The sequence below is a fragment of the Pseudomonas sp. GW822-FHT02E03 genome, assembly GCF_058802325.1.
The window spans coordinates 1-57671 of sequence record NZ_JBXAOA010000021.1 but is presented as its reverse complement, the minus strand read 5'-3'; the positions used below and the strand labels follow the sequence as shown (position 1 = coordinate 57671).

50 protein-coding genes, 1 pseudogene and 1 riboswitch are annotated in these 57671 nt (G+C 59.8%); of the genes and pseudogenes, 32 read left to right on the top strand and 19 right to left on the bottom strand.

Annotated elements, in window-relative coordinates; genetic code table 11:
• Positions 1-36 precede the first annotated feature (36 nt).
• The 4 genes and pseudogenes from AC1RQB_RS17140 to AC1RQB_RS17125 all read left to right on the top strand — a co-directional run bounded on the left by AC1RQB_RS17140 (position 37) and on the right by AC1RQB_RS17125 (position 1653).
• Complete coding sequence (locus AC1RQB_RS17140) at positions 37-438, top strand: lysozyme inhibitor LprI family protein (RefSeq protein ID WP_063342305.1); 402 nt, start codon at positions 37-39, stop codon at positions 436-438.
• Between the two features lie 205 nt (positions 439-643).
• A pseudogene (locus AC1RQB_RS17135) lies at positions 644-897 on the top strand (type II toxin-antitoxin system RelE family toxin).
• On the top strand, positions 881-1204 hold the full coding sequence (locus AC1RQB_RS17130) for a helix-turn-helix domain-containing protein (protein WP_063342304.1): 324 nt from the start codon (positions 881-883) through the stop codon (positions 1202-1204). The pseudogene AC1RQB_RS17135 and the gene AC1RQB_RS17130 overlap by 17 nt, the downstream one beginning before the upstream one ends.
• A 32-nt stretch (positions 1205-1236) precedes the next feature.
• Positions 1237-1653, top strand: coding sequence for a DUF3010 family protein (locus tag AC1RQB_RS17125; RefSeq protein ID WP_008008110.1), 417 nt, complete (start codon positions 1237-1239; stop codon positions 1651-1653).
• A gap of 137 nt (positions 1654-1790) precedes the next feature.
• Here AC1RQB_RS17125 and AC1RQB_RS17120 read toward each other — a convergent pair whose 3' ends face one another.
• Positions 1791-2735 carry a GlxA family transcriptional regulator gene (locus AC1RQB_RS17120; protein WP_063342303.1) on the bottom strand — a complete coding sequence of 315 codons (945 nt, stop codon included), beginning with the start codon at positions 2733-2735 and terminating at the stop codon, positions 1791-1793.
• A gap of 224 nt (positions 2736-2959) precedes the next feature.
• Between AC1RQB_RS17120 and AC1RQB_RS17115 the strand changes: the two genes are divergently transcribed.
• The 6 genes from AC1RQB_RS17115 (at position 2960) to AC1RQB_RS17090 (ending at position 8404) form a co-directional block, all read left to right on the top strand.
• Entirely contained in the window at positions 2960-3904 is a 945-nt protein-coding gene (locus AC1RQB_RS17115) for a choline ABC transporter substrate-binding protein (protein ID WP_008008108.1), read from the top strand.
• A gap of 75 nt (positions 3905-3979) precedes the next feature.
• Positions 3980-4867, top strand: coding sequence for a 3-dehydrocarnitine:acetyl-CoA trimethylamine transferase CdhC (gene cdhC / locus AC1RQB_RS17110; RefSeq protein WP_063342302.1), 888 nt, complete (start codon positions 3980-3982; stop codon positions 4865-4867).
• Positions 4868-5006: 139 nt separating this feature from the next.
• The gene (locus AC1RQB_RS17105; RefSeq protein WP_063342301.1) at positions 5007-5972 is read left to right on the top strand and encodes an L-carnitine dehydrogenase; all 966 of its coding nucleotides are present in this window, start codon (positions 5007-5009) and stop codon (positions 5970-5972) included.
• Between the two features lie 142 nt (positions 5973-6114).
• Positions 6115-6591: a thioesterase family protein gene (locus tag AC1RQB_RS17100; protein WP_008072524.1), complete on the top strand. Its 477-nt coding sequence runs from the start codon at positions 6115-6117 to the stop codon at positions 6589-6591.
• A gap of 13 nt (positions 6592-6604) precedes the next feature.
• Complete coding sequence (locus AC1RQB_RS17095; protein WP_063342300.1) at positions 6605-7768, top strand: gamma-butyrobetaine dioxygenase; 1164 nt, start codon at positions 6605-6607, stop codon at positions 7766-7768.
• 372 nt (positions 7769-8140) lie between these two features.
• Positions 8141-8404, top strand: coding sequence for a hypothetical protein (locus AC1RQB_RS17090; protein WP_007937979.1), 264 nt, complete (start codon positions 8141-8143; stop codon positions 8402-8404).
• 114 nt (positions 8405-8518) lie between these two features.
• Here the strand turns inward: AC1RQB_RS17090 and gbdR are convergent, their stop codons facing one another.
• Together gbdR and AC1RQB_RS17080 are read right to left on the bottom strand one after the other, a co-directional pair.
• Positions 8519-9622, bottom strand: a complete 1104-nt coding sequence (gene gbdR / locus AC1RQB_RS17085) for a choline metabolism transcriptional regulator GbdR (protein ID WP_008072536.1) — start codon at positions 9620-9622, stop codon at positions 8519-8521.
• Positions 9623-10155: 533 nt separating this feature from the next.
• The gene (locus AC1RQB_RS17080) at positions 10156-11532 is read right to left on the bottom strand and encodes an L-serine ammonia-lyase (RefSeq protein ID WP_008072542.1); all 1377 of its coding nucleotides are present in this window, start codon (positions 11530-11532) and stop codon (positions 10156-10158) included.
• A gap of 437 nt (positions 11533-11969) precedes the next feature.
• On the opposite strand from AC1RQB_RS17080, the gene AC1RQB_RS17075 reads away from it, so the two are divergent.
• The 3 genes from AC1RQB_RS17075 to choV all read left to right on the top strand — a co-directional run bounded on the left by AC1RQB_RS17075 (position 11970) and on the right by choV (position 15018).
• Positions 11970-12920: a choline ABC transporter substrate-binding protein gene (locus tag AC1RQB_RS17075; protein ID WP_007907523.1), complete on the top strand. Its 951-nt coding sequence runs from the start codon at positions 11970-11972 to the stop codon at positions 12918-12920.
• Between the two features lie 77 nt (positions 12921-12997).
• A complete protein-coding gene (gene choW / locus AC1RQB_RS17070) occupies positions 12998-13843 on the top strand; it encodes a choline ABC transporter permease subunit (RefSeq protein WP_007907521.1) in 846 nt (281 codons plus the stop codon).
• Positions 13840-15018, top strand: coding sequence for a choline ABC transporter ATP-binding protein (gene choV / locus AC1RQB_RS17065; RefSeq protein WP_007907519.1), 1179 nt, complete (start codon positions 13840-13842; stop codon positions 15016-15018). The genes choW and choV overlap by 4 nt, the downstream gene beginning before the upstream one ends.
• Positions 15019-15216: 198 nt before the next feature.
• Here choV and AC1RQB_RS17060 read toward each other — a convergent pair whose 3' ends face one another.
• On the bottom strand, positions 15217-17166 hold the full coding sequence (locus AC1RQB_RS17060; protein WP_229768770.1) for a BCCT family transporter: 1950 nt from the start codon (positions 17164-17166) through the stop codon (positions 15217-15219).
• Positions 17167-17545: 379 nt separating this feature from the next.
• Between AC1RQB_RS17060 and betI the strand changes: the two genes are divergently transcribed.
• The 9 genes from betI (at position 17546) to yccS (ending at position 31517) form a co-directional block, all read left to right on the top strand.
• The gene (betI, locus tag AC1RQB_RS17055; protein WP_008072545.1) at positions 17546-18139 is read left to right on the top strand and encodes a transcriptional regulator BetI; all 594 of its coding nucleotides are present in this window, start codon (positions 17546-17548) and stop codon (positions 18137-18139) included.
• Positions 18140-18246: 107 nt separating this feature from the next.
• Complete coding sequence (gene betB, locus AC1RQB_RS17050) at positions 18247-19719, top strand: betaine-aldehyde dehydrogenase (protein WP_063342299.1); 1473 nt, start codon at positions 18247-18249, stop codon at positions 19717-19719.
• A 170-nt stretch (positions 19720-19889) separates the two neighbouring features.
• Positions 19890-21593 carry a choline dehydrogenase gene (gene betA, locus AC1RQB_RS17045; RefSeq protein ID WP_063342298.1) on the top strand — a complete coding sequence of 568 codons (1704 nt, stop codon included), beginning with the start codon at positions 19890-19892 and terminating at the stop codon, positions 21591-21593.
• A gap of 281 nt (positions 21594-21874) precedes the next feature.
• Positions 21875-23317 (top strand): TldD/PmbA family protein, encoded by a 1443-nt coding sequence (locus AC1RQB_RS17040; RefSeq protein ID WP_063342297.1) that lies wholly within the window; start codon positions 21875-21877, stop codon positions 23315-23317.
• Positions 23317-24666, top strand: a complete 1350-nt coding sequence (locus tag AC1RQB_RS17035; RefSeq protein ID WP_063342296.1) for a TldD/PmbA family protein — start codon at positions 23317-23319, stop codon at positions 24664-24666. Before AC1RQB_RS17040 ends, AC1RQB_RS17035 begins: the two co-directional genes overlap by 1 nt.
• Positions 24667-24803: 137 nt before the next feature.
• Positions 24804-26231, top strand: coding sequence for a multidrug transporter subunit MdtD (gene mdtD / locus AC1RQB_RS17030; protein WP_063342295.1), 1428 nt, complete (start codon positions 24804-24806; stop codon positions 26229-26231).
• A gap of 231 nt (positions 26232-26462) precedes the next feature.
• Entirely contained in the window at positions 26463-27800 is a 1338-nt protein-coding gene (dbpA, locus tag AC1RQB_RS17025; protein WP_238542572.1) for an ATP-dependent RNA helicase DbpA, read from the top strand.
• Positions 27801-27931: 131 nt separating this feature from the next.
• A complete protein-coding gene (locus AC1RQB_RS17020) occupies positions 27932-29110 on the top strand; it encodes a BaiN/RdsA family NAD(P)/FAD-dependent oxidoreductase (RefSeq protein ID WP_063342294.1) in 1179 nt (392 codons plus the stop codon).
• A gap of 223 nt (positions 29111-29333) precedes the next feature.
• Complete coding sequence (yccS, locus tag AC1RQB_RS17015; protein ID WP_063342293.1) at positions 29334-31517, top strand: YccS family putative transporter; 2184 nt, start codon at positions 29334-29336, stop codon at positions 31515-31517.
• A 150-nt stretch (positions 31518-31667) separates the two neighbouring features.
• Here the strand turns inward: yccS and AC1RQB_RS17010 are convergent, their stop codons facing one another.
• Positions 31668-32405 (bottom strand): substrate-binding periplasmic protein, encoded by a 738-nt coding sequence (locus tag AC1RQB_RS17010; RefSeq protein ID WP_007894952.1) that lies wholly within the window; start codon positions 32403-32405, stop codon positions 31668-31670.
• A gap of 259 nt (positions 32406-32664) precedes the next feature.
• Here AC1RQB_RS17010 and AC1RQB_RS17005 point away from each other — a divergent pair, with 259 nt between their 5' ends.
• Positions 32665-33117, top strand: coding sequence for a GNAT family N-acetyltransferase (locus AC1RQB_RS17005; protein ID WP_063342292.1), 453 nt, complete (start codon positions 32665-32667; stop codon positions 33115-33117).
• A 123-nt stretch (positions 33118-33240) separates the two neighbouring features.
• On the opposite strand, the gene AC1RQB_RS17000 is transcribed toward AC1RQB_RS17005, so the two are convergent.
• The 3 genes from AC1RQB_RS17000 to AC1RQB_RS16990 all read right to left on the bottom strand — a co-directional run bounded on the left by AC1RQB_RS17000 (position 33241) and on the right by AC1RQB_RS16990 (position 36298).
• Positions 33241-33537, bottom strand: coding sequence for a winged helix-turn-helix domain-containing protein (locus AC1RQB_RS17000; protein WP_007894945.1), 297 nt, complete (start codon positions 33535-33537; stop codon positions 33241-33243).
• Positions 33538-33637: 100 nt separating this feature from the next.
• Positions 33638-34129 (bottom strand): M48 metallopeptidase family protein, encoded by a 492-nt coding sequence (locus tag AC1RQB_RS16995; RefSeq protein WP_063342291.1) that lies wholly within the window; start codon positions 34127-34129, stop codon positions 33638-33640.
• 45 nt (positions 34130-34174) lie between these two features.
• Positions 34175-36298, bottom strand: a complete 2124-nt coding sequence (locus AC1RQB_RS16990) for a putative bifunctional diguanylate cyclase/phosphodiesterase (RefSeq protein ID WP_063342290.1) — start codon at positions 36296-36298, stop codon at positions 34175-34177.
• 315 nt (positions 36299-36613) lie between these two features.
• Here AC1RQB_RS16990 and AC1RQB_RS16985 point away from each other — a divergent pair, with 315 nt between their 5' ends.
• Together AC1RQB_RS16985 and AC1RQB_RS16980 are read left to right on the top strand one after the other, a co-directional pair.
• Complete coding sequence (locus AC1RQB_RS16985; RefSeq protein WP_063342289.1) at positions 36614-37282, top strand: polysaccharide lyase family 7 protein; 669 nt, start codon at positions 36614-36616, stop codon at positions 37280-37282.
• 580 nt (positions 37283-37862) lie between these two features.
• Positions 37863-38225 carry a DUF6124 family protein gene (locus AC1RQB_RS16980; RefSeq protein ID WP_008010304.1) on the top strand — a complete coding sequence of 121 codons (363 nt, stop codon included), beginning with the start codon at positions 37863-37865 and terminating at the stop codon, positions 38223-38225.
• 94 nt (positions 38226-38319) lie between these two features.
• Here AC1RQB_RS16980 and fba read toward each other — a convergent pair whose 3' ends face one another.
• From fba to tkt, 6 genes are all read right to left on the bottom strand, one after another.
• A complete protein-coding gene (gene fba / locus AC1RQB_RS16975) occupies positions 38320-39384 on the bottom strand; it encodes a class II fructose-bisphosphate aldolase (RefSeq protein WP_007894938.1) in 1065 nt (354 codons plus the stop codon).
• Positions 39385-39645: 261 nt separating this feature from the next.
• A complete protein-coding gene (locus AC1RQB_RS16970; protein WP_063342288.1) occupies positions 39646-39978 on the bottom strand; it encodes an MliC family protein in 333 nt (110 codons plus the stop codon).
• A gap of 56 nt (positions 39979-40034) precedes the next feature.
• Complete coding sequence (locus AC1RQB_RS16965) at positions 40035-40256, bottom strand: hypothetical protein (RefSeq protein WP_063342287.1); 222 nt, start codon at positions 40254-40256, stop codon at positions 40035-40037.
• Positions 40257-40290: 34 nt separating this feature from the next.
• Positions 40291-41454 (bottom strand): phosphoglycerate kinase, encoded by a 1164-nt coding sequence (locus AC1RQB_RS16960; RefSeq protein ID WP_063342286.1) that lies wholly within the window; start codon positions 41452-41454, stop codon positions 40291-40293.
• Positions 41455-41479: 25 nt separating this feature from the next.
• Positions 41480-42541 (bottom strand): erythrose-4-phosphate dehydrogenase, encoded by a 1062-nt coding sequence (epd, locus tag AC1RQB_RS16955; RefSeq protein WP_008074844.1) that lies wholly within the window; start codon positions 42539-42541, stop codon positions 41480-41482.
• Between the two features lie 152 nt (positions 42542-42693).
• Positions 42694-44691 carry a transketolase gene (tkt, locus tag AC1RQB_RS16950; protein WP_063342285.1) on the bottom strand — a complete coding sequence of 666 codons (1998 nt, stop codon included), beginning with the start codon at positions 44689-44691 and terminating at the stop codon, positions 42694-42696.
• Between the two features lie 273 nt (positions 44692-44964).
• Here tkt and AC1RQB_RS16945 point away from each other — a divergent pair, with 273 nt between their 5' ends.
• From AC1RQB_RS16945 to AC1RQB_RS16930, 4 genes are all read left to right on the top strand, one after another.
• Positions 44965-45960: an ArsR/SmtB family transcription factor gene (locus AC1RQB_RS16945; protein ID WP_063342284.1), complete on the top strand. Its 996-nt coding sequence runs from the start codon at positions 44965-44967 to the stop codon at positions 45958-45960.
• Positions 45961-45978: 18 nt separating this feature from the next.
• Positions 45979-47169 carry a methionine adenosyltransferase gene (metK, locus tag AC1RQB_RS16940; RefSeq protein ID WP_008010319.1) on the top strand — a complete coding sequence of 397 codons (1191 nt, stop codon included), beginning with the start codon at positions 45979-45981 and terminating at the stop codon, positions 47167-47169.
• 293 nt (positions 47170-47462) lie between these two features.
• Complete coding sequence (ligB, locus tag AC1RQB_RS16935; RefSeq protein WP_063342283.1) at positions 47463-49142, top strand: NAD-dependent DNA ligase LigB; 1680 nt, start codon at positions 47463-47465, stop codon at positions 49140-49142.
• Between the two features lie 90 nt (positions 49143-49232).
• Complete coding sequence (locus AC1RQB_RS16930; RefSeq protein ID WP_007894925.1) at positions 49233-49628, top strand: DUF1090 domain-containing protein; 396 nt, start codon at positions 49233-49235, stop codon at positions 49626-49628.
• 42 nt (positions 49629-49670) lie between these two features.
• Here the strand turns inward: AC1RQB_RS16930 and AC1RQB_RS16925 are convergent, their stop codons facing one another.
• Positions 49671-50120 (bottom strand): c-type cytochrome, encoded by a 450-nt coding sequence (locus AC1RQB_RS16925; RefSeq protein ID WP_008074839.1) that lies wholly within the window; start codon positions 50118-50120, stop codon positions 49671-49673.
• A 128-nt stretch (positions 50121-50248) separates the two neighbouring features.
• Here AC1RQB_RS16925 and mltA point away from each other — a divergent pair, with 128 nt between their 5' ends.
• A complete protein-coding gene (mltA, locus tag AC1RQB_RS16920) occupies positions 50249-51421 on the top strand; it encodes a murein transglycosylase A (protein WP_008074838.1) in 1173 nt (390 codons plus the stop codon).
• A 116-nt stretch (positions 51422-51537) separates the two neighbouring features.
• Here mltA and AC1RQB_RS16915 read toward each other — a convergent pair whose 3' ends face one another.
• Both AC1RQB_RS16915 and AC1RQB_RS16910 read right to left on the bottom strand, forming a co-directional pair.
• Complete coding sequence (locus AC1RQB_RS16915; RefSeq protein WP_008010326.1) at positions 51538-51921, bottom strand: MAPEG family protein; 384 nt, start codon at positions 51919-51921, stop codon at positions 51538-51540.
• Positions 51922-51971: 50 nt separating this feature from the next.
• Complete coding sequence (locus tag AC1RQB_RS16910) at positions 51972-52805, bottom strand: EamA family transporter (RefSeq protein ID WP_063342282.1); 834 nt, start codon at positions 52803-52805, stop codon at positions 51972-51974.
• 223 nt (positions 52806-53028) lie between these two features.
• Between AC1RQB_RS16910 and AC1RQB_RS16905 the strand changes: the two genes are divergently transcribed.
• Positions 53029-54198, top strand: a complete 1170-nt coding sequence (locus AC1RQB_RS16905) for an MFS transporter (protein ID WP_008071958.1) — start codon at positions 53029-53031, stop codon at positions 54196-54198.
• Positions 54199-54341: 143 nt separating this feature from the next.
• Here AC1RQB_RS16905 and AC1RQB_RS16900 read toward each other — a convergent pair whose 3' ends face one another.
• Both AC1RQB_RS16900 and AC1RQB_RS16895 read right to left on the bottom strand, forming a co-directional pair.
• The gene (locus AC1RQB_RS16900; RefSeq protein ID WP_063342281.1) at positions 54342-55229 is read right to left on the bottom strand and encodes a formate/nitrite transporter family protein; all 888 of its coding nucleotides are present in this window, start codon (positions 55227-55229) and stop codon (positions 54342-54344) included.
• Positions 55230-55434: 205 nt separating this feature from the next.
• The gene (locus AC1RQB_RS16895; RefSeq protein WP_008071961.1) at positions 55435-55839 is read right to left on the bottom strand and encodes an acyl-CoA thioesterase; all 405 of its coding nucleotides are present in this window, start codon (positions 55837-55839) and stop codon (positions 55435-55437) included.
• A 199-nt stretch (positions 55840-56038) separates the two neighbouring features.
• Positions 56039-56141, top strand: a riboswitch (S-adenosyl-L-homocysteine riboswitch).
• Between the two features lie 23 nt (positions 56142-56164).
• Here AC1RQB_RS16895 and ahcY point away from each other — a divergent pair.
• Positions 56165-57574, top strand: a complete 1410-nt coding sequence (gene ahcY, locus AC1RQB_RS16890; RefSeq protein ID WP_007898042.1) for an adenosylhomocysteinase — start codon at positions 56165-56167, stop codon at positions 57572-57574.
• The last annotated feature ends 97 nt before the right edge of the window (positions 57575-57671 follow it).

Genomic DNA, 57671 nt, shown 5'->3' with positions numbered 1-57671 from the left:
ACTGAATGCATGACTGGATTAAGGGGCGGCGGCGCAATGAAATCGATCTTCCTGGCTTTGGCACTGATGGCGACTGGCGTACAAGCAGCTGAAGAGGCCGACGACAACCCCTGCGACGCCGTCGAAAACGAAATCCAGACCCTGGAATGCTCGGCCTACAGCAGAACCACCGCCGAACAGCTGCTGAATGAAAACTACAAAAGTCTGAGCGAGCGCATGCAGACGCTCTACGGCAAGAACCAGGCGCAACTGACCGACATCACCGCCAAAATCAAAACCGCGCAACAGCAATGGCTGAAAACCCGCGACGCGGACTGTGCAGTGGAAGCGTTCCCGGCGACGAGCGGTAGCAAAGCGTTCACCATTGCGCAGAATGATTGCGTGGCGCGCATGAGTGACGAGCGGTCGGAGTTTTTGGAGTCGATTGGGCAGGAGTGATCCTGAATCGTCCGTCGAAAGCTGGTAGCCCTACCAGCTTTTACCTTCAATCAAGACCTTTCCCACACCGAGCAAACCTACAACTCCCGCTGGGTAAGGGTTAAAGCAGCTATTTTCGAGCAACATCCCGACAAATTTCGTTTGTTGGCCACCTGAAAAATATAAGTAAAGACTCGCAAAATCTTATAAAAGACTTATATTCTCCATGAACAGCATTCACTGGACTCGAAAGGCCGTTAAGCAGCTCTGAAATTGCATTCCGTTCATCAGATCCAGGTTCGTGATGCCATCACGGCGCTAGCTGGCATGCCTGATGTAGGCAACGTCAAAGCACTGGTCGGTCATGACTACGCCTATCGACTGCGAGTCGGTAGTTATCGGGTTATGTTCGACTGGGATGGCGCGATCAAAGTGGTCAGTATTCAAGAGGTCAAAAAACGCGATGAACGCACCTACTGAGATTCAAATCATCAACGACGCGGAGGGAAAACCGGCGTTCGTGGTCATTCCCTACGCGCAGTATGTGGCGCAGAAGATCGAGCCCGATCTGATCCCCCACGAAGTGGTCAGTCGCATCGTCGATGGCGCGACACCCATTCGCGCCTGGCGCGAACACCTGAACCTTACGCAGGATGAAGTTGCCAAGCGCATGGGCATTTCCCAACCGGCTTTCGCCCAGCAAGAAACGGTCGCCAAGCCCCGCAAGGCAACCCGTGAAAAAATTGCCGCAGCTTTTGGCATCAACGCCAACCAACTAGAGTTGTAAGCTGAACGCCAGCATCAGGAAAAGGGGTTGAAATGAAAATCTGCGGCATCGAAATCAAAGGCAGCGAAGCGATCATCGCCGTGGCCTCCCTCGACGGTCAGGCGCTCAGTCACGTCGCCCTCGCCACCAGGAAAATCGCCCTCGACGAGGACGACGAAGCCGCCAACGTCAAAGTCTTCGCCGCTCAGGTGGCGTCGTTCGTTCGTGAGAACTCTATCGACCGGATCGCGATCAAGAAGCGCAGCAAGAAAGGCGAGTTCGCCGGTGGGCCGACTACATTCAAGATTGAGGGGATTTTCCAGCTGCTGGAAAATTGCGAAGTGACGCTGCTGTCGCCGCAGACCATCAATGCGCAGAACAAGAAGTTCGATTTTGCACTGCCGGAGACGCTGAACAAGTATCAGCATGAGGCTTACAAAGCAGCGTGCTCGGCGCTGATGAAGAAGTAACATTTTCTCTCATCAACACAGATCATTGTGGGAGCGGGCTTGCCCGCGATGGCGGCGTGTCAGTCAACATCAACATTGAATGTGCCGGCCTCATCGCGGGCAAGCCCGCTCCCACAGGTTTCTCGGTGTCGTCAGAATTACGCTTGGGCCGTACGTCGGTCTTCACGCGGGCAGCGCTCGAATCTCGCCCGATAACTGCGGGTGAAATACGAGGGCGATTCAAACCCGCACGCGATGCTCACTTCCAACACACTCATGTTCGTCTGACGCAGCAACTGCCGCGCCTTCTCCAGCCTTAACCGCAGGTAGAAATTGCTCGGAGTGTCGTTCAGATGCAGGCGAAACAACCGCTCTAACTGACGCCGGGTCACTTTGATCGATTCCGCCAGCTCCAGGGTACTCAGCGGCGGTTCGCTGTGCTGCTCCATCTCCCCGATCACCTGCACCAGTTTCTTGTTGCTGATGCCATACCGCGTGGCAACTTCCATGCGCTGGTGGTCTTTGCGCGGGCGAATGCGCCCGAGTACGAATTGTTCGCTGACCTGGATCGCCAGTTCCGGGCCGTGGGCCTGGCCGATGAGGTCGAGCATCAGGTCGATGGAAGCCGTGCCGCCGGCAGAGCTGATGCGCCGACGGTCGATCTCGAACAGCTCCTGGGTGACGCTGAGCTTTGGATAAGACTCCTTGAAGGCGTCGATGGCTTCCCAGTGCAGGGTCAGTCGGTGGCCGTCGAGCAGGCCGGCTTCGGCGAGAACGAAGCTGCCAGTGTCGATGGCGCCGAGGGTCACGCCTTCGTTGTCCAAACGGCGCAACCAGTGCTCCAGTGCCGGGCTGGAAAACTTCAGCGGCTCGAAACCGGCGACCACTAGCAAGGTCGCACCTTTCTTCAAAGGTTCCAGCGCCGCATCGGCGTTGACCGACATGCCGTTACTGGCCAAAACCGCCCCGCCATCAGCGCTCAACACATGCCAGCGATACAGCTCGCCGCGAAAGCGATTGGCGACCCGCAGCGGCTCGATGGCCGAGATAAAACCGATCGCCGAGAAACCCGGCATCAACAAGAAGTAGAAATCCTGGGACATGGAGCGCACTCGCTTAGCAGGTAAAAAGAGGCCAGGTAACGAGAGGGCGGTTAGCGTGTTGACGTTGATACGCCACTTGCAACGAGCATTCAAGGGCTCAGGTCGCTGCAGTGCAAGAGCTGGTCGCCGCAGTGCGTTTTTACGGGGGCTTTGCTGCGTAACTTGGCATCACCGGCACACAAAGATGACCGGACCCACAATAACGACCTGCCGAGGAACCCGACATGAAACGACTGATCAGCAGCTGTGTTCTTGCACTCAGCGGTACCGCTTTCTTGAGCGCCAGCGTCATGGCGGCCGAACCCGCGTCGTGCCAGAACGTGCGCATGGGCGTAGTGAACTGGACCGACGTGATCGCCACCAGCGCCATGACCCAGGTGTTGCTCGATGGCCTCGGCTACAACACCAAACAGACCAGCGCCTCCCAGCAAATCATCTTCGCCGGCATTCGCGACCAGCGCCTGGACGTGTTCCTCGGTTACTGGAACCCGCTGATGACCCAGACCATCACCCCGTTCGTCGATGCCAAACAGGTCAAAGTGCTTGAAGCGCCAAGCCTCAAGGATGCTCGCGCCACCCTCGCCGTGCCGACTTACCTCGCCGACAAAGGCCTGAAAACCTTCGCCGACATCGCCAAATTCGAAAAAGAACTGGGCGGCAAGATTTACGGCATCGAGCCTGGCTCGGGTGCCAACACCCAGATCAAGGCGATGATCACCAAGAATCAATTTGGCCTGGGCAAGTTCCAGCTGGTCGAGTCCAGCGAAGCCGGCATGCTTGCGGCGGTGGATCGCGCCGTGCGGCGCAAGGAAGCTGTGGTGTTCTTCGGCTGGGCCCCGCACCCGATGAACGTCAACGTGCAAATGACCTACCTCACCGGCAGCGAAGACGCCCTCGGCCCGAACGAAGGCATGGCCACCGTCTGGACGGTCACCGCGCCGAAATACGCCGAGCAATGCCCGAACATTGGTCGTTTGCTGAGCAACCTGACCTACACCGCCGAAGACGAGAGCCGGATGATGCAGCCATTGCTGGATCACAAGGACGCTTTCGAATCGGCCAAGCAATGGCTGAAAGATCACCCGCAAGACAAGCAACGCTGGCTCGAAGGCGTGACCACCTTCGACGGCAAACCGGCTGCTGAAAACCTCAAGCTGACCAGCAAATAACCCTGATTTGAACCACCGATTCGCAGCCCGACAGGGCTGCGAACCTGACTAATCACGCCTGCAAGGAACCACCCAATGAACCACGACGTCATCATCACCTGCGCACTCACCGGTGCTGGCGACACGACCGCCAGAAGCCCACACGTGCCGGTCACCCCGAAACAAATCGCCGCGGCCGCCGTGGAAGCCGCCAAGGCTGGCGCCACCGTGGTCCACTGCCACGTTCGCGACCCGCAAACCGGCCAGTTCAGCCGTGACGTGGCGCTGTACCGCGAAGTGATGGAGCGCATCCGCGAGGCCGACGTCGACATCATCGTCAACCTCACTGCCGGCATGGGCGGTGACCTGGAAATCGGCGCGGGCGAGAACCCTATGGAGTTCGGCCCGAACACCGACCTGGTCGGCCCGCTGACCCGTCTGGCCCACGTCGAAGAACTGCTGCCGGAAATCTGCACGCTCGATTGCGGCACCCTGAACTTTGGTGACGGCGACACCATTTACGTGTCCACCCCGGCGCAGCTGCGTGCTGGCGCCAAACGCATTCAAGAGCTGGGCGTGAAGGCCGAGCTGGAAATCTTCGACACCGGTCACCTGTGGTTCGCCAAACAGATGATCAAGGAAGGCCTGCTGGATAACCCGTTGTTCCAGCTGTGCCTGGGTATCCCGTGGGGCGCGCCGGCCGACACCACCACCATGAAAGCCATGGTCGACAACCTGCCGGCCGACGCGGTCTGGGCCGGGTTTGGCATCGGTCGCATGCAGATGCCGATGGCGGCGCAAGCGGTGTTGCTGGGTGGCAACGTGCGGGTCGGTCTGGAAGACAACCTGTGGCTGGACAAGGGCGTATTGGCGACCAACGGCCAATTGGTCGAACGCGCCAGCGAAATCCTCAGCCGCCTCGGCACCCGTGTTCTGACGCCGGCTGAAGGCCGGGCAAAAATGGGCCTGACCAAGCGCGGTTAACCCGAACCTACACCTTACCTGTGGGAGCGGGCTTGCTCGCGAAGAGGCCATCACATCCGACATCTCTGTCGACTGACACTCCGCTTTCGCGAGCAAGCCCGCTCCCACAAGGGATCACCGAACTCTTTAGGACGTCGCCATGAGCTTTATCACTGATATCAAAACCTTCGCCGCTCTGGGCAGCGGTGTCATCGGCAGCGGCTGGGTGTCCCGCGCCCTCGCCCACGGCCTCGACGTAGTGGCCTGGGATCCGGCGCCCGGTGCCGAAGCGGCCCTGCGCAAGCGCGTCGCCAATGCTTGGGGCGCGCTGGAGAAGCAAGGCCTGGCACCCGGCGCGTCGCAAGATCGTCTGCGCTTTGTCGCCACTATCGAAGAATGCGTTCGCGACGCAGATTTCATCCAGGAAAGCGCTCCAGAACGACTGGAGCTGAAACTGGAATTGCACAGCAAAATCAGCGCGGCGGCCAAGCCCAATGCCTTGATCGGCTCCAGCACTTCGGGACTGTTGCCAAGCGAGTTTTACGAGAGTTCGACACACCCGGAACGCTGCGTGGTCGGGCATCCGTTCAACCCGGTTTACCTGCTGCCGTTGGTGGAAGTGGTCGGTGGCAAAAATACCGCGCCGCAAGCGGTTCAAGCGGCAATGAAAGTCTATGAATCCTTGGGCATGCGCCCGCTGCATGTGCGCAAGGAAGTACCCGGTTTTATCGCCGACCGTTTGCTCGAAGCGCTGTGGCGTGAGGCGTTGCATCTGGTTAACGACGGTGTGGCGACCACCGGTGAAATCGACGATGCGATTCGTTTTGGCGCGGGCCTGCGCTGGTCGTTCATGGGTACTTTCCTGACTTACACCCTGGCGGGCGGCGACGCCGGCATGCGGCACTTCATGGCGCAATTCGGGCCGGCGTTGCAGTTGCCCTGGACCTATCTGCCGGCACCGGAGCTGACCGACAAATTGATTGATGACGTGGTGGATGGCACCAGCGAGCAGTTGGGCAAGCACAGCATCTCGGCGCTGGAGCGCTATCGTGATGATTGCTTGCTGGCAGTGCTGGAGGCGGTGAAGACCACCAAAGAGAAGCATGGAATGGCGTTTAGCGAGTAACCCCTTGTACTGATCGTTCCCACGCTCTGCGTGGGAATGAATCCTGTGACGCTCTGCGTCACGTCGTCTGGACGCAGAGCGTCCCGGGCGGCATTCCCACGCAGAGCGTGGGAACGATCATCCACCTGCCGGAACCCCAATCATGCCCACCCTCACCACCTACCAAACCAAAATCATCCCCGATTGGGTCGACTACAACGGCCACCTGCGCGATGCCTTCTATCTGCTGATTTTCAGCTACGCCACCGACGCGCTGATGGATCGGCTGGGCATGGACAGCAACAACCGCGAAGCCAGCGGCAACTCGCTGTTCACCCTCGAGCTGCACCTCAACTACCTGCACGAAGTGAAGCTCGATGCCGATGTCGAAGTGCACACCCAGATCATCGGCCATGACCGCAAGCGCCTGCACCTCTACCACAGCCTGCATCTGGTGGGCGGTGACAAGGAGCTGGCGGGCAATGAACAAATGCTGCTGCACGTAGACCTCGCCGGGCCGCGATCCGCACCGTTCAGCGAAGAAACCTTGAACAAGTTGCAAGCCATTGTCGCCGAGCAAGCCGACCTGCCCGCCCCCGCCTTCATCGGCCGAGTGATCGCTTTACCGCCCGAAAAATAGCAAGGAGCTCGCCATGAACACCGCCGCCGCTTTTGCCGATTTCCGCACCTACCCGTTGATCAGCGCGTTGACCGCCGTGCACACCCTGGCGGACCGAATTCAAGTGCAGTGGGCGGACGCTCGGGTCAGCCCTTTTCATCATCAATGGCTACGGGACAACTGCCCGTGCCCGCAGTGCGTCTACACGGTGACTCGCGAGCAAGTGCTGGAAATCGTCGATGTCGCGGAAAATCTGATCCCCGACAGCGCTCGAATCGATGCCGAAGGTTGCCTGTGTATCGATTGGCAGGACGGCCACCTCAGTCGCTTCGACCCGGGCTGGCTGCGAGCTCACGCGTATGACGATGAGTCCCGCGCTGAACGCCGAGCCACCAAACCGAAAAGCAAGCTGTGGGACAGCCAGCTAAAGCTGCCGGTGTTCGACTATCAGGCGTTGATGGACGACAACGATGCCTTGCTGCAATGGCTGCTGGCCGTGCGCGACATCGGCCTGACCCAGGTTCGCGGTGTACCGACTGAGCCGGGCTCGCTGAAGCTGATCGCCCAGCGGATTTCGTTCATCCGCGAGAGCAATTTCGGCGTGCTGTTCAACGTGCAATCCAAGGCCGACGCAGACAGCAATGCCTACACCGCTTTCAACCTGCCGCTGCACAGCGATCTGCCCACTCGGGAGCTGCAACCGGGGCTGCAATTTCTGCATTGCCTGGTCAATGACGCCGACGGCGGCGAGAGCATTTTCGTCGACGGTTTTGCCATCGCCCAAGCCTTGCGCCAAGAAGATCCCGAGGCGTTTCAAGCCTTGTGTGAAATTCCCGTGGAGTTCCGCAACAAGGACCGCCACAGCGACTACCGCTGCCTGGCGCCGATCATCGCCCTGGATGCGTTCGGGCAGGTGTCGGAAATCCGTATGGCAAACTTTCTGCGCGGGCCGTTCGATGCTTCAGTCGAGCAGATGCCCAAGCTGTATCGCGCTTACCGTCGCTTCATTGCAATGACCCGCGAGGCGCGCTTCCGGGTGATGACGCGGCTCAAACCCGGTGAGCTGTGGTGCTTCGACAACCGCCGCACCCTTCATGCACGCAATGCGTTTGACCCGGCAACAGGCGCCCGGCATTTCCAGGGTTGTTATGTCGACAGGGATGAGTTGTTGTCGCGGATTTTGGTGTTGCAACGCTAGACCGCGTCATCGTTCATCGCGGGCAAGCCACGCTCCCACAGGTTATTGGCAAGTCCTGTGGGAGCGTGGCTTGCCCGCGATGGCGTCTGCACAGGCAACACAAAACGCTCTGATTCACAGGCAAAAAAAACCCCGATCAAGCCGTGACAGGATCGGAGCTGAGGAGGGTACTGTTGAGGAGCTGTTGCGCGAGGGTGACCAAACCTTCGTGAAGCCAGCTGAATCCAGTGTGCCCATTCCCTTGCATGGCAAGTTAGCCGAAAACGACATGTTCATAGGTATTGCGGCCATTGCGACAAATCGTCCTTGCCGCCATCCCCAGCCCCTACCAGAATCGAGCCACGACACCGTTCCCTGAAGAAGGATTGCGTCATGATGCACGCCGATTTGATTGACCAGGAAGACCTGTTGGGCCAACTAAAATCGTTGGGTTTTCAAGTACCGAGCGGCTCCACAGCCGAGCAGGCTTGCGAGTGTGCCGTGCGAGGCTTGAACGATGAGCGGGCGATGACGCTGCGCACTATGGTGAAGCAGATGTACACCAGCAGCGCGACCATCCTGCCGGCCGTGCGCCAGGCGATCGACAAGCAATTGCTGCCGGCGTTGGCGGAGTATCAGCAAAGCCGTAGCGCCTGATAGACCCAATCGCGGGCAAGCCCGCTCCCACAGTGATTTTGCGTCGTATACACAATTGATGCATTGACACAGAACCTGTGGGAGCGGGCTTGCCCGCGATGAAGGCGCCTCGGTTTAGAGCCTTACGCTCGCAAACGTCGACTCATTGCGCGCCTGACTCAACGCCGACAGCGGCCCGGACAATGGCGACAGCACCAGTGCTTGCGGCAGCGGCATCATCGCCACTTGTTGCGTGGTGTTGGAACCCACGCGCTCGTCGCGCGGCGGAATGCCGAAATATTCGCGGTAGCACTTGGAGAAGTGCGGCGTGGACACGAACCCACATACCGACGCCACTTCGATGATCGACATCGGCGTTTGCTTGAGCAGTTGCCGAGCGCGGATCAGGCGCAGTTTCAGGTAGTAACGCGACGGCGAGCAGTGCAGGTATTTCTGGAACAACCGCTCCAGCTGACGACGCGAAACAGCGACGTACACCGCCAGTTCGTCGAGGTCGATCGGCTCTTCGAGGTTGGCTTCCATCAACGCCACGATTTCCTGAAGCTTCGGCTGGTTGGTGCCGAGCATGTGCTTGAGCGGCACGCGCTGGTGATCCTGCTCGTTGCGGATGCGCTCGTAGACAAACATTTCCGAGATCGCGGCCGACAGTTCACGACCGTGATCGCGGCTGATCAGGTGCAGCATCATGTCCAGCGGCGCGGTGCCACCGGAGCTGGTGAAACGGTTGCGATCGAGGGTGAACAGACGGGTGCTCATGGCCACCCGCGGGAAAGCTTCCTGCATCGACGCCAGGCATTCCCAGTGCACGCTGCAATCGAAACCGTCCAGCAGACCTGCGCAAGCCAGGGCCCAGCTGCCGGTGCAGACCGCGCCGAGACGACGGTGCTGACGCGCCTGGCTTTGCAGCCACGACACGTGTTCTCGGGTAACAGTACGCTGAATACCGATGCCGCCGCAGACAATGACAGTGTCCAGGGGAGGCGCTTTGTGCATGGAGGCGTCGGGGGTGATTTGCAGTCCGTCACTGGCCCAGACCTGACCGCCATCGACGGTGAGTGTGGTCCAGCGATAAAGCTCGCGGCCGGACAATTGGTTGGCCATGCGCAGAGGTTCTACTGCAGAGGCCAGAGAAATAAGCGTGAAATTGTCCAGCAGCAAAAAGCCGATGGATTGAGGCGCACGGTTCTGGGGTTGGGCCCCGGAGTTGAACGTCGTCATCGCGGTATCTCCTCACACAAAGCGGGTGATGGCCTCAGGCGGAGGCTCTTTTTATTGCCATCGTTCTCGCGTGGGAGACGGGCTTTGTAATGACAGAGCAATTGCCATGCCTAAAATTGAATGCGTGTTCAATAACTCCTGAAAACGACGTCGCGATGCGTCTAGATATGGCGCGCAGAGATAAGAGGTCATAAGTGCCATTAGAGGCCGCAAACCCGCTACCCCGTTGCCTGTGAGCAAATCGGTAGCACTTGTGGGAACAGGGCTGCGACGCTCCAGGGGAGAGTGTCACCGCAAGCACAGGTGACGGACGGTCAGGCTTGAATTGGATCCCTGACTGGGGGAGACAGGCTTACCTGTTTGCGACGCGCTAAAAGGTTGCGCGGTTTTGGTGCGGGTGTTCACTTGGTGCGCAGTTTTGACTGGTCTGGCCCCTTCGCGAGCAAGCCCGCTCCCACATTTAATCAGCGTCGTGCACAAATCCAATGTGGGAGCGGGCTTGCTCGCGAAGCAGGCGACTCGGTATTACTGATTCAACACTCAACCGCGCTAACCGCTAACCCACCGCGCGATGTCTCTTTATATTTGTCGTGCATGTCGGCACCGGTATCACGCATGGTGCGGATCACCCGGTCCAGCGAGATAAAGTGCTGACCGTCGCCGCGCAGCGCCATCTGCGCCGCGTTGATCGCTTTCACCGCGGCAATCGCATTGCGCTCGATGCACGGCACTTGCACCAGGCCGCCCACTGGGTCGCAGGTCAGGCCCAAGTTATGTTCCAGGCCGATTTCCGCCGCGTTGCACAGTTGCTCCGGTGTGGCACCGAGAATCTCCGCCAACCCGGCCGCCGCCATGGCGCAGGCCGAACCGACTTCACCCTGGCAACCGACCTCGGCACCGGAGATCGAGGCGTTCTTCTTGCACAGAATCCCCACCGCCGCGGCACTGAGGAAGTAATCGACCACGTTGGCGTCGGTCACTGCCTCGCTGAACTTCATGAAGTAGTGCAGCACCGCCGGAATGATCCCCGCCGCGCCGTTGGTCGGCGCCGTAACCATGCGCCCGCCAGCAGCGTTTTCTTCGTTGACCGCCAGGGCGAACAGGTTGACCCACTCCATGGCGCTCAGGGTCGAGCCGATCACGTTGGGCTTGTTCAGTTCTTGCAGGCTGCGGTGCAATTTGGCCGCGCGACGACGCACATTCAGGCCACCGGGCAAGATGCCTTCGTGCTTGAGGCCTTGCTCCACGCAATCTTGCATCGCCCGCCAGAGTTTCATCAGGCCGGCGCGAATTTCCTCTTCGCTGCGCCAGACTTTCTCGTTGGCCATCATCAACTCTGCAACGCGCAGGTTGTGCTGCTTGCAGAGACTGAGCAGCTCGACGGCACTGGAGAAGTCGTAAGGCAGCACGGTGCTATCCAGATCCACCACGCCGCTGGAAGCCTGTGCCTCATCGACGACAAAACCGCCGCCGATGGAATAGTAGGTGTCGCGATGCAGCTCGCCGTGATCGCCTTCGGCAACCAGGGTCATGGCATTGGGATGGAACGGCAGGTTCTCGTCGATCAGGCGCATGTCCCGGGCCCAGATGAACGGGACCGACAAGCGACCGTCGAGCAATAGCGTGTCGGTTTCACGCAGGGCCGCGATGCGGATGCCGATTTGCGACGGATCGATTGCATCCGGCCATTCGCCCATCAACCCCATGATCACCGCGTTGTCGCTGCCGTGACCGATGCCGGTGGCCGAAAGCGAACCATAAAGCTGAACTTCAACGCGCCGCACCTGCTCCAAAAGTCCCTGTTCACGCAAACCTTGCACGAACAGCGCCGCGGCGCGCATGGGCCCCACGGTGTGCGAACTGGAAGGGCCGATGCCGATTTTGAACAAGTCGAAAACGCTGATAGCCATTACTGCTGAACTCCTGGATGTGCCTGCTCCAGGCGCAAAAGCGCCCAGTGACGGAGCTGCTACGCTCAAGCTGCAATCCGCCGAGATGGCCGCATCATCAGGCTTTTGTCATGTCGCTCAACGTCTCACACCGACGCACTCATGCCCGCTAGCGCCGCAGGCCGCTTACGCAGTGTTTTCGCCGTTTTTTTGCGGATCAGCGGGGCAAAACGGGCTGAAAAAAGCTGTAAACGACGTTACCGACACTGGATGCGACCATCCCTGTACTGGTTACGACGCACCCTGTAGGCGTCAGATTTTCACTGGTACATGATCGTATCGACTCGATTGCAAGGCGCCGTGGTAGAGCTGTCTCCAAAACGCCATCCAACCGCAACAGATAAGTGCGGTGGTCCAGTCGGAACACTGCCAAAAAAAACACCAAGGAGTCGCCCCTTATGAAAGGTTCCCCGTCGTTGTTGTTGGCCGCCATGCTGAGTCTGCCGTTTCTGGCTCAAGCCGCAGAACCGGCCCAATGCAGCACCGTAAACTTCTCCGATGTCGGCTGGACGGACATTACCGTCACTACCGCCACCACCAGCGTCGTTCTCGATGCCCTGGGCTACAAGACCAAGACCACGATGATTTCCGTGCCGGTGACCTACAAGTCCCTGGCCGACGGCAAGAACATGGACGTGTTCCTCGGTAACTGGATGCCGACCATGGAAAACGACATCAAGGCCTACCGCGATGCCGGCACCGTGGACACCCTGCGCGCTAATCTGGAAAACGCAAAATACACACTCGCCGTGCCCGAAGAGTTGTATAACAAAGGTCTGAAAGATTTCGCCGACATCGCCAAGTTCAAGAAAGAACTCGACGGCAAGATCTATGGCATCGAACCGGGTAACGACGGCAACCGCCTGATCCAGAGCATGATCGACAAGAACGCCTTCGGCCTGAAAGACGCCGGCTTCAAGGTGGTCGAGTCCAGCGAGGCAGGCATGCTCTCGCAAGTCGATCGCGCCCAGCGCCGCAACACCGCCGTGGTGTTCCTGGGCTGGGAACCGCACCCGATGAACACACGATTCAAGATGAAGTACCTGACTGGCGGCGACGAATACTTCGGCCCGAACTTCGGCCAGGCGACCATCTACACCAACACCCGCAAGGGTTACGCACAGGAATGCAGCAACGTGGGTCAGCTGCTGAAAAACCTGGTGTTTACCCTCGACATGGAAAGCACGCTGATGGGCAACGTCCTGGACGACAAAATGAAGCCTGACGCGGCCGCCAAGGCCTGGCTGAAAAAGAATCCACAGGTGCTCGATACCTGGCTTGCTGGCGTGACCACCATTGACGGTAAACCTGGCCTGGAGGCCGTGAAAGCCAAGCTTGCGCAGCCTTGATTTAGGGAGCATCGCTTACGCCGGGCGAGTTCGCTCGCCCGGGCTGTTTATTTCCTTGCATGCGGACGTTCACTACCATGCTGATTGATCAGAAAATACCTTTAGGCCAGTACATCGCGGGCTTCGTTGAATGGTTGACGCAAAACGGCGCCAGCACCTTCGACGCAATCGCCGTGTCACTGGAAACGATGATCCACGGCGTGACTTTTGCGCTGACCTGGTTCAACCCGCTGGCATTGATCGGCCTCATAGCGCTACTGGCACACTTCATTCAACGCAAATGGGGCCTGACCGTTTTCGTCATTGCCTCCTTTCTGCTGATCCTCAATCTGGGGTACTGGCAGGAAACCATGGAAACCCTCGCCCAGGTGTTGTTCGCCACCCTGGTGTGCGTGCTGATCGGCGTGCCGTTGGGCATCGTCGCCGCGCACAAACCGATGTTCTACACAGTGATGCGGCCGGTGCTCGATCTGATGCAGACCGTGCCGACCTTCGTGTACCTCATTCCTACCCTGACCCTCTTCGGTCTGGGTGTGGTCCCGGGTCTGATCTCGACGGTGGTGTTCGCGATTGCCGCGCCCATCCGCCTGACCTACCTGGGTATCCGCGATGTTCCGGACGAACTGATGGACGCCGGCAAGGCCTTTGGCTGCTCCCGTCGCCAGCTCCTGTCGCGCATCGAACTGCCCCACGCCATGCCAAGCATCGCGGCCGGTATCACCCAGTGCATCATGCTGTCGTTGTCGATGGTGGTGATTGCGGCACTGGTGGGCGCCGATGGCCTGGGCAAACCCGTGGTCAACGCACTGAACACTGCTGATATCGCCCTGGGCTTCGAAGCAGGCCTGGCGATCGTACTGCTGGCGATCATGCTCGACCGTATCTGCAAACAACCCGACGCTAAAGTAGGGGGTGACGCATGAGCATTATTCGCTTCGAAGACGTGGACGTGATCTTCTCCAAAGACCCGCGCGAGGCACTCAAACTCCTCGACCAGGGCATGACCCGCAACGAGATTCTGAAAAAGACCGGGCAAATCGTCGGTGTCGAAAAGGCCAGCCTGGACATCGAAAAAGGTGAAATTTGCGTACTGATGGGCCTGTCCGGCTCCGGCAAGTCCAGCCTGCTGCGTTGCATCAACGGCCTCAACACCGTCAGCCGTGGCAAGTTGTTCGTCGAGCACGAAGGCAAGCAGATCGACATCGCCTCGTGCACGCCAGCGGAACTGAAAATGATGCGCACCAAGCGCATCGCGATGGTGTTCCAGAAGTTCGCCCTGATGCCTTGGCTGACGGTGCGCGAGAACATCAGCTTCGGTCTGGAAATGCAGGGCCGGCCGGAGAAGGAACGGAAAAAACTGGTCGATGAAAAACTCGAACTGGTAGGCCTGACCCAGTGGCGCAACAAGAAACCCGATGAGCTCTCCGGTGGTATGCAACAGCGTGTCGGCCTGGCCCGAGCGCTGGCGATGGACGCCGACATTCTGCTGATGGACGAACCGTTCTCGGCCCTCGACCCGCTGATTCGCCAAGGTCTGCAAGACGAACTGCTGGAGCTGCAACGCAAACTGAGCAAGACCATCGTTTTCGTGAGTCACGACCTCGATGAAGCCCTGAAGCTCGGCAGCCGTATCGCCATCATGAAAGACGGCCGGATCATCCAGTACAGCAAACCGGAAGAAATCGTGCTCAACCCTGCGGACGATTACGTGCGCACCTTCGTCGCCCACACCAACCCGCTGAACGTATTGTGCGGTCGCAGCCTGATGCGCACCCTGGACAACTGCAAACGCATCAACGGTTCGGTGTGCCTGGATCCAGGCGGCGATTCGTGGCTGGACCTGGCCGAAGGCAACACCATCAAAGGCGCACGCCAGAACGGCTCGAGCCTGGACCTGCAGAACTGGATACCAGGGCAAGCGGTTGAAGGTTTGGGGCGTCGGCCAACACTGGTGGACTCCAACATCGGCATGCGTGATGCGCTGCAGATTCGTTACCAGACCGGCAACAAACTGGTGCTGCACGACAACAACAAGGTTGTCGGGATTCTTGGCGACAGCGAGCTGTATCACGCGCTGCTCGGCAAGAACCTGGGGTAAGAAGCAGCAGACACAAAAACGCCGCGAGAGATCGCGGCGTTTTTGTTTGCGGGATATCGGGTCATGCAGTGTTGGAGTTGAAGACCCCATCGCCAGCAGGCTGGCTCCCACATTGGAATGCATTCTCTTGTGGGAGCCAGCCTGCTGGCGATGAAGCCGACGCGGTGCTTCGGACCGAAACACCGCGTCCTCGATTACTCAGCTATAAACCCGGCCAAGCAATTGCCGATGGCTTTCAAACTGATCGAGCACATCACGGGTGATCTGATCCTGAGTGAAGCCCATCAGGTCGTAATCCTGGCTGCCGTTATGCAGGTACACCTCGGCGCGGTAGTAACGTGCGCGCGGTTCATCGGCACTTTCGGCCGACACCGTGTCACTCGCCGCCGCCAGATAACCATCCAGGCTCACTTCATAGACAAAAGGGTTGCCCTCTTCCATCTCGATCCGCACGCCCATGCAGCGCTTGGCCTTGCCCAGCAACGTCTGCACATCCAGGCCCTGAGCACGCAATTGCACAGCCGCGTCTTCCAGTGCCGGGCTGACGCGCTTGTCCATGAAACGCTGAACGATCGACTGGTTCGGTTGCAGATCCAGCTGGGTCAGACGCTCGCTGAAACCACGACGACCACGCGCCGCCAGTTCCGCTTGCTCCTGTTCGATTTGCACGTCCTGGCGCATGGCCTTGTGCAAGCCAAACATGAAGAACACCAGCACCACCGAGAACGGCAGCCCCGCCAGCACCACCATGGTTTGCATGGCTTCGAAGTTACCGGCGAACAACAGACCGATGGTCACCAGGGTGATCACTGCCGACCAGAAAATCCGCAGCCAGTGCGGCGCATCTTCGTCAACATTACCGCCCTTGCAGGAAAGGTTGGCCATCATCACCGCGCCGGAGTCCGCCGGGGTCAGGAACAGCACGAAACCGACAAAAATCGACACGCCGATCACGATCTTCGACGCAGGGTAATGCTCAAGCAACTGGTAGATCGCCATCGACGGCTGTTCCAGCGCCGTCTTCCCGAGTTCCACCGCCCCATGGTTCATCACCAGGTCCAGGGCCGAGTTACCGAAGATCGACAGCCATGCCAGGGTGAAGCCCAGCGGAATCAGCAACACGCCGGCCACCAGTTCACGCACCGTGCGACCACGGGAAATACGCGCGATGAACATGCCGACGAATGGGGCCCAGGAAATCCACCAGGCCCAGTAGAACAGGGTCCACAGGCCCAACCAGCGGTCAGACTTCTCACTGTCGCCTTCGTACACGTAGAGGTCGAAGGTCTTCAGCACCACGCCGTTCAGGTAGTCGCCGATGTTCTGCACAAAGCCGTTGAGCAGGTGCAGGGTCGGGCCGAACAGCAGCACGAAAATCAGCAGACCGCTGAACAACACGATGTTCAAGTTGGACAGGCGGCGAATACCGTTTTCCACGCCAGACACAGCGGCGATGGTCGCCACGGTGCTCATCACGATGATCACGATCAGCAGGTTGGTGTTGCTGTGCTCCATGCCGAACAGGTTTTCCAGCCCGGAAGACACTTGCAGCGAACCAATCCCCAGGTTCGTCACCAGCCCCAGCAAGGTCACGAACATCCCGAAGCCGTCCACCGCATGACCGGCGGCGCCTTTGACCCAACGCTCGCCGACCAGCGGATACAGCGCCGACCGCAACGCCAGCGGCTGGTTATGACGGTAAGCAAAGTACGCCACGGCCAGGCCGACCAGTGCGTAGATTGCCCAGCCATGCAGGCCCCAATGCAGGAACGTCAGTTGCACCGCCTGACGGGCCGCAAGGTTGCTGCCGGCCACGCCTTCCGGCGGATTGAAATAGTGGTCCAGCGGCTCGGATGCACCGAAGTACAGCAAGGAAATGCCGATGCCCGACGAGAACAGCATCCCCGCCCAGGCACCGTAGCTGAAGTCCGGGGTGTCGTCCTTGCTGCCCAGTTTGAGTTTGCCGTAGGACGAAAACGCCAGGCCAACCACAAAAACCAGATAAGCGGCGATCACCACCATGTAGTACCAGCCGAAGCTGCGGGACAACCAGGCCTGGGCAATGCCGAGCATTCTGCCGGCCTCTTGCGGGGCGATGATCAGAATGGCGGTCAATAGCAGGATCAGCGCGGTAGAGGTGTAGAACACCCAACCGTTGACCGTCACCTTCTCGGGTGGGGTCTTTATTAGAGAGGCAGAACTCATGGCACAGATGCTCCAGGCAGTGCGAGAGAAAAACACAAGGCAACGCGTTACCCGACCATTCGGTTAGTTGGCAGCCGACCAGCGGGTGATATAAAGACAGCCCGAAAAAAGCCCGAAACCCCTGAACGCCTGAGCGTGTGGGTTTCGAGCATTTTCAGATGTCGTTTTTCCGCCAACTACGTGTAGGAAAAACCTGTAGGCAGCGACGAATTGTCGCAGATCTTATTCTTTGTTGATTGAACGTTCAATCAAAACAAAATAGACTGGCCTTCAATCCGATAGACGTTTTACGTCCGCCGGAAGGCCTAAGGAGATGTGCAAGATGCCCAAGGTCGGTATGCAACCCATCCGCCGCCAGCAATTGATCGAAGCCACGCTACAGGCTGTCGACAAGGTCGGCATGGGGGACGCCAGCATTGCGCTGATCGCCCGTTTGGCCGGTGTCTCGAATGGCATCATCAGTCACTACTTTCAGGACAAGAACGGCCTGATCGCCGCCACGGCGCAGTATCTGATGAGTGTCCTCAGCGAGAACGTCACCGCGCGCCGTCAGGCGCTGGAGGACACCAGCCCACGGGCTCACCTTCAGGTGATTATCGAAGGCAACTTCGACGCCAGCCAGGTCAATGGCCCGGCAATGAAAACCTGGCTGGCCTTCTGGGCCACCAGCATGCACCACCCGTCTTTGCACCGGTTGCAGCGGATCAACGATCACCGTCTGTATTCCAACCTGTGCTGCCAGTTCCGCCGTGTATTGCCGCTCGATGACGCGCGCAGTGCAGCTCGAGGTCTGGCAGCTCTCATCGACGGTTTGTGGTTGCGCGGCGCGCTGTCGGGAGATGCTTTCGACACCGGGCAGGCGCACCAGATCGCTTACGAATACATGGATTTCCAACTGGCCAAGCAGGTGAGTTAGAGCACACAGAACCGCTCAGCACCTGAACCGCTACCGACCGCGATGCCACTGCTACACGGCTCGCCCGGTGGTTAACGCCAACTAACTTATGCACTTGCGAGGACTTTATGGCCCGTTTCGAACTGCAAAAACTCTACATCGATGGCGGCTACAGTGACGCCAGCAGCGACGCCACTTTCGAAGCCATCAACCCGGCTAACGGTGAAGTCCTCGCAACCGTACAACGTGCGACCAAGGAAGACGTTGAGCGCGCTGTGGTCAGCGCCGAAAAGGGCCAGAAAATCTGGGCTGCAATGACTGCCATGGAGCGTTCGCGCATCCTGCGTCGTGCCGTCGACATCCTGCGCGAGCGCAACGATGAACTGGCCGCCCTGGAAACCCTGGACACCGGCAAGGCGTACTCCGAAACCCGTTACGTCGACATCGTTACCGGCGCTGACGTGCTGGAATATTACGCAGGTCTGGTACCGGCCATCGAAGGCGAGCAGATCCCGCTGCGCACCACGTCGTTCGTCTACACCCGTCGCGAGCCGCTGGGCATCGTGGCCGGTATCGGCGCGTGGAACTACCCGATCCAGATCGCCCTGTGGAAATCCGCACCGGCCCTGGCGGCCGGTAACGCGATGATCTTCAAACCAAGCGAAGTCACTTCCCTGACTACCCTGAAACTGGCCGAGATCTATACCGAAGCCGGCCTGCCAGCCGGTGTGTTCAACGTTCTGACCGGCAGTGGCCGTGAAGTCGGCACCTGGTTGACCGAGCACCCACGCATCGAAAAAATTTCCTTCACCGGCGGCACCGACACCGGCAAGAAGGTGATGGCCAGCGCTTCGGGCTCGTCGCTCAAAGACGTGACCATGGAACTGGGCGGCAAATCCCCGCTGATCATTTTCGACGACGCTGACCTCGATCGCGCCGCCGACACCGCGATGATGGCCAACTTCTACAGCTCCGGTCAGGTCTGCACCAACGGCACTCGCGTGTTCGTGCCGAGCCACCTGAAAGCTGCGTTCGAAGCCAAGATCGTTGAGCGCGTTGCGCGCATTCGCGTCGGTAACCCGGAAGACGAAAACACCAACTTCGGCCCGCTGGTCAGCTTCGCCCACATGGAAAGCGTGCTGGGTTACATCGCCAAAGGTAAGGAAGAAGGCGCCCGCCTGCTGTGCGGTGGCGATCGTCTGACCGACGGCGAATTCGCCAAAGGCGCATTCGTGGCACCGACCGTGTTCACCGACTGCACCGACGAGATGACCATCGTTCGCGAAGAAATCTTCGGCCCGGTGATGAGCATCCTGACGTACGAAACCGAAGAAGAAGTGATCCGTCGCGCCAACGACACCGAGTTCGGCCTGGCCGCTGGTGTCGTCACCAAAGACCTGAACCGCGCTCACCGTGTGATCCATCAACTGGAAGCCGGTATCTGCTGGATCAACGCCTGGGGCGAGTCCGACGCCAAGATGCCGGTCGGCGGCTACAAGCAGTCGGGTGTGGGTCGTGAGAACGGCATCAGCTCGCTGAACAACTTCACACGCATCAAATCGGTACAGGTCGAACTGGGCGATTACGCCTCGGTTTTCTAAGGCGGTATTTGCTTCGCCTGCGAGATCGCTATCGCAGGCAAGCCAGCTCCCACAGGTTTGGCGTCGTTCGCCAAATCTGCGGTGCCCCCGATCCCTGTGGGAGCGTGGCTTGCCCGCGATCGAGTGCGAAGCACTCGCCGACCTGACCAACTTCAAAGAGGGTGCATTCAATGTCCCAAGAATTCGATTACATCATCATCGGTGCCGGCTCGGCCGGTAACACCCTGGCGACCCGTCTGACTGAAGACGAAGGCGTCACCGTCCTGCTGCTCGAAGCGGGCGGCCCGGATTACCGTCTCGACTTCCGCACGCAAATGCCGGCCGCCCTGGCGTTCCCGCTGCAAGGTCGTCGCTACAACTGGGCCTACGAAACCGATCCAGAGCCACACATGGACGGTCGCCGGATGGAATGCGGTCGCGGCAAGGGCCTGGGTGGTTCTTCGCTGATCAACGGCATGTGCTACATCCGTGGTAACGCCATGGACTACGACAACTGGTCGAAACTGCCCGGCCTGGAAGACTGGACCTACCTCGACTGCCTGCCGTATTTCCGCAAGGCGGAAACCCGTGACATCGGCCCGAACGACTACCACGGTGGCGACGGTCCGGTCAGCGTGACCACGCCGAAAGCCGGCAACAACCCGCTGTTCCACGCGATGGTTGAAGCAGGCGTGCAGGCCGGTTACCCGCGCACCGAAGACCTCAATGGCTACCAGCAAGAAGGTTTCGGCCCGATGGACCGCACCGTGACGCCGAACGGCCGTCGCGCCAGCACCGCTCGCGGCTACCTGGACGTCGCCAAGAAGCGCTCGACCCTGACCATCGTCACCCATGCCCTGACCGACAAGATCCTGTTCGAAGGCAAGCGTGCGGTCGGCGTGCGTTACCTGATCGGCGCCGCTGAAGAGCGCGTTGAAGTCCGCGCCCGCAAGGAAGTGCTGCTGTGCTCCGGCGCCATCGCTTCGCCGCAGATTCTGCAACGCTCCGGCGTCGGCCCGGCCGAACTGCTGAAGAAACTCGACATCCCGGTGGTCCACGACCTGCCAGGCGTTGGTGAAAACCTGCAGGATCACCTTGAGCTGTACCTGCAATACGCGTGCACCCAACCGGTCTCGCTGTACCCGTCGCTGCTGCTGCACAACCAGCCGGCCATCGGTGCCGAGTGGCTGTTCAACGGCACCGGCATCGGCGCCAGCAACCAGTTCGAAGCCGGCGGTTTCATCCGCACCCGTCCGGAATTCGATTGGCCGAACATTCAGTACCACTTCCTGCCGGTGGCGATTAACTACAACGGCAGCAACGGTGTGAAAGAACACGGTTTCCAGGCGCACATGGGCTCCATGCGTTCGCCAAGCCGTGGTCGCATCCAGGCCAAGTCCAAGGATCCGCGCGAGTACCCGAGCATCCTGTTCAACTACATGGCCACCGAGCAGGACTGGCAGGAATTCCGCGATGGCATCCGCCTGACCCGTGAAATCATGCAACAGCCCGCGTTGGATGCCTTCCGTGGCCGCGAAATCAGCCCGGGCATCGACGTGCAAACCGATGAACAGCTGGACAAGTTCATCCGCGAACACGCCGAAACCGCGTTCCACCCGTCCTGCTCGTGCAAGATGGGCACCGACGAGATGGCCGTAGTCGATGGCGAAGGTCGTGTGCACGGCATGCAAGCCCTGCGCGTGGTCGATGCCTCGATCATGCCGATCATCACCACCGGCAACCTGAACGCGCCAACGATCATGATGGCCGAGAAAATCGCCGACAAGATCCGCGGTCGCAAGCCATTGCCGCGTAGCAAGGCTACCTACTACGTGGCCGGTGATGCACCAGTGCGTGGCAAGCCGTTGCGGGATGTGAGCCTGACCGCGCAGTAACACAGCTACACCGAGTCGCACCCATCGCGGGCAAGCCCGCTCCCACAGGTTTCGGGTTGGATTGCAAATGTGTGATCCACCCAAACCCCCTGTGGGAGCGGGCTTGCCCGCGATGGAGCCCGGCCAGACAACACATCTCGACCTGACACATCCTTGCAATCCCTCCCTACACCGCTGCGCCCTTGATCTACCCCCCGCCCAGGCCTAATCTAGCGCCACGCAAACGTTTCATCCCCTCGCAATACCGATACATCGCAACTCCATACCAAGGAGGTTCCCGAATGTTCGATTTCCACCCCCAGCTCAAGCAGCGCTTTGCTGCCTTGCGCACGGGCGCTGAATTCTTTTCGCTGCGTTATGTGCGCGAGTCCGGCCAGTACCTGTCGGTGCGCAAGAACGTCGCCGAACCGCCGAGCCTGAGCCGCGACGAAGGCGCGATGCTGACCGTTCGGGTCAACGGCGTCGAAGCCTATGCCGCCACCAACGACCTGTCCCAATCCGGCCTGCAAGCTGCGCTGGAGAAAGCCGAGCAACAAGCCCGTCGCCTCAAGCCTCACGCCCTTCTCGACCTGCGCGAGCAAGCCGTTTCCAGCGACCGCGCCGACTATTTCTCGCCCAACTTCGACCAGCCCTTCCCGTCCCTGAGCGACTGCTACCAACTGCTCGGCGCCGAATCTGCCGCCGTGCCCAAGGACGAGCGACTGGTGAACTGGCAGGCAAGCATCGGCATCACCAACGTCGAGCAAATCTACCTCAACAGCGCCGGTGCCGAGCTGCGTCAGGCCCAGCGCTTCGTCTACCCGAGCCTGGACGTCACCGCGTATGACGGCAACGACAGCCAGACCCGCACACTGGGCCGCGAGAATTTCGGCCAGCAGGGCGGCTTTGATGTGATCAGCCGTTGCGGCCTGATCGGTGCCGGCCCGAAGGTCGCCGATCAGGCGCTGCAATTGCTGCTGGCGCCGAACACCCCGCAAGGCCCACGCGACTTGCTGCTGATGCCCGACCAGATGATGCTGCAGATCCACGAGTCCATCGGCCACCCGCTGGAACTGGACCGCATCCTCGGCGATGAGCGCAATTACGCCGGCACCAGTTTCGTCAAGGCAGAAGACTTCGGCAGCCTGCAATACGGCTCCGAACTGCTCAACGTCACGTTCGACCCGGACATCCCCGAGCAACTCGCCAGCTACGGCCATGACGACGACGGCAGCGCTGCCAGCAAGCAATTCCTGATTAAAGAAGGTTTGTTGCTGCGTCCGCTCGGTGGTGCGCTGTCGCAATTCCGTGCTGGCATGGATGGCGTTGCCAACAGCCGCGCCTGCGGCTGGAACCGTCCACCAATCGACCGCATGGCCAACCTCAACATCGAGCCCGGCGATCAGCCGCTAGAGCAGCTGATCGGCAATATCGAGCACGGCATCTTGATGAGCACCAACCGTTCGTGGTCCATCGATGACGCGCGCAACAAATTCCAGTTCGGTTGCGAATGGGGCCAGTTGATCGAAAACGGAGAACTCAAAGGTGTGGTGAAAAACCCGAACTACCGGGCGATTTCCGCACAATTCTGGAAAAGCCTCAGCGCTGTCGGCGATGCCAACACCGTCAAAGTGCTAGGCACGCCGAACTGCGGCAAGGGCGAACCGAACCAGGTGATCCGCGTCGGTCACGCGTCGCCGGCCTGTGTGTTCAGCAATGTGGATGTGTTTGGGGGAGATGCCTGATGAGTACTGCCACGAGCACTTCAAATAGCCAGGCCGAGTCGTTCAAGGCCCTGGTCAACTGGTTGCGCGATGCGCTGCGCACACCGGAGCAATTCACCCTCAGCTACGCCGCCGAGTCGTCGGCTTTCGTGCGTTTCAACCACGCCAAGGTCCGTCAGGCCGGGCAGGTGCAGCAAGCGAGTGTCGGGTTCAAATTGATTAACGAGGGTCGTCATGCCGATCTGAATATCACCCTGTCGGGCGACTACGAAGTTGATCTTCAGCGCCTGGCCGAAGGTCTGCAGCAGTTGCGCGAAACCTTGCCACTATTGCCTCAGGATCCGTACCTGCTGCTTAACCAGAACGACTGGCAGAGCAACAACGTGCAGGAGCATCCGCTGCCGGACACCGAGCAAGTGGTCGCTGAAATCACCCAGGCTGCCGAGGGCCTGGACCTGGTCGGTTTCTATGCCGCCGGGCCGATCAGTCGCGGTTTCGCCAGTTCCTCGGGCGCGTTCGGCTGGCATCAGGCCAACAGCTTCAACTTCGATTTCAGCCTGTTCCATGAAAACGGTCAGGCGGTGAAAGCCAGCTATGCCGGGCACGACTGGAGCAGCGAAGGCTTTGCCAGGCGCTTCCAGCAGGCCCGCGAGCAATTGGCGTTTCTGGGGCGGCCATTGCGCACGCTGCCGCCCGGCGAATACCGCGCCTATCTGGCGCCGGCAGCGCTGGAAGAAATCATGGGCATGCTGAGCTGGGGCGGGTTTTCGGCCCAGGCGATTGCCAGCAAACAGAGCCCGTTGCAGAAGTTCTACGCCAGCGAAGCCTGCTTCAGCCCCAACGTATGGTTGAGTGAGCAGGTCAGCGGTTCCTTGAGCCCGGCGTTTTCCGACGAAGGTTATCCCCGCGATGATCTGGGGTTGATCGCCAAAGGCATGGCCAATGCCCGACTGATCAATTCCCGCAGCGCCGCCGAATACGGCCTCGCTGCCAACGGCGCCAGCAGCCATGAGTACCCGACGGCGCTGGTCATGCAAGGCGGCGATCTGGAGCAGAAGGACATCCTCAAGCGCCTCGGCACCGGGCTCTACATCAGCAACCTGTGGTACCTGAACTACTCGGACCAACCGGCGGCGCGCCTGACCGGCATGACCCGGTTTGCGACTTTCTGGGTCGAGAACGGCGAGATTCAGGCGCCGGTGAGCACCATGCGGTTTGATGACAGCGTCTACAGCCTGCTCGGTTCGCAGCTCGAAGCGTTGACCGAGGAGCGTGAATTGCTGCTTTCGGCCAGCACCTACAGTCAGCGGGCGACTGCTTCGGCACTGTTGCCGGGCGCGCTCGTCAGCCGATTTACGTTGACGCTGTAACACAGATCGTTCCCACGCTCTGCGTGGGAACGCCGCCCGGGACGCTCCGCGTCCCATTGCAGGCGTGACGCAGAGCGTCACAGGATGCATTCCCACGCGGAGCGTGGGAACGATCATCTCCGCCCACAAGAGGTCCCATGCCCAACCGTCCACCTCTCGACGCCGTCACCGCCCGCTGGGTACCGTGGGTTGTGGCCATTGCTTTCTTCATGCAGTCCCTCGACGGGACGATCCTCAACACCGCCCTCCCCGCCATGGCCCGGGACCTGGCAGAAGACCCGCTGCGCATGCAGGGCGTCATCATCGCCTACATGCTCACCGTCGCCTTACTGATCCCCGCCTCCGGCTGGATCGCCGATCGTTTCGGCACAAAAAAAATCTTCTTCGGCGCGATCCTCCTGTTCAGCTTCGGCTCATTGCTTTGCGCCTTGTCCAGCACCCTGAGCATGCTCATCGGCGCCCGGGTGATCCAGGGCCTCGGTGGCGCGTTGATGTTGCCGGTCGGGCGTTTGGTGGTGCTGCGTGCCTATCCACGCTCGGAGCTGGTGCGGATCATGGGGTTCATCACCATTCCCGGCCTGCTCGGCCCGCTGATCGGTCCGACCATGGGCGGCTGGATGGTGCAATACCTGACCTGGCACTGGATCTTCCTGATCAACCTGCCGGTGGGTGTCCTCGGTTGCTACGCGGTGTGGAAATTCATCCCTGACCTGCGCGGCAGCGAACGCACGCGCTTTGATAGCCTGGGCTTTTTGCTGTTTGGCGCAGCCATGGTGCTGATCACCATCGCCATGGAAGGCCTCGGCGAACTGCACCTGCCGCACTTGCGGGTGATGTTGCTGCTGTTTGGCGGCATGGCCTGTCTGGCGGCGTATTGGCTGCGGGCCGGGCATATCGACAATCCGCTGTTTGCGCCATCGCTGTTCAAGACCCGGACCTTCGCCGTGGGCATTCTCGGCAACTTGTTCGCTCGCCTCGGCAGCGGCGCATTGCCCTTTCTGGTGCCGTTGCTGCTGCAAGTGGCGCTGGGTTATTCGCCGTCACAGGCCGGGATGAGCATGCTGCCCCTGGCCGCGGCCGCGATGGTCGCCAAGTCGGTGGCGCGGCCGCTGATCGAACGCTTCGGCTACCGCACCGTGCTGACCGGCAACACACTGGCGCTGGGAATCATGCTGGCCAGCATGGGCCTGGTCAGCGAGCAGACGCCGTATTGGCTGCTGCTGGCTCAGTTGGCGGTTCTGGGGGCAATCAACTCCTTGCAGTTCACCGCGATGAACACCGTCACCCTGATCGACCTCGACGACGCCAGCGCCAGCAGCGGCAACAGTTTGCTGTCGGTGGTCGCGCAATTGTCCCTGAGCCTCGGTGTAGCCTGCGCCGGCGCCCTGCTCGGCGGCTTCACGGCAGAGATCGGCAATGACGGCGTGGACACGGTTCTGGGCGCGTTCCAGCTGACGTTTGTGACGGTCGGAATCATGGCGATGCTGGCTGCAACGATCTTCTCGCAGCTTTCACCCAAGGATGGCCGACGGATGGTCAGCCGCGAGCACGATATCGAGCACTGACCTGTAGCAGCTGCCGAGGCACGAGGCTGCGTTGCGTGTCCGCAGGACCGCCCTCGGGGGCCGCTTCGCAGCCCGACGCAGCCTCGTGCCTCGGCAGCTGCTACACGCTATTCGTCCATAATTTGCAGGTGGAGAGCATGAGACTGATACACTGCGCGACATTTTGTTTTGCAGGCCAGTCCCGTGACCACCATCGCCACCGCTTTTAATACTTTGCCGCTGTCCGCCGCCATGCTGGCTAACCTCGACTCCCTCGGTTATGCCCAGATGACGCCGATCCAGGCGCAAAGCTTGCCGGTGATCCTCAAGGGGATGGACCTGATCGCCCAGGCCAAGACCGGCAGCGGCAAAACCGCCGCCTTCGGTATCGGCCTGTTGAACCCGATCAATCCGCGCTTCTTCGGTTGCCAGGCGCTGGTCATTTGCCCGACTCGCGAGCTGGCTGACCAGGTCGCCAAGGAAATCCGTCGTCTGGCCCGTGCCGAAGACAACATCAAGGTCCTGACCCTGTGTGGCGGAGTGTCTTTCGGCCCGCAGATCGGCTCCCTGGAGCACGGCGCGCACATCATCGTCGGCACCCCGGGGCGTATCCAGCAGCACCTGCGCAAGGGTTCGCTGGTGCTCCATGGCCTGAACACGCTGATCCTCGACGAAGCCGACCGCATGCTCGACATGGGTTTCTACGATTCCATCGAAGAAATCATCGCCCAGACCCCGGAGCGCCGCCAGACCCTGCTGTTCTCCGCCACGTATCCGGTGGGCATCAAGCAACTGGCGTCGAAATTCATGCGCACCCCTCAGATCGTGAAGGCCGAGGCGTTCCACGACGATACGCAGATCGAGCAGCGCTTCTACGAGATCTCTCCGGAAGAGCGCATGGACGCGGTGGTCAAAGTCCTCGCGCATTTCCGTCCGGCGTCCTGCGTGGCCTTCTGCTTCACCAAGCAGCAGGTTCAGGAAACCGTTGATCACCTGACCTCCAAAGGCATCTCCGCCGTCGGTCTGCAGGGTGATCTGGAACAGCGTGACCGCGATCAGGTATTGGCCATGTTCGCCAACCGCAGTACTTCGGTACTGGTCGCCACCGATGTTGCCGCGCGCGGTCTGGACATCGATATGCTGGACATGGTGATCAACGTCGAACTGGCCCGTGATTCGGAAATCCACATCCACCGTGTCGGCCGTACTGGCCGCGCCGGGGAGAAAGGCATTGCGATCAGCCTGGTCGCACCGTCCGAAGCCCACCGCGCCCAAGCCATCGAGCAGTTGCAGAAATCGCCGTTGAGCTGGGATCAGCTGAGCAACCTCAAATCCCAGGGCGGCGCGCCGCTGTTGCCTGTGATGAGCACGCTGTGCATTGGTGCGGGCCGTAAAGACAAGGTACGTCCGGGCGACATTCTCGGCGCACTGACCGGCGATGCCGGCATCCCGGGTGCCCAGGTCGGCAAGATTGCGATTTTCGACTTCCAGGCCTATGTGGCCGTGGAACGCGGGATCGCCAAGCAAGCCTTGCAGCGCCTGAACGACGGTAAAATCAAAGGCCGCTCGCTGCGCGTGCGCATCCTCTAACCTGATCGTTCCCACGCTCTGCGTGGGAATGCATCCCGTGACGCTCCGCGTCACATAACGGCGGACGCAGAGCGTCCATGGCGGCATTCCCACGCAGAGCGTGGGAACGATCATTGTGTGAGGACACCGTTTTGCGCTCTACCGAAGTCGTGATCATTGGCGCTGGCGCCGCAGGGTTGATGTGTGCGCTGACCGCCGCCGGGCGCGGGCGCAAGGTGATGTTGCTTGACCATGCGAACAAGGCCGGCAAGAAAATCCTGATGTCAGGCGGTGGCCGCTGCAATTTCACCAACATGTACACCGAACCGGGCAATTTTCTCTCGCAGAACGAGCACTTCTGCAAATCCGCGCTGGCGCGCTACACCCAGTGGGATTTCATCGGCCTGGTGGCCAAACACGGCGTGCCGTACCACGAGAAGAAACTCGGCCAGTTGTTCTGCGATAACAAATCCAGCGACATCCTCGAAATGCTGCTCGAGGAATGCGATCAGGTCGGCGTCAGCCTGCACCTGGACACCTCGATTCAGACCATCGAAAAGCTTGAAAGCGGTTATCTGCTGGATACCACGCTGGGCCAGATCACCTGCGAATCCCTGGTGATCGCCACCGGCGGCTTGTCGATTCCGACCCTCGGTGCCACCGGTTTCGGTTATCAAGTGGCCAAACAGTTCGGTCATGACTTGCTGCCGACCCGCGCCGGCCTCGTGCCGTTCACCATCACCGATCAGCTCAAGGAGCTTTGCACCGAGCTGTCCGGTACGTCGGTGGATTGCCTGGTGAGCTGCAACGACCAGAGTTTCCGCGAGAACATCCTGTTCACTCACCGCGGCCTCAGCGGGCCGGCGATCTTGCAGATTTCGTCGTTCTGGGAATCCGGCGACACGGTGGAAATCAATCTGATGCCGGATCACGACGTGCCGACCTGGCTGCAACAGCAGCAGGCCGAACGTCCCAACAGCGAGTTGAAAACCCTGCTCGGTGAAATCTTCACCAAGAAGATGGCCAATCTGCTGGCGGACAACTGGTTCGCCTCCAAACCGATGAAGCAGTACACCCACGCCGAACTGGCAGGCATCGCCGAAAAACTGGCGAACTGGAAAGTCGTGCCGGCCGGCACTGAAGGCTACCGCACTGCCGAAGTGACCCTGGGCGGCGTCGACACTCGCGAAGTATCGTCCAAGACCATGGAATCGCTGAAAAGCCCAGGGCTGTATTTCATCGGTGAAGTGCTCGACGTTACCGGGCACTTGGGTGGTTTCAACTTTCAGTGGGCCTGGGCTTCCGGATACGCCGCTGCGCAATTCGTCTGACAAACACAAATTAAATGTGGGAGCGGGCTTGCTCGCGAAAGCGGTCTGACAGTCAACATCGATGTTGAATGTACTGGCCTCTTCGCGAGCAAGCCCGCTCCCACATTGAATCTACGGTGACTGGTCGGGAACAGATTTTGCTGTCAGATGTGATCGGCGCCATTGCGTCGACGTCATTAGTGGCTCAATTTAGCGTCATTGCCTCGGAAGGCCTTCGCACTTCATGTCATCGACCACATTTCGGCAGTCTCTGCGTCGCCTCTGGGCGCTGGATAAATTCAGCTACAGCGTGCGGGTATTCATCGCCCTGACCGGCACCATGGCGCTGTGTTGGTATCAGGATGAAATGGGGCTGCTGATCCCGTTGTTCCTGGGGATCATCGCCAGCGCCCTGGCTGAAACCGACGACAGTTGGCAGGGTCGCCTCAACGCGCTCGCAGTGACGCTGGTGTGTTTCATGGTCGCGGCCCTGTCCGTCGAACTGCTCTTCCCCTACCCCGTCCTTTTTATCATCGCCTTCGCCCTGGCCAGCTTCTGCCTGACCATGCTCGGCGCGCTGGGCGAACGGTATGGCGCGATTGCTTCGGCGACGCTGATTCTGTCGGTCTACACCATGATCGGCGTGGACCAACGAGGCGGCGCGGTCACTGATTTCTGGCACGAGCCGGTGCTGCTGGTGGCAGGTGCGGCCTGGTACGGCTTGCTCTCGGTGCTGTGGCAGGCGCTGTTTTCCAACCAGCCGGTGCAGCAAAGCCTGGCGCGGTTGTTCCGCGAACTGGGTTATTACCTGAAGCTGAAATCGTCGCTATTCGAACCGATCCGGCAGATGGACGTGCAAGCGCAGCGCCTGGAACTGGCCCAGCAGAATGGTCGGGTGGTGGCAGCCCTGAACGCCGCCAAGGAAATCATTCTGCATCGGGTCGGAGACGGTCGGCCGGGGGTGAAAGTCAGCCGTTATCTGAAGCTGTACTTCCTCGCCCAGGACATCCACGAGCGCGCCAGTTCCTCGCACTACCCCTATAACGCGCTGGCCGAAGCGTTCTTCCACAGCGACGTGCTGTTTCGCTGTCAGCGCTTGCTGCGCCAGCAAGGCAAGGCTTGCCGCGCACTGGCCGAATCGATCCAGATGCGCCAGCCGTTCACCTATGACGCAAGCTTCGCCGAGGCCCTGAACGACCTGCATGCCTCCCTCGAACACCTGCGTATCCAGAGCAATCCGGCCTGGCGCGGCCTGTTGCGTTCGTTGCGAGCGCTGGCCGCCAACCTCGGCACCCTCGACCGTTTGCTCAGCGACGCCAGCAACCCCGATGCGCTCGCAGACGCCACCGACAGCAGCTTGCTCGACCGTTCGCCACGCAGCCTCAAGGATGTCTGGGTACGTTTGCGCACACAGCTGACGCCGACCTCATTGCTGTTCCGCCATGCCCTGCGCCTGCCCCTGGCATTGAGCATCGGCTACGGCATGGTGCATTTGATCCACCCGTCGCAAGGTTACTGGATCATCCTCACCACGCTGTTTGTCTGTCAGCCAAACTACGGCGCCACCCGGCGCAAACTCGGGCAGCGGATCATCGGCACCGCCATCGGTCTGACCGTGGCTTGGGCGTTGTTCGATCTGTTTCCGAATCCGTTGGTGCAATCGTGCTTCGCCATCCTTGCCGGGGTGGTGTTCTTCACCAATCGCACCACCCGCTACACCCTGGCGACTGCCGCGATCACGCTCATGGTGTTGTTCTGCTTCAACCAGGTGGGCGATGGTTATGGGCTGCTTCTGCCGCGACTGTTCGATACTTTGCTCGGCAGTCTGATCGCCGGGCTGGCGGTATTCCTGTTCCTGCCGGACTGGCAGGGTCGACGCCTGAACAAAGTGCTGGCCAACACCCTCACCTGCAACAGCATTTACCTGCGCCAGATCATGCAGCAATACGCCGCCGGCAAAAGCGACGACCTGGCTTATCGCCTGGCCCGGCGTAACGCGCACAACGCCGATGCGGCGTTGTCGACAACGCTGGCCAACATGCTGATGGAGCCGGGGCACTTTCGTAAGGAAGCGGACGTCGGGTTTCGTTTCCTGGTGCTGTCGCACACCTTGCTCAGCTATTTGTCGGGGCTGGGGGCACACCGCGAAACCCAACTGCCAACGGAGGTGCGCGAGCATTTGATCGACGGCGCCGGCGTGAGCCTGGCTGCCAGCCTCGACGAAATCGCCCAAGGCCTGGCGAGCAAACAGCCAATTGCGATTCAGAGTGATGAGGAAGAAGCGCTGGCCAATGGGCTGGAACAAATGCCGGATGAGATCGACGAAGGGCAGCGGTTGGTGCAGACGCAACTGGCGTTGATTTGCCGGCAGCTGGGGCCGTTGCGGACGTTGGCGGCGCATTTGATCAAGGATACGAGCGAGGCTTGAGACTTTTAGTGACAGGGCCGGCCTCTTCGCGAGCAAGCCCGCTCCCACATTAGATCTGTGGTGTTCACAAAATAAATGTTCACCGCAGATCTAATGTGGGAGCGGGCTTGCTCGCGAAGGCGTCATCGGCCACACCACAATACCCGGCACTTACATCCCATGCTGCTTGAGCAATTTCTCATAACTCCCATCAGCCTTCATCGCCGCAATCTCACGGTCGAAACCGGCAACGATCTGTTCATGCTGCGGGTTCTTCAGGCTCACCAGAATATGCAGGCTGTTCTCGCTCAACGGCTTGGGCAAAAACTCCACGGCATTGCGCACTTTGGATGACTCCCGAGAAAGGTAATACCGAGCGACAAACTCGTCTTCCAGCGTCAGCTTGACCCGGTCGGCCGCGACCATGCGCACGGCCATGGCGAAGCTATGCACGGGTACTTTCTGCAGCGACACATCGTCGTCGAATGCTTGCGAATAGGCATAACCGCGTACGACCGCTATCGGGAAAGTGTGCAGTTGTTGCAGGTTGTTGAATTCGATCGGCGTGTCTTTGCGCTTGAGAAAGCGCACGCGATTGAGCAGGTACTCGCCGGAAAACTGCCCCAGCTTCGTGCGCTCGTCGGTGTACCAGGCGTTGACCAGCACGTCGTAACGCCCCTCGCCCACCCCAAACAAGGCTCGTGCCCATGGCACCTGTTCGAAATTACTGGCATAACCGGCCCGGGCCAGAGCAGTACTGACAATGTCCGTGGCCAGTCCGCCATTGACCAGCGTGGCGTCGGTAAAGGGTGGCCAGGCATCGGCTACCAGACGCAGCTTTTCCGCTGCCGCACTCTGTGTCAGCAACAGCAATCCAATCAAAGCAAACGCTCGATGCAATCGCGGCATGCCAGAAAATCCTTAGCGGGCGGGCTGCCCGACGTGTTTTTCAGCCAAAACTCCAAGGCTCCTTTAGCGGCGAAACCCAGGTCCTAACATTAGCTTATCGACGACATTGCACAGCGCTGCATCGCAGATTACACAAAGAAGACAACCTCGCGAGAAATGAATGATGGCATTTTGGCCTTTGTCACAGATTTCTCTGCCATCAAGACATCCTGCGTCAGGACGCTTAGTATCGGAGCAACGTTGTTCAAGGAATTTGAAGATGACAATCGATTGGGTCTGCAAGCACCACAGCGATCTGGGTAAAGAGCAGCTGTATGCCCTTTTGCAGCTGCGCGCCGAAGTGTTCGTCGTCGAACAGAAATGCGTCTATCAGGACATCGATGGTCAGGACCTGGAAGGTGACACCTGCCATTTGATGGGCTGGGACGGGGATCGTCTGGTGGCTTATCTGCGCTTGCTCGACCCGGAGCTACAGGGCGGTGACGTGGTGATTGGCCGGGTGATCATTGCTCCCGCTGCACGCGGCACCGGGCTTGGGCATGAATTAATGAGCCAGGCATTGAAACAGGCCACCAAACGCTGGCCCGAAGTGCCGGTCTACCTCTCGGCCCAGGCGCATTTGCAGGGGTATTACGGGCGGTACGGGTTTGTGGTGGTGGGAGAGGAATACCTGGAGGATGACATTCCGCATATCGGGATGCGTCGCTCATAAGGGCCCCATCGCGGGCAAGCCCGCTCCCACAGTGATCGCGAGTGGATCACACATTTGCAATCCACCCCGGACCCTGTGGGAGCGGGCTTGCCCGCGATGGCGTCAGCACCGACGCCGCAATACTCAGGGATACTCAAGTACCGCTTTAATCTGCCGCAGATTACGCTCGATCCACCCCCGATCAATCGCCCCCCACTCGCGAATCCGATAGCGTCCCGCATGGTTGCGCGCGCCTTCTTCCTGCTCGAATTCACAAACGATATCCAGATCCGCCAATGCAGCGATGGTGTCCTGGGCCGTGCGCCGAGGCATGCCAGTGACTTCAGTCAACGCCGGGACGCTGCTGGCCAACCCGCTGTCAATCAGGTACGCCACGTACAACCGGCGGTAGAAGCTGCTTTTGGTCTTGCTCACGTCCATCCATGCGCTCCTTATTAGAAGATCAAAAGATCGCAGCCTTCGGCAGCGCCCACAGGCGCGTAGGCGCCGCCGAAGGCTGCGATCTTTTGATCTTGAGCTTCTATTGCATATCCCGCCAAGTCAGGTACACCCGTACATCGAACTCCACCTGGTGATACCCCGGCAACATGTGTTCGCACAGCTTGTAGAACGCCTTGTTGTGATCCGACTCTTTGAAGTGCGCCAACTCATGCACCACGATCATTTTCAGAAACTCGGAGGGCGCGTCCTTGAACAGCGAGGCGATGCGAATTTCTTTCTTGGCCTTGAGCTTGCCGCCCTGGACCCGGGAGATCGCGGTGTGCAAACCGAGCGCACGGTGGGTCAGGTCCAGACGGTTGTCGAACAACACCTTGTCGATCGCCGGGGCGTTACGCAGGTATTCCTGCTTGAGGTCCAAAGCATAGGTGTACAGCGCCTTGTCGCTCTGTACCCCGTGCTTTTGCGGATATCGCTGGCTCAGGTAGTCGCCCAGCCGACCTTCGGCGATCAGCTGTCGCACCTGGTCCTGCAACGTAGCGGGATAGGCCTGGAGGTATTTCAACGCGGTCATTGGGGCGGCAACACGAGTCACGAAAAGATCGTCAGTGTAACGAATTCAACTCGTCAGCGCGCTCCAGTCGAACGGCTCGACAAAGTGACGGGTGTCCTCGGCCATCAACGGCCGCGCGACCAGAAACCCCTGCACATACTGGCAACCGTTGGCTTGCAGCCATTCATATTGCGCCACTGTCTCCACCCCTTCAGCGATGACTAACAGACCAAACTGTTTGCACAAATCGATGACACTGCGTGCCAGCGCCGCATCCCGTTCAGACCCCGGCAACCGGGCGATCAAATGCCGGTCGAGTTTGAGCGTGTCCAGTTCCAGGTCGCGCAAGTGCGCCAGCGAACAAGCCCCGGAGCCAAAATCATCCAGCGCCACCCGCACTCCCAAATTGCGCAGCAAACGCAGCTGCTTGCGGGTTTCGTCGGGATTAAGCATCAAGGCCTCTTCCGTGACCTCGACCTCTAGCTGCCGCGGTTTCAAACCATGGCGGTCCAGCACCTGGCGCAGCTCGGTGACCAGGTTGGGCAATCCGAATTGCGTGCTGCTCAAACTGACGCCCAGCACCAGATCTTCGGCAAACAAGGTTTCCCAGGCTTTTCGCTGTTTGGCCCCACGATGGTAAATCCAGCTGCCCAGGCGACTGATCAACCGCGCCTCTTCCAGCAACGGCAAAAACAGCCCCGGCGGCACATCGCCGACACTCGGATGCTGCCAGCGCAGCAACGCCTCGAACCCGCGAATCTGCCCATCGGCAATGGCCACCTGAGGCTGATACACCAGGTTGAAATCACGGTTCTCGATGGCCGTGCGCACGCTCTCTTCGAGCATCAACCGCGAGCGCGCCCGGCCATTCATTTCGTGATCGTAGAAGCGATATTGCTGACGCCCGGCACGCTTGGCTTCGTACATGGCGATGTCGGACGCGCGCATCAACCCGTCGAGATTAGCCCCACAATCGGGATAAGTGGCGATGCCGATACTGGCGCCCAAGGCGATGTCCATGCCTTCGATCTGCTGACAGATCGACACCCGCTCGATGAGCTTCTCGGCAATCTTCGCCGCGTGCTCGGGGAGCTCAAGATCCAGCAGCGCGGTGAACTCATCACCACCCATCCGCGCCAGAATATCGAAGGGCCGCAGACACGCCTTCAACTGCTCGGACACCCATCGCAGCACCCGGTCGCCAGCATCGTGGCCGAGGGAATCATTGACCCGCTTGAAGCCGTCGAGGTCCAGGTACAACAGCACCCATGTGCTGTCGGAGCGTTCGCCGCGCAGCAGCAGGTTTTCGACGGTCTGGTAGAAACCCCGGCGATTGAGCAGGCCGGTCAGCGGATCGGTCACCGCCTGGAACTCCAGCTGCTGATGCAGATGGTGCACCACCGACATGTCCAGCACCGTCACCACCATGGCATGTTGTTCGGTGGGCAACGGCGCGCAGGACAATGCCACCGGCACTTGCTGACCGGGCGCGGTACGCAGCAACGCATCGTGCAGGCGCAGGGTTTCACCGCGTTTGTAGCCGGCAAACAATTCGGAGTCGGCCCAGATCGGGATGTGCGGTTTTTGCAGGAAATCCAGAAACTCCTTGCCTTGAAGCTCATGCACCGTGGCATTGAGCAAGCGGGACATCGCGGGATTGGCAAAGCGAATCAGCCCGTCCTCGCCCACCACCAGAATGCCTTCGGCGGCGTTATCCAGCACCGAGGCATTGAAGGCACGAGCGGCTTCCAGGTCATGGCTCAACTGCTGCAAGGCACGGCGATTACGCTGATGCTCGAGCAGAGCCTGGACTTTGGGTTTGAGAATTTGCGGGTCGAACGGTTTGAACAGGTAATCCACTGCGCCACTGGCGTAGCCCCTGATCACGGCGTCCTGGGATTGTTCGTTGGCGGTAAGGAAAATGATCGGCGTGAGGCGGGTTCGCTGACTGCCACGCATCAGGCGCGCCACTTCGAAACCGTCCATACCCGGCATCTGCACGTCCAGCAGTACCAGATCGACATCGTGTTCGAGTAACAGACTGAGCGCTTCAAACCCGGAAGCCGCGGTGATGACCTGCCAGTCCTGGCGCTGTAACAACGCGCGCATGCTGATCAGGTTTTCGGGGTAATCATCAACAATTAAAAGGATTGAGCTGCCTTCAGCTGGCATAGGTTGTGCGCATTCCATGCTGCATCTCTTGTTCGGGACCTCAGGCCGGTCTCTTGTGAAAACCGGACACATAATGCGACTTCACTCTAGACCCGGATCCGCAAAAGCAGAAGCCACCGGTGTGCCATCACTTCAGTAAGTTTCATATAGCCGACTAACGGTCAGTCCTACAGGCCCCGGAAACCGGGAAAGATGGCATTTCGACAGGATGTTGACGTCAACCATCTGCCAAATGGGCATTAACAAACAACCGTTCTACGCTTATAAAGACAGCCCGAAGGCACGCGCTAGAGCTTCTGGCACGTGCGTACAGAAAAAAGTGGAAGCTCGAATATGATCGATCTCGCAACCTGGAACCTCAGCGTTCCTGTCGGCAGTCCGCCGTACACCGTTGAAACAACCAAACTGGTGGACGGCTTCAAGGATCAATACTTCCACTCCGACACCGGCACCTTGTTTTTTTGGGCCCCGGTAACCGGCACCCGCACTGAAAACGCGATTTACCCTCGCACCGAACTGCGCGAAACCTACAGCAATGGCACGCTGAAAAACTGGTACTACCCCGACGCGGACAACTTTCTGCGTGCGACCCTTACGGTCAGCAAGGTACCCAGCACGGGCAAGATCGTCATTGGCCAGATCCACGCCTACAAAAGCCAAAAGCCGATGGTAAAACTCGAATATCAATATAAAGACTACAGCGAGACCGGAAACATCGTCGCCAAAGTCCGCATGCACCCCGACGACGACACCGCCCGGGTCATCACCATCGCCACTGGCATAAAACTCGATCGGGAATTTTCCTACCTCATCCACCTCAGCCCCGGCGGTGCATTGGGCATCAGTGCGGCGGGCTACCAGTGGGACACCGACATCAGCGCGATGTGGCGTGATAAACCCTTGTACTTCAAAGCCGGCGCCTATGTGCAGGACAACACCGGCTATACCACTGAAGGCGGGGAAGTGAACTTCAGCAAGCTGGATATTGATCACGATACCTGAGGCGACTCGATCCCCTGTAGGAGCTGCCGAAGGCTGCGATCTTTTGATCTTCAGCTCCGAAAATTTCGTAGGAATCCACCCATTGTGGCGAGGGAGCTTGCTCCCGTCGGGCTGCGCAGCAGTCCCTCTTTTTTGGGGGCTGTTTTTGCGCCCCAGCGGGAGCAAGCTCCCTCGCCACAGGTTCTTTATGTCCAACTCCATCTCTTCACTGACCGGCATCTGGCCCCATTTAAACGCCAACGTTTAAAGACACTCGGCGTTACTTCATGAGGCCTACAACGGCTTGCGTCACCGCCTACAGGTACGCCAGAATCCGCCGGCTTGTGCGCCTTGAAGCCCACCGGTAACTTGATTCGCGTCACTGATTTCCAGTGATCGGGTTTAGTAGCCCGTGGTTTCGAGCTTGGTGCACAAGCATCTGTCAGTCAGGGATTTCAATTCCTGCGCTTGATGGTAACTGTGCGCAGGGCACCTTCGGGTGCGCCGGCTTGCTCGAAACCCCGGTCTACTAACCTGCGTACAGTTGCCTCCACTTTGATTAGTAGCCAGAGAGGAGGCACTCCAATCAGGTTTCGAGCAAATGACTAAATCAACGCCGCATCCGCCGGTCACCGACCCGGCATCCCCCTACGAATCCCCCGACTCAAAAAAATTCCACGAAGCCGCCGAGCGCGCCCTCGACCATTACCTCAACCCGGCCGCCAAAATCATGGCCACCACCAACGAACCCGAGCCCATGTACTTGGCCAATCCGAAGTACAACACCGAATCCCTGCTGGCCAACGCCAGCGAAACACTCGGCTCGGCCACCACCATGCTCAACAATTTCGCAGCGCTGCTGGAGACCTCCCATCGCAAGACCCTGCTGGGCATCGCCCAAGTGGTCATGCTCGGCGAATTGGCGGTGAACCAGGCGCTGGACCACGTCGAATTGAAGGAGTAATCGGGCTCTGGTTGGAGCAAGGTGAGCAAACTTGCTTCCAATAAAAAACCCGCCTCTCGGCGGGTTTTTTATCAACGCAGTTTAACGCTCAGGCTCAGTTAACCTTAGCGTTCAACTCACCCTTCAAATACCGCTGATACATCGCTTCCAACGAGATCGGTTTGATCTTCGAAGCATTCCCCGCCGTACCAAACTGCTCATAACGTGCGATACACACATCACGCATTGCAGTCACGGTCGCGCCGAAGAACTTACGCGGGTCGAACTCGCTCGGGTTGGTAGCCATCAGGCGACGCATTGCACCGGTGGAGGCCAGGCGCAGGTCGGTGTCGATGTTGACCTTGCGCACGCCGTGCTTGATGCCTTCGACGATTTCTTCAACCGGTACGCCGTAGGTTTCTTTGATGTCGCCGCCGTACTGGTTGATGATCGCCAGCCACTCTTGCGGAACCGAAGACGAACCGTGCATCACCAAGTGGGTGTTCGGGATGCGTTTGTGGATTTCTTTGATGCGGTCGATGGCCAGCACGTCGCCGGTAGGCGGCTTGGTGAACTTGTAGGCGCCGTGGCTGGTGCCGATGGCGATGGCCAGGGCATCGACCTGGGTGCGTTTGACGAAGTCAGCGGCTTCTTCCGGGTCGGTCAGCATTTGGCTGTGATCCAGAACGCCTTCGGCGCCGATGCCGTCTTCTTCACCGGCCATGCCGGTTTCCAGCGAACCCAGGCAGCCCAGCTCGCCTTCTACCGATACGCCGCAGGCGTGAGCCATGGCTACGGTTTGTTGGGTAACACGGACGTTGTAGTCGTAGTCGGTCGGGGTCTTGCCGTCTTCGCCCAGGGAGCCGTCCATCATCACCGAGCTGAAGCCCAGCTGGATGGAGCGCTGGCAGACGTCAGGGCTGGTGCCGTGGTCCTGGTGCATGCACACCGGGATGTGCGGGAATTCTTCGATGGCTGCCAGGATCAGGTGACGCAGGAACGGGGCGCCTGCGTATTTGCGAGCACCGGCCGAAGCCTGGACGATCACCGGGGAGTCAGTCTTGTCAGCGGCTTCCATGATGGCGCGCATCTGCTCAAGGTTGTTGACGTTGAAGGCTGGAACGCCGTAGCCGAACTCGGCTGCGTGGTCCAGCATCTGGCGCATGCTGATAAGTGCCATTGTGTGTGTCTCTCCCGGTTGAGGGTCGTTAATCGTGCCAGCCTGCCGTAGCGGCGGCGGCTATTCAAGTTATTGCAGATCGGGGGTTGGCCCGGGCTGCGAATTCGGTGGTGCAAAATCTCAAGAACTACAGAGAACCACTGTGGGAGCGGGCTTGCTCGCGAATGCGGTTATACATTCAACATCCATGCGAGCTGATCCACCGCCTTCGCGAGCAAGCCCGCTCCCACATTTGGATCGCTGTGAATCAAATCAATCGTGTTACTCGGCTTTACAACCGCGGCCGATCAAATCGTTGGTGGCGACCCAGTAAACCAGGCCTTCCTCACCTTTTACGTGAAACGCCAGCATGTCGTTGCTGTACAGCGAACCTTCGGCGCCCGGTTCAAGCTTCAAGCGGTAGACCTGATCGGCACCGCCCAGGCGAACGTCGACTTGCTTGCGGTTGATGTCAGTGTAGCGCCAGAGCACTTTGGCCTGACTGTCGCAGGTCCAGGTGGTCCAGCTGTCCGCGGGCTCGGCAGCGTTGAACAGGTTCAAATGGGTGCAACCTGCCAGCAATGCCAGTGCCGCAACAGCGATAAAGCGTTTCATCCGTGTTCCTCGACTGACGGCACACGCCGCCAGCCTTGAGTAAAGAGTCAGACCCCTCAAGGGCAACCATGTTCCTTGGCCGGAGCCTGCGTCTCGTATTTGTCCAGGCCATCGGGCCCGGAGCGCTTGTTGATCACCGGGTTGGTTTCCGCTTGCCAATCCGCCTGGTAGCAGCCTTTTTCGTGTGTTTGCGGCGCGGGTTCCGGCGTGGCTTTCGGGTTACTCCCGCAAGCCGCCAGCATACCCGCGGCAATCAACAGCACTAGGGTCCTGACCATGTGAACACTCCTTTGCCTGGTCAAATGGGCGGCCTCAGGCCTTGGCCCGGCTTTCCAGGACTTCAACGGCCGGCAGCACTTTGCCTTCGACGAATTCGAGGAACGCGCCGCCGCCGGTAGAAATGTAGGAGATCTGCTCGGCAACGCCATATTTATCGATGGCCGCCAGGGTGTCGCCACCACCAGCGATGGAGAACGCCGAGCTTTCGGCGATGGCTTGGGCCAGCACTTTGGTGCCGTTACCGAACTGGTCGAACTCGAACACGCCCACCGGGCCGTTCCACAGGATGGTCTTGGACGACTTCAACAGCTCGGCGAAGTTCGCCGCGGTCTGTGGGCCGATGTCCAGGATCATGTCGTCTGCGGCCACGTCGGCAATCAGCTTGACGGTCGCGGTAGCGCTTTCAGCGAATTCCTTGGCAACCACCACGTCCACCGGCAGCGGAACGCTGACTTTGGCAGCGATTTCACGGGCGGTGTCCAACAGGTCCGGCTCGTACAAGGATTTGCCGACCGGGTGACCAGCAGCAGCCAGGAAGGTGTTGGCGATGCCGCCGCCGACGATCAGCTGGTTGCAGATCTGGCTCAGGCTGTTGAGCACGTCGAGTTTGGTCGACACTTTGGAACCGGCAACGATAGCGGCCATTGGCTGAGCCGGGGCGCCCAAGGCCTTGCCCAGTGCGTCCAGTTCGGCGGCCAGCAACGGGCCAGCAGCAGCGACTTTGGCGAACTTGGCCACGCCGTGGGTCGAACCCTCGGCGCGGTGAGCGGTGCCGAAAGCGTCCATCACAAACACGTCGCACAGGGCGGCGTACTGCTTGGCCAGTTCGTCAGCGTTCTTTTTCTCGCCCTTGTTGAAGCGCACGTTTTCGAACAGCACGATGTCGCCGGCTTTCACGTCGACGCCGCCCAGGTAATCGGACACCAGCGGCACTTCGCGGCCCAGGGCTTTGCTCAGGTAGTCAGCGACTGGCTTGAGGCTGTTCTCGGCCGAGAACTCGCCTTCGGTCGGACGGCCAAGGTGCGAGCAGATCATCACGGCCGCGCCTTTTTCCAGGGCCAGCTTGATGGTCGGCAGCGAAGCCAGGATTCGCGCATCGCTGGTGACAACACCGTCCTTGACTGGGACGTTGAGGTCTTCGCGGATCAGTACGCGCTTACCTTGCAGATCGAGGTCGGTCATCTTCAACACGGTCATGGGTCGCATTTCCTGGATAGCTGTTTTAGAGAGCAGGTTTTGGTTGTGGTGCAGCTGTTTGCAAATAGTGTTCTGCAACGTCCAGCATTCGATTGGCAAAACCCCATTCGTTGTCGAACCAGGCCAGGATGTTCACCAGCCGAGGGCCGGAAACGCGGGTCTGACTGGCATCGACGATGGCCGAATGTGGGTCATGATTAAAATCACAACTGGCGTGAGGCAACTCGGTGTAGGCCAGAAGGCCCTTGAGCGGGCCATGGGTGGCGGCCTCGCGCAGAATCCGGTTGACCTCGGTGGCGTCGGTATCGCTCACGGTCTGCATCGTAATGTCGAGGCAGGACACGTTAACCGTCGGCACCCGCACGGCTTTGGCCTGAATTCGCCCGGCAAGTTCCGGCAGCAGGCGTTCAATGCCTCGCGCCAGACCAGTGGACACCGGAATCACCGACTGGAACGCCGAACGGGTGCGGCGCAGGTCTTCGTGGTGATAAGCGTCGATCACCGGCTGATCGTTCATCGCCGAGTGGATGGTGGTGATCGACACGTATTCCAGACCAATGGCCTGATCCAGCAGGCGCAATAGCGGCACGCCGCAGTTGGTGGTGCAGGAGGCGTTGGACACCAGCAGCTCGTCGCCGGTCAGGCAATCCTGGTTCACACCGTAGACGATGGTGGCGTCGACATCCGCCTCGCTGGCCATCGGCTGGGAGAACAGCACCCGCGGCGCACCGGCGTCGAGGAACCGCTGGCCATCAGCACGGGTGTGATAAGCGCCGGAGCACTCCAGCACCAGATCGACGCCCAGTGACGCCCAATCGATGCCTTCGGGGGTGGCACTGCGCAGGACCTTCACGCAGTCGCCTTTAATATGCAGACAATCGCCCTCGACCCTCACCTCACCGGGAAACCGCCCGTGTGTGGAGTCGAAGCGTGTCAGGTATTCGATGCTGGCCATGTCGGCCAGATCGTTGATCGCGACAATTTCAAACCCTGCCGCCGAGCCTCGCTCAAACAACGCACGCAAGACGCAACGACCAATCCGGCCGTAGCCGTTGAGTGCAACTTTGTAAGGACGCGGTTGAGGCATGGGGTTCTCGATTACCGTGGTGAATCCGTCAGTGTTGCGTTGAATGTTCTATTGCCATCGCGGGCAAGCCCGCTCCCACATGGACGGTGTAAATCCCTGTGGGAGCGGGCTTGCCCGCGATAGCGTCAGAACAGGCAATACATCACCTGAACTTAGTCTTCCAGCAGCTCTTCAGCCTGACCCAGGATGTTTTCCAGCGTGAAGCCGAACTCTTCGAACAAGGCAGGCGCAGGCGCCGACTCGCCGTAGGTGGTCATGCCGATCACACGCCCTTCCAGGCCCACGTACTTGTACCAGTAGTCCGCGTGAGCAGCCTCAATGGCGATACGCGCGCTGACCTGCAATGGCAGAACCGCTTGCTTGTAGCCGGCGTCCTGGGCTTCGAAGACGCTGGTGCACGGCATCGAAACAACACGCACCTTGCGACCTTGCTCGGTCAGTTTGTCGAAGGCTTGAACGGCCAGGCCGACTTCCGAACCGGTGGCGATCAGGATCAGCTCAGGCTCGCCTGCGCAGTCCTTCAACACGTAGCCGCCGCGATTGATGCACTCGATCTGCACGGCATCACGGGTTTGGTGCTGCAGGTTCTGACGGGAGAAGATCAGTGCCGACGGACCGTCGTCACGCTCCAGCGCGCATTTCCAGGCCACTGCCGATTCAACGGCATCGGCTGGACGCCAGGTGTCGAGGTTCGGCGTGCAGCGCAGGCTGGCCAGTTGCTCGATCGGCTGGTGAGTCGGGCCGTCTTCGCCCAGACCGATGGAGTCGTGGGTGAACACATAAATGATGCGTTTCTTCATCAGCGCCGACATGCGCACCGCGTTGCGGGCGTATTCCATGAACATCAGGAAGGTCGCGCCGTAAGGCACCAGGCCGCCGTGCAGGGCCACGCCGTTCATGATCGCGCTCATGCCGAACTCGCGAACACCGTAGTACATGTAGTTGCCGCTGGCGTCTTCGGCGGTGACGCCTTTGCAACCTTTCCACAGGGTCAGGTTGGAACCGGCCAGGTCAGCCGAACCGCCCAGCAGTTCCGGCAACAGCGGGCCGAACGCGTTCAGGGCATTCTGGCTGGCTTTACGGCTGGCGATGGTTTCGCCCTTGGCCGCGACTTCAGCGATGTAAGCAGCAGCTTTTTCCGCGAAGTCTTCCGGCAGGTCACCGCTCAGACGACGAATCAGTTCGTTGGCCAGCTCCGGGAAGGCCGCGGAGTAAGCAGCAAAACGCTGATCCCACTCGGCTTCGGCAGCGCGACCGGATTCCTTGGCGTCCCACTCGGCATAAATATTGGCCGGGATTTCGAACGGGCCGTGGTTCCACTTCAGTGCTTCACGGGTCAGAGCGATTTCCGCGTCACCCAACGGGGCACCGTGGCAGTCTTCCTTGCCCTGCTTGTTCGGCGAACCGAAACCGATGGTGGTCTTGCAGCAGATCAGCGTCGGCTGCTCGCTTTTGCGCGCCGTGTCGATGGCGATCTTGATTTCTTCCGGGTCATGACCGTCGACGTTGCGGATCACCTGCCAGTTGTAGGCCTCGAAACGCTTCGGCGTGTCGTCGGTGAACCAGCCTTCGACTTCGCCGTCGATGGAAATGCCGTTGTCATCGTAGAAGGCAATCAGTTTACCCAGGCCCAAGGTGCCAGCCAGGGAGCTGACTTCGTGGGAAATGCCTTCCATCATGCAGCCATCACCCAGGAACACGTAGGTGTGGTGATCGACAACGTTATGGCCTGGACGGTTGAACTGCGTCGCCAGGACTTTTTCTGCCAGGGCGAAACCCACGGCATTGGCCAGGCCTTGGCCCAGTGGACCGGTGGTGGTTTCTACGCCCGGGGTGTAGCCGTATTCCGGGTGACCCGGAGTGCGGCTGTGCAGCTGGCGGAAGTTTTTCAGGTCATCGATCGACAGGTCATAGCCGGTGAGGTGCAGCAGCGAGTAGATCAACATCGAACCGTGACCGTTGGACAGCACGAAGCGGTCACGGTCGGCGAACGATGGATTGCTCGGGTTGTGCTTCAGGTAGTCACGCCAAAGTACTTCGGCGATATCCGCCATACCCATAGGGGCACCGGGATGGCCGCTGTTGGCTTTTTGCACGGCATCCATGCTGAGGGCACGAATGGCGTTGGCACGCTCACGACGGCTGGGCATCGCTGTTCTCCTGCGGATATTGAATCGAGAGTTAATAAAACGAAACGGAAAAAAGGCGAGCATTTTCCCTCACCGACCGCCTTCGGGGCAATGACAGATAGTCATCCGAAGGCGTTTTTCCAATGGATAACAGCGTATTCGACTGATGAAACCTTTCCGCTGTTCGCTTGCTGACTAAACCTAACGCTGAAAAGCGCCATCTATCGAGCAATATCAAAACTTTTTGATATTGCTCTTGCGATGATTTCTGCCCATCACTAGACTGCTGGCCTTATGAATTTACGCGCACCCTCCATTCGACATGACGATTGCGATGAGCTGGCGGCCCTGTGCAAGGCCGGCGGCGATCCTCTGCGGCTGAATGTATTGCGCGCGCTGGCCAACGATTCGTTCGGTGTACTGGAACTGGCGCAGATCTTCGGCATTGGCCAGTCTGGCATGAGTCATCACCTCAAGGTTTTGGCCCAGGCCGACCTGGTGGCGACCCGTCGTGAAGGCAATGCGATTTTCTACCGTCGCGCCCTGCCCCACACCGATCTGCTGGGCGGCAAGCTGCATGCCGCGCTGCTGGAAGAAGTGGACAACCTGACCCTGCCGACTGACGTTCAGTCGCGGATCGGTCAGGTCCACGGGCAGCGAGCGGCGGCCAGCCAGGACTTTTTCTCACGGGTCGCGGAGAAGTTTCGTGCCCAGCAAGACCTGATTGCCGGCCTGCCACAGTACCGCGACAGCGTAGTGGCACTGCTCGACAAGCTGAGTTTCGGTCCTGGCGCCACGGCGATCGAAGTCGGCCCTGGCGATGGCGGTTTTCTGCCGGAACTGGCGCGTCGTTTCGCTCAAGTCACAGCGCTGGACAACAGCCCGGCGATGCTCGATCTGGCCCGCCAGGTCTGCGAACGTGAAATGCTGGCTAACGTCAGCCTGCAATTGGCCGATGCATTGAACGGTGTAAGCCTCAACGCTGATTGCGTTGTACTGAACATGGTACTGCACCATTTCGCCGCGCCGGCCGAAGCACTCAAGCGCATGGCCGACTTGCTGCAACCGGGCGGTAGCCTGCTCGTGACAGATTTATGTAGCCACAACCAGAGTTGGGCCAGGGAGGCCTGCGGTGATCTGTGGTTGGGGTTTGAACAGGACGATCTGGCCCGTTGGGCCACCGCTGCGGGACTCGTTCCCGGGGAAAGCCTCTATGTAGGCTTACGTAATGGTTTCCAGATTCAGGTCCGCCATTTTCAGCGACCGGCTGGCGACACTCACCATCGGTAAATTCAGGAAAAAATCGAGATGAGCGAATACTCCCTCTTCACCTCCGAGTCCGTGTCTGAAGGGCATCCGGATAAAATCGCCGACCAGATTTCCGATGCGGTGCTGGACGCCATCATTGCTGAAGACAAATTCGCCCGTGTAGCGTGCGAGACGCTGGTGAAAACCGGCGTGGCAATCATCGCAGGTGAAGTCACCACGTCGGCCTGGGTCGATCTGGAAGACATCGTCCGTAACGTGATTCTCGACATCGGCTACAACAGCTCCAATGTCGGCTTCGACGGTGCGACCTGCGGCGTGATGAACATCATCGGCAAGCAGTCCCCTGACATCAACCAGGGCGTTGACCGTGCCAAGCCTGAAGACCAGGGCGCCGGCGACCAGGGCCTGATGTTCGGCTACGCCAGCAATGAAACCGACGTGCTGATGCCGGCACCGATCACCTTCTCGCACCAACTGGTTCAACGCCAGGCTGAAGCCCGTAAATCCGGCCTGCTGCCTTGGCTGCGCCCGGACGCCAAGTCGCAAGTCACTTGCCGTTACGAAGGCGGCAAGGTTGTCGGTATCGACGCCGTTGTGTTGTCGACCCAGCACAACCCTGACGTATCGTACAAAGACCTGCGCGAAGGCGTGATGGAACTGATCGTCAAGCACGTACTGCCTGCCGAGCTGCTGTCCAAAGACACCCAGTTCCACATCAACCCGACCGGCCAATTCATCATCGGTGGCCCGGTGGGCGACTGCGGCCTGACCGGCCGCAAGATCATCGTCGACAGCTACGGCGGCATGGCCCGTCACGGCGGCGGCGCGTTCTCCGGCAAGGATCCATCGAAAGTAGACCGTTCGGCGGCCTACGCCGGTCGTTACGTGGCCAAGAACATCGTCGCTGCCGGCCTGGCCGAGCGTTGCGAGATTCAGGTTTCCTACGCGATCGGTGTTGCCCAGCCTACGTCGATTTCGTTGAACACCTTCGGCACCGGTAAAATCAGCGACGACAAGATCGTCAAACTGGTTCGCGAAGTGTTCGACCTGCGTCCATACGCAATCACCACCATGCTCGACCTGCTGCACCCGATGTACCAGGAAACCGCTGCGTACGGCCACTTCGGTCGCACTCCGGCTACCAAGACTGTGGGCGACGATACGTTCACCACTTTCACTTGGGAAAAAACCGACCGCGCCGACGACCTGCGTGTCGCTGCCGGCCTGTAAGACTTTTCCTGCGGTACCCAAAGCCCCGCACGGTTCGCCGTGCGGGGCTTTTCATTGTTCTGCTGCTTGAGACCGTGTCGCCGCTTTCGCGAGCAAGCCCGCTCCCACACTTGATCTCGATCACTCACAGCATCTGTGTACACAAAAGACCCATGTGGGAGCGGGCTTGCTCGCGAAGAGGCCAGCCCAGTCACCTCTGTCTCATGCCAGAAACACTCAGCAAAAAAACCACCCTTCGCGCCTACCAGTACTGATCTAGCCTTCAAGCATCCCACTGAGCAAGGACGCTCTCGATGCTGCCCAACCTGCGCCTGTTTTTCGCTTTCCTGCTGACTTTCACCAGCCAGACCACCCATGCCGCCGAATGCCCCGATTGGCCACCGGTTCGCGCACAGAAAGAAATCACCACCCTGCAACTGCAAATCGATCGCTGGGACGACAGCTACCACCGTGAAGGCCAGTCGCTGATCGCCGATGAACTCTATGATCAGTCCCGTGCGCGACTGACCGAATGGCGCGACTGTTTTGATTCAGGCCCCGCCACCGAACCATTGCGTACGGCCGGCGGCACGGTTGCTCACCCCATCGCACACACCGGCCTGGAAAAACTGCGCGATGGGCGCGCCGTCGAAGCCTGGCTGAAGGATCGGGGCGAGGTGTGGATTCAGCCCAAGGTTGACGGTGTGGCGGTGACGTTGATTTATCGCAATGGCTGGTTGCACCGGGCGATCAGTCGGGGGGACGGGGTAAACGGCCAGGACTGGACTGCCTCGGCACGCCAGATCGCCGCCATCCCTCAAAAACTTTCGCAGTCGCTGGACTTGCTGCTGCAAGGCGAACTCTATTGGCGCCTGACCGAACACGTACAAGCCGAGGCCGGCAGCCTCAATGCCCGCGCCACGGTGGCCGGGTTGATGGCACGCAAGGCGCTGAGCGCCGAGCAGGCCGCCGGTATCGGGTTGTTTGTCTGGGACTGGCCGCAAGGCCCGAAAAGCCTGCCCGACCGGGTGGCAGCTCTGGACACGTTGGGGTTCCCGAGTACGGCACCCTACAGTCAGCCGATCGAGGCATTTGCCGATGCCGAACGCTGGCGCGATCACTGGTATCGCTCGCCCCTGCCCTTTGCCAGCGATGGGGTCGTACTGCGCCAGGACCAGCGCCCACCGGCCGAGCGCTGGCAGGCGAAAACGCCTTACTGGAGCGTCGCCTGGAAATACCCCTTTGCCCAGGCGCTGGCCGAGGTGCGCAAGGTCCACTTCAAGATTGGACGAACCGGCCGGATCACACCGGTGCTGGATCTGATACCGGTGATGCTCGATGACCGGCAGATCAGGCGCGTCAGTGTCGGCTCTCTGCAACGCTGGGAAGCGCTGGATATTCGCCCGGGCGATCAGGTCGCCATCAGCCTGGCGGGGCTGACCATCCCCAGGCTCGATGGTGTCGTCCTGCACAGCACCGAACGCCCGGAATTGAACGTACCGCTGGCGGCAGATTTTGATTCTTTAAGCTGCTGGCAGCCCACACCCGGATGCGAAAGCCAATTCCTCGCACGTCTGAGCTGGCTCAGTGGCAAACAGGGGCTGGCCTTGCCTCATGTCGGGCCGGGCACCTGGGAGAAACTGCTCAAGGCCGAACGCCTCGACAGCCTGGTCGATTGGTTGACCCTTGATGAGCAAGAGCTTGCTAAGATTGACGGCTTCGGTGAGCGCAGCAGTGCTCGCCTTTTGGACAGTTTCAACAGCGCCCGGCAACGCCCCTTCGCTCGCTGGCTCAAAGCCCTGGGTTTGCCGCCGACTGGCCAGGCACGCCTCGCCGACTCATGGCAGGCGCTGGCACAACGAAACACCGAACAATGGCAAGCCGAAGCCGGCATCGGCCCGGGGCGCGCAGCGCAATTGAGCGCATTTTTCCGCGACCCGCAGGTCCTGGCCTTGAGTGAGACATTACGTGTTGCCGGGATTGACGGTTTCTAGACGCCAGCCCTGCCTGAGAGCCGGGAACCCAAAGGTGCCGATGCGCTCAAACAGCCCATCGCTATATCGAATTTTTCACCTGGAGCTTTTATGAAACTTCTTTCACCGCTTGCCGTGTTGACCCTGTGCAGCGTGATGGCCGCTCCATTGATGGCCGACGAAGATGCCCCGGGCCTGACCGGCTGCGCCGCCAAAAAACAAGGCATCATCAACCAGATCGAACTGGCCAAGTCCCGCGGCAACGCCGATCAACAGGCTGGCCTGGAAACCGCCCTGAACGAAGTCACTGCCCATTGCACCGACGCTTCCTTGAAGAAGGAACGGGAAAACAAGGTGCTCGACGCCAAGCACGAAGTCAGCACGCGTCAGGCCGACCTCGAGAAGGCGATGAAAAAAGGCGACGCCGAGAAGATCAACAAGCGCAAGGACAAACTGGCTCAATCACGCAAGGAGTTGCAGGAAGCACTGGATGAGCTGGATAAGTAGTCGGGCTTGAACGAGGGGCTTTTGTGGCGAGAGCGCCGCAAATCAATGATCCCGAAACTCTTTATGGCAGGCACTGCAGGCATCTTCGACTTTCTGCACCGCCGGCCCCAGGTTGCTGACCTTGTAGGGCTGAACCTTGCTGGCAATCACCAGCTCACCGGTGGCGCCTTCAAGGGTGCGGGCCAGCTCCTGGAAACGTGCCTGCTTCTGCCAGACATCGTCCTTGGCGCTGGTGTGATCCTCTTCGCGCACCTGCGGGAAATGTTTCCACGGCTCATGGGACAGCGCGTCGAGCTTCACCGCGCCGTCGACGAATTTCGGGCCATCGAACGGAATACGCCCACGCAACATGCCGCCCAGGTCTTCGCCGGTCTTGAGCATCTGCTTGAAGATCGCCTTGCGCTGACCCAGCGGCGAGTTTGGGTCGACACCACCGCAGGCGGACAAGGTCAGGCAGGCCAGCAATACAACGGAAAGTCTTTTAAGAATCATGGTGGCTTCAGGTCACTGGAAACGGCGGCCAGTATCCTCGCGTCACCGGCAAAGACCAATAGCCCTATTATCAATACGGGTTGTTTGAGCGCATGGAGCACTCAGGCAGCCGGCAAAGGAATTACTCCATGAACAGCCGTTTCAAGGCATGGCGTCACAATCTGGCCTGGACCCTTCCGATGGTGGCCGTACTGGCAGGCTGCACCGGCGGCGACAGCAGCAAACCGAAAACCCACGCACTGGCGACCTACTCCAGCGCCACCTGGGAAGCGCTTCCGGCAGTGTCCGACAACGACCTCGTCGCCGGCTTCGGCTCGTGGCGCAGCGCCTGTACCCGGCTCAAGGCCGATCCGGTCTGGGGCGGCACCTGTGCGGCTTCCGCCAATGTGCAGCCAACCGCCAAGGACATCCGCGGTTTCCTCAAACAGAACCTGGACGTCTATGGCCTGCGTGCCGCCAATGACAACCCCAACGGCCTGATTACCGGTTACTACGAACCGGTGTACCCCGGCAGCCTGACCCAGACCGAGGAAGCCAACATCCCGGTGTACGGTGTGCCCGAGGACATGATCATCGTCTCGCTGGACAGTATCTATCCGGAACTCAAAGGCAAGCGCCTGCGGGGCAGGCTCGAAGGTCGCGTGCTCAAGCCGTACGACGACGCGGCAACCATTGAAACCAACGGTGTGAAGGCGCCGGTGATTGCCTGGCTGACCGACCCGATGAACCTGCAGTTCCTGCAAATCCAGGGTTCGGGTCGCATCCAGCTTGATGACGGTCGTCAGTTGCGCATCGGTTACGCCGATCAGAACGGCCACCCGTATCGACCCATCGGCCGCTGGCTGGTGGACCAGGGTGAGCTGAAGAAAGAAGACGTGACCATGGGCGCTATCAGCACCTGGGCCAAGGCGAATCCTGCGCGCATTCCCGAACTGCTCGGCAGCAACCCCAGCTACGTGTTCTTTACCCGCAACCCCGACAGCAACGAAGGACCGCGCGGCTCGTTGAATGTCCCGCTGACCGCAGGTTATAGCGCGGCGGTGGACCGCAAGGTGATTCCGCTCGGCAGTCTGTTGTGGTTATCGACCACACGCCCGGACGGCAGCGCACTGGTCCGTCCGGTGGCCGCGCAAGATACTGGCGGCGCGATTGCCGGCGAGGTCCGCGCGGACCTGTTCTGGGGCACGGGGGATGCGGCCGGGCAATTGGCCGGCGACATGAAACAACAGGGGCAAATCTGGATGCTTTGGCCTAAGGGGGCGGCGTTGCCGCAAGTGCCGCAGGTAGCTGACACACTTTAAAAGCAAAAGATCGCAGGCTGCGCCAGCTCCTACAGGGATCGATGTTCATCCGCGATATTGCGGCGCACGCGGCCAATGTAGGAGCTGCCGAAGGCTGCGATCTTTTGATCTTGCCTTTAAACCGACACCACAAAGAAACTGACGATCAACCCCATCCCCACAAACCATACCAGCGACCGCAATATCGCCCAGTCCGCCAAGTAGCAGATGATGAAGAGCAGCCGACTGGTGATGAACAGCACCGACAGCACATTAATCGTCACCAGCTCGGCATTGCCGGCCAAGTGAGCCACGATTACCGCCGCCGCAAACGCCGGGGTCACTTCAAAACTGTTCAGTTGCGCCGCATGCGCCCGCTTGCCCAAGCCTTCCAGGGAATCGAGAAACCCCCGAGGGTCATGATTGTGTCTAAGCCCGTACCCGCCACTGATCTTGGCGATGCCTATGCACAAGTAAGGCAAAAAGAGCGCAATCAAAATGCACCACAGAGCAACCGTCATAACGCAGTCCCTTCTTCAAGTTATAGAAAATCGAATTCCATCAGGGGTGATTAAAACTTCATCACCAACATGCCGATCAGCACCAGCCCACAGGCTAAGAGCCGGGGCTTGCCGAAAGGTTCTTTGAGGTAGCGCATGCCGAACAGCACCACCAGAATCACGCTGATCTCGCGCAGCGCCGCCGCCTCGGCAATTGAACCGAGCTGCATCGCCCACAGCACCAGAGCGTAGCTGAACAGTACGCAAAACCCGACCGCCAATCCCAACCGCCACTGTTCGCGCCAGAACAGCATGAACGCCGGGCGTTTGCGCACCAGCGCCAGCAACGGGAACGGCCAGGCACTGAGCAATGTGACCCAAACCAGGTAGTCCAGCGGATGGGACCAGCGTCGCAAGGCCTGGCCATCGATGAAGGTGTAGCAACCGATGCACAACCCGATCAGTGCCACCACCGGCAGCATCGACCACGGCAGACGCACCCCGCCACCGCCCTGCCAGAGCAGGCACAACATGCCGAGCGGGATCAGCAAAATGCCGAAGATCTGCTGAGCCGTCAGCACTTCCCCGGCGAAGATCAGCGTCAGTGCCAGCACCACCAGCGGCGACAGTCCACGCATCAACGGATAGACCAGGCCGAGATCGCCGACCCGATAGGCCTGGATCAACAGGTAGCGATAGAGCAACTCGAATGCCGCTGACGCGAGAATCCACGGCCACATCTCCAGTGGCGGCAGCGCCACGAAGGGCAGCATCAGGGCGACAAACAGCAGCGCCACGCTGTCCATGCAGGCCACCACCAACAGCCGCTCCGCGCTGAATTTGATCAGGGTATTCCACGCCGCGTGCAACAGCGCCGCCACCAACACCAGAACCGTCGCAAGCACGGCACACTCCTTATTTTGCCCCTCCACCCACCCCTACAGGGGCGGGGCAGAGAATTGATTCGCCATATGTCCGCAGCTGTTTATACTGCAAGCGACCACGCCGCACTCAGTTGCGCACACACTAATTCCAATAATTCCTGCCTCTGCCCGCTCTCACCGAGAATGGTCGTCGGCCTGCGTATGCCTGATCAAAGCGTCAAGACTACCGACAGAGACCTTGCGCATGCCACTCGCCTTGCTTGCACTGGCCGTTGCCGCCTTCGGCATCGGCACCACCGAATTCGTCATCATGGGCTTGCTGCCCGATGTCGCCCGCGACCTCGCCGTGAGCATTCCTCACGCGGGGCTGCTCATCACCGGTTACGCCCTAGGCGTGGTGTTCGGTGCGCCGATCCTCGCGGTCGGCACCGCCAACATGCCGCGCAAAGCCACATTGCTGGGCATGACGCTGATGTTCATTCTCGGCAATATCCTCTGTGCCCTGGCGCCGAACTACGCCACTTTGATGGCCGCGCGGGTGATCACCGCGCTGTGCCATGGTGCGTTCTTCGGCATCGGCTCGGTGGTCGCTGCCGGTCTGGTGGCACCGAACAAACGAGCCCAGGCGATTGCCATGATGTTCACCGGCCTGACGCTGGCCAACGTGCTGGGCGTTCCATTGGGCACCGCGCTGGGGCAATACGCTGGCTGGCGCTCGACGTTTTGGGCCGTGTCGGTGATTGGTGTGATTGCGGCCATCGCACAGTGGGTCTGGCTGCCCAAGGAAATCCCCATGGACAAGGCCAACCTGGCCAGCGAGTTCAAAGTGCTGGGCAAGGTCAACGTACTGCTGGCGCTGGGCATGAGCGTGCTGGCGTCCACCAGTCTGTTCAGCGTGTTCACCTATATCGCGCCGATCCTGCAAGACATCACCGGCGTCAGCCCGCATGGCGTGACGATCATGTTGCTGTTGTTCGGAGTCGGTCTGACGGCGGGCAGCATGCTTGGCGGCCGATTGGCGGACAGTCGTTTGCTGCCTTCTCTGGTGGGTATGGCACTGGCGGTGGTCGTCGTGCTGGCCGCTTTCAGTCAGACCAGTCACTCAGTGATCCCGGCGGCGATCACGCTGGTGTTGTGGGGCATCTTCGCGTTTGCGCTGTGCCCGATCCTGCAATTGCTGATCATCGATCAGGCTCATGAAGCGCCGAACCTCGGGTCGACGCTGAATCAAAGTGCATTCAATCTCGGCAACGCAGCCGGAGCATGGATTGGCGGGCTGGTAGTGGCCAGTGGCGCGGACCTGGCGGACTTGCCGTGGACCGGCGCACTGGTCAGCGGGTTGACGGTGCTGACGGCGTTGTTTTTCATCTACCTGCAGCGTCGCAGTGCTGTCGCGGTCAATGTGTCCGGCTAAGCGCAATCCATGTGGGAGCGGGCTTGCTCGCGAAGGCGGCGGCACAGCCAAGAATGATGTCGCCTGACACACCGCCTTCGCGGGCAAGCCCGCTCCCACAGGTTTCGCGCCTTAAACTGACTGGCATCAGGTACTTTTACCCTTCATTTTTTGATCTTCTGCGGTTCGGGCTCCTGGCTCCGCTGCGCAGAGGTCTTCGGCGGCCCGCTTTCACTGCGAATCTGCGCGTGACTGATCAGTGCGAAGATAAAACTGCCACCGATGATGTTCCCCACCAGCGTGGGTCCTGCGAATACCAGCCAGAAATCCTTCCAGGGCAACTCGCCGGCAAACACCAGATACGAGACCTCGACCGATCCAACCACGATGTGGGTGAAATCTCCCAGCGCCATGAAATAGGTGATGAGGATGATGATCCACATCTTGGCGCTTTCCATGGACGGGATCATCCAGACCATGGTGGCGATCATCCAGCCAGAGATGATGCCTTTGGCGAACATTTTGCCGGCATCGTTCTCCATGACCTTGCGCCCGATATCGAGGAAGGCCAGATCGGTCTTGGTGTCAAAAATCGGCAGATGCAGCATCACATACGCCACCAGCAAGGTGCCGCAAAGGTTGCCCACCAAAACCACCGACCACAGCCGAAACAACCGACCGAAATTACCCAGCGTAGGCTTGCTCATGATCGGCAATACGGCAGTCAGGGTGTTCTCGGTGAAGAGTTGCTGACGGGCGAGAATCACAGCGAGAAAACCTGCGCAGTAACCGAAACTGGCGATCACCTTGAAGCCTTCGCCGTCCGGCAGACGCGAGTTCAGCAGCCCCATGCCCATCAGCGACAAGCCCATGGTCAAGCCCGCAGCCAGGGCCGACCACCACAGCGCCGCAACGCTACGCTCGAGTTCCTGATTACCTTGGGTGCGAATGATTTCGTGCAGCACCGCCGCGCGCGGTGGCTGGTTCTTGTCGACCTCGCGCTGTTCTTGCGCCGAGAGGTCCGGGGTCTTGCCGTCTTGGGGCGTGTCCATAAAACTCCTGAACCAGTGGTGGGTCGTTTAATTACGACACGTGGGGTTCGGAGCTGTTCAGTGATCCGTTAAATCATCTCTGACCGATAGACCGCTTTCGCGAGCAAGCCCGCTCCCACACTGGATCTCTGTCGTGCACAAAGTCTGTGTCCACTGAGGATCGAATGCGGGAGCGGGCTTGCTCGCGAAGGCCGCACCGCCGATTTCACCCGCCGATGTCATCATCCTTGAACTGGTCTTTGACGTACCTGATTTCGGTCCGGCCGTGCGGCGCGGGCAGGCCGTCTTCGCCCAGGTTCACGAAAACCATCTTCTCCACCGTAAGGATGCTCTTGCGGGTGATCTTGTTGCGCACTTCGCAGGTCAGCGTGATCGAGGTGCGACCGAATTCGGTGGCGGTGATGCCCAGTTCGATGATGTCGCCCTGGCGCGAGGCACTGACGAAGTTGATTTCGGAAATGTACTTGGTGACCACACGCTGATTGCCCAACTGGACGATGGCATAGATCGCTGCTTCTTCGTCGATCCAGCGCAACAGGCTGCCGCCGAACAGCGTGCCGTTGGGGTTGAGGTCTTCGGGTTTTACCCATTTGCGGGTGTGGAAATTCATACTCACTCCTGACCGTCTTGCCTATTGATGCCGGCCATCATGGCAGAGCCCGGATTAGAGCTCTATCAAGCATCGACTATGGTCTCGATTACCGTTCGGACATTGACCTTGCAGAAAGGCTTTGGAAGATCAGCATAGCCCGCTATAATCGCCCCCGTTTCAAAACGGTAATGTTCACTTGCTACCGTTTTCCCGCCACCTGTCCGAGGGGCGCTGCAGCAGGTTCGACCTGTCAGGCTCGGATGGGGCGTTGACTGGCCATGATCGGCCGATCACTAAACGCACAACGGCGCCCATTCGCATACATTACGAATGGAGGCTCATCATGAGCGCTGTTATCACGCCTGTAGATTTTAACGATTACAAAGTCGCCGACATGTCCCTGGCTGCCTGGGGCCGTCGCGAAACCATCATCGCCGAATCCGAAATGCCCGCCCTGATGGGTCTGCGCCGCAAGTACTCCGCCGAGCAGCCGCTCAAAGGCGCGAAGATTCTCGGCTGCATCCACATGACCATTCAGACTGCCGTGCTGATCGAAACCCTGGTTGCCCTGGGTGCCGAAGTGCGTTGGTCGTCCTGCAACATTTTCTCGACTCAAGACCAGGCCGCTGCCGCTATCGCTGCTGCCGGTATCCCGGTTTTCGCCTGGAAAGGCGAGACTGAAGAAGAGTACGAGTGGTGCCTGGAGCAAACCATCCTCAAAGATGGCGCGCCTTGGGATGCCAACATGATCCTCGACGACGGCGGCGACCTGACCGAGCTGCTGCACAAGAAATACCCGGCGATCCTGGACCGCGTCCACGGCGTCACTGAAGAAACCACCACCGGCGTTCACCGTCTGCTGGACATGCTGGCCAAGGGCGAGCTGAAAATCCCGGCCATCAACGTCAACGACTCGGTGACCAAGAGCAAGAACGACAACAAGTACGGCTGCCGTCACAGCCTGAACGATGCGATCAAGCGCGGCACCGACCACCTGCTGTCCGGCAAGCAAGCGCTGGTCATCGGTTACGGTGACGTGGGCAAGGGCTCGGCCCAGTCCCTGCGTCAGGAAGGCATGATCGTCAAAGTGTCCGAAGTCGACCCGATCTGCGCCATGCAAGCCTGCATGGACGGTTTCGAACTGGTTTCGCCGTTCATCGACGGTATCAACAACGGTACCGAAGCAAGCATCGACAAAGCGCTGCTGGGCAAGATCGACCTGATCGTGACCACCACCGGCAACGTCAATGTTTGCGACGCAAACATGCTCAAAGCCCTGAAGAAGCGCGCTGTGGTCTGCAACATCGGTCACTTCGACAACGAAATCGACACCGCTTTCATGCGCAAGAACTGGGCATGGGAAGAAGTGAAGCCACAGGTTCACAAGGTTCACCGTACCGGCCCGGGCGCTTTCGACGCTCAGAACGACGACTACCTGATCCTGCTGGCCGAAGGCCGTCTGGTTAACCTGGGCAACGCCACTGGCCACCCAAGCCGCATCATGGACGGTTCGTTCGCCAACCAGGTTCTGGCGCAGATCTTCCTGTTCGGCCAGAAGTACGCCGACCTGTCGCCAGCCCAGAAAGCCGAGCGTCTGACCGTTGAAGTACTGCCGAAGAAACTCGACGAAGAAGTGGCCCTGGAAATGGTCCGCGGTTTCGGTGGCGTGGTCACTCAACTGACCAAGCAACAGGCTGACTACATCGGCGTGACCGTCGAAGGCCCGTTCAAGCCGCACGCTTACCGCTACTGATTGGTCCTGCTGCCTGCTCTCCCTTGTGGGAGCGGGGGGGGGGGGGGGGGGGGGGGGGGGGGGGGGGGGGGGGGGGGGGGGGGGGGGGGGGGGGGGG

Excerpts from the sequence above, each read along its gene's own strand:
- AC1RQB_RS17140 (WP_063342305.1), top strand. The coding sequence starts at position 37 with ATGAAATCGATCTTCCTGGCTTTGGCACTGATGGCGACTGGCGTACAA.
- AC1RQB_RS17130 (WP_063342304.1), top strand. The coding sequence starts at position 881 with ATGAACGCACCTACTGAGATTCAAATCATCAACGACGCGGAGGGAAAA.
- AC1RQB_RS17125 (WP_008008110.1), top strand. The coding sequence starts at position 1,237 with ATGAAAATCTGCGGCATCGAAATCAAAGGCAGCGAAGCGATCATCGCC.
- AC1RQB_RS17120 (WP_063342303.1), bottom strand. The coding sequence starts at position 2,735 with ATGTCCCAGGATTTCTACTTCTTGTTGATGCCGGGTTTCTCGGCGATC.
- AC1RQB_RS17115 (WP_008008108.1), top strand. The coding sequence starts at position 2,960 with ATGAAACGACTGATCAGCAGCTGTGTTCTTGCACTCAGCGGTACCGCT.
- cdhC (WP_063342302.1), top strand. The coding sequence starts at position 3,980 with ATGAACCACGACGTCATCATCACCTGCGCACTCACCGGTGCTGGCGAC.
- AC1RQB_RS17105 (WP_063342301.1), top strand. The coding sequence starts at position 5,007 with ATGAGCTTTATCACTGATATCAAAACCTTCGCCGCTCTGGGCAGCGGT.
- AC1RQB_RS17100 (WP_008072524.1), top strand. The coding sequence starts at position 6,115 with ATGCCCACCCTCACCACCTACCAAACCAAAATCATCCCCGATTGGGTC.
- AC1RQB_RS17095 (WP_063342300.1), top strand. The coding sequence starts at position 6,605 with ATGAACACCGCCGCCGCTTTTGCCGATTTCCGCACCTACCCGTTGATC.
- AC1RQB_RS17090 (WP_007937979.1), top strand. The coding sequence starts at position 8,141 with ATGATGCACGCCGATTTGATTGACCAGGAAGACCTGTTGGGCCAACTA.
- gbdR (WP_008072536.1), bottom strand. The coding sequence starts at position 9,622 with ATGACGACGTTCAACTCCGGGGCCCAACCCCAGAACCGTGCGCCTCAA.
- AC1RQB_RS17080 (WP_008072542.1), bottom strand. The coding sequence starts at position 11,532 with ATGGCTATCAGCGTTTTCGACTTGTTCAAAATCGGCATCGGCCCTTCC.
- AC1RQB_RS17075 (WP_007907523.1), top strand. The coding sequence starts at position 11,970 with ATGAAAGGTTCCCCGTCGTTGTTGTTGGCCGCCATGCTGAGTCTGCCG.
- choW (WP_007907521.1), top strand. The coding sequence starts at position 12,998 with ATGCTGATTGATCAGAAAATACCTTTAGGCCAGTACATCGCGGGCTTC.
- choV (WP_007907519.1), top strand. The coding sequence starts at position 13,840 with ATGAGCATTATTCGCTTCGAAGACGTGGACGTGATCTTCTCCAAAGAC.
- betI (WP_008072545.1), top strand. The coding sequence starts at position 17,546 with ATGCCCAAGGTCGGTATGCAACCCATCCGCCGCCAGCAATTGATCGAA.
- betB (WP_063342299.1), top strand. The coding sequence starts at position 18,247 with ATGGCCCGTTTCGAACTGCAAAAACTCTACATCGATGGCGGCTACAGT.
- betA (WP_063342298.1), top strand. The coding sequence starts at position 19,890 with ATGTCCCAAGAATTCGATTACATCATCATCGGTGCCGGCTCGGCCGGT.
- AC1RQB_RS17040 (WP_063342297.1), top strand. The coding sequence starts at position 21,875 with ATGTTCGATTTCCACCCCCAGCTCAAGCAGCGCTTTGCTGCCTTGCGC.
- AC1RQB_RS17035 (WP_063342296.1), top strand. The coding sequence starts at position 23,317 with ATGAGTACTGCCACGAGCACTTCAAATAGCCAGGCCGAGTCGTTCAAG.
- mdtD (WP_063342295.1), top strand. The coding sequence starts at position 24,804 with ATGCCCAACCGTCCACCTCTCGACGCCGTCACCGCCCGCTGGGTACCG.
- dbpA (WP_238542572.1), top strand. The coding sequence starts at position 26,463 with ATGCTGGCTAACCTCGACTCCCTCGGTTATGCCCAGATGACGCCGATC.
- yccS (WP_063342293.1), top strand. The coding sequence starts at position 29,334 with ATGTCATCGACCACATTTCGGCAGTCTCTGCGTCGCCTCTGGGCGCTG.
- AC1RQB_RS17010 (WP_007894952.1), bottom strand. The coding sequence starts at position 32,405 with ATGCCGCGATTGCATCGAGCGTTTGCTTTGATTGGATTGCTGTTGCTG.
- AC1RQB_RS17005 (WP_063342292.1), top strand. The coding sequence starts at position 32,665 with ATGACAATCGATTGGGTCTGCAAGCACCACAGCGATCTGGGTAAAGAG.
- AC1RQB_RS17000 (WP_007894945.1), bottom strand. The coding sequence starts at position 33,537 with ATGGACGTGAGCAAGACCAAAAGCAGCTTCTACCGCCGGTTGTACGTG.
- AC1RQB_RS16995 (WP_063342291.1), bottom strand. The coding sequence starts at position 34,129 with ATGACCGCGTTGAAATACCTCCAGGCCTATCCCGCTACGTTGCAGGAC.
- AC1RQB_RS16990 (WP_063342290.1), bottom strand. The coding sequence starts at position 36,298 with ATGGAATGCGCACAACCTATGCCAGCTGAAGGCAGCTCAATCCTTTTA.
- AC1RQB_RS16985 (WP_063342289.1), top strand. The coding sequence starts at position 36,614 with ATGATCGATCTCGCAACCTGGAACCTCAGCGTTCCTGTCGGCAGTCCG.
- AC1RQB_RS16980 (WP_008010304.1), top strand. The coding sequence starts at position 37,863 with ATGACTAAATCAACGCCGCATCCGCCGGTCACCGACCCGGCATCCCCC.
- fba (WP_007894938.1), bottom strand. The coding sequence starts at position 39,384 with ATGGCACTTATCAGCATGCGCCAGATGCTGGACCACGCAGCCGAGTTC.
- AC1RQB_RS16970 (WP_063342288.1), bottom strand. The coding sequence starts at position 39,978 with ATGAAACGCTTTATCGCTGTTGCGGCACTGGCATTGCTGGCAGGTTGC.
- AC1RQB_RS16965 (WP_063342287.1), bottom strand. The coding sequence starts at position 40,256 with ATGGTCAGGACCCTAGTGCTGTTGATTGCCGCGGGTATGCTGGCGGCT.
- AC1RQB_RS16960 (WP_063342286.1), bottom strand. The coding sequence starts at position 41,454 with ATGACCGTGTTGAAGATGACCGACCTCGATCTGCAAGGTAAGCGCGTA.
- epd (WP_008074844.1), bottom strand. The coding sequence starts at position 42,541 with ATGCCTCAACCGCGTCCTTACAAAGTTGCACTCAACGGCTACGGCCGG.
- tkt (WP_063342285.1), bottom strand. The coding sequence starts at position 44,691 with ATGCCCAGCCGTCGTGAGCGTGCCAACGCCATTCGTGCCCTCAGCATG.
- AC1RQB_RS16945 (WP_063342284.1), top strand. The coding sequence starts at position 44,965 with ATGAATTTACGCGCACCCTCCATTCGACATGACGATTGCGATGAGCTG.
- metK (WP_008010319.1), top strand. The coding sequence starts at position 45,979 with ATGAGCGAATACTCCCTCTTCACCTCCGAGTCCGTGTCTGAAGGGCAT.
- ligB (WP_063342283.1), top strand. The coding sequence starts at position 47,463 with ATGCTGCCCAACCTGCGCCTGTTTTTCGCTTTCCTGCTGACTTTCACC.
- AC1RQB_RS16930 (WP_007894925.1), top strand. The coding sequence starts at position 49,233 with ATGAAACTTCTTTCACCGCTTGCCGTGTTGACCCTGTGCAGCGTGATG.
- AC1RQB_RS16925 (WP_008074839.1), bottom strand. The coding sequence starts at position 50,120 with ATGATTCTTAAAAGACTTTCCGTTGTATTGCTGGCCTGCCTGACCTTG.
- mltA (WP_008074838.1), top strand. The coding sequence starts at position 50,249 with ATGAACAGCCGTTTCAAGGCATGGCGTCACAATCTGGCCTGGACCCTT.
- AC1RQB_RS16915 (WP_008010326.1), bottom strand. The coding sequence starts at position 51,921 with ATGACGGTTGCTCTGTGGTGCATTTTGATTGCGCTCTTTTTGCCTTAC.
- AC1RQB_RS16905 (WP_008071958.1), top strand. The coding sequence starts at position 53,029 with ATGCCACTCGCCTTGCTTGCACTGGCCGTTGCCGCCTTCGGCATCGGC.
- AC1RQB_RS16900 (WP_063342281.1), bottom strand. The coding sequence starts at position 55,229 with ATGGACACGCCCCAAGACGGCAAGACCCCGGACCTCTCGGCGCAAGAA.
- AC1RQB_RS16895 (WP_008071961.1), bottom strand. The coding sequence starts at position 55,839 with ATGAATTTCCACACCCGCAAATGGGTAAAACCCGAAGACCTCAACCCC.
- ahcY (WP_007898042.1), top strand. The coding sequence starts at position 56,165 with ATGAGCGCTGTTATCACGCCTGTAGATTTTAACGATTACAAAGTCGCC.